The following is a 41581-nucleotide window of genomic DNA, read 5'->3' on the forward strand; positions in this document are numbered from 1 at the left end:
CTCCGGAGACCACCATGTCGACGACGACACCCGGCCTGGACCATGTCCAGGACCGCCTCCGCACGGCTGCGCGCGAGCGCCGCGCCTCCCTCCTCGTCCTCGGCGCCGTCGGCATCGAGATCCAGCGCATGCAGGCCGACGTCCGCGCCGGCCGGGCCCGCGAGGACGACCTCATCCACGACGCCGGCGTCATGCTCGGCGCCGCCCTTTCGGCCCCCTACCGCCACATGAAGGAAACTCGCGGTGTCGTCTCGCACTGACAAGATCAGCCTGCCGCACCGGCAGGAGCTCACCATCCTCCGGGAGATGGCGTGCGGCGCCTTCGAGCGCGTCGGCCAGATGCGGAGAAGCGGCGTTTGCTGCCAGGCTGTCTGCGAGGCGTCCTCGAAGCGCATCTCGCTGATCATCAACCTCAACAGCGTGGGGCAGATGAGCCTGCAGGATGCAGCTTGGGCCATCATGCGGGCGGAGTACGACGCGCTCGTCTCCGATGCCCTCGCGGAGTTCGATCCCTTGAGCGGCCAGCAGGACGGCCAGCAGGGCGGCCAGCAGGACGCCGACGACGATATCCCCTTCTAAGCCCAGCCGCCGCGCACTTCGAGGCCGCTTGAATAGGGCGGCCCCGTCCCAGCCAACATAACGCCCACTCTGAAGGTACCAACAATGACCGAGTTCGAGATGCGCACCCTTCCTGGCACTAGCCCCAACAAGTGGGTCGACACAACCGAGCTGACGCCTCGCCAGCGCATCGCCGCACTGGAGAAGGTGAGGCTCCTTCTCTGCGACTTGTGCGTCGAGGAGATGCACCCTAGTGCACTGACGCGGACGAACGCACCACGCCCGCTCTCGCCAACCGCTTGCAAACGCAACGGAAATCGCAACGAGCTGTGTACCTTTTGAAGGCGTCAGTGCACTAGGGACGTATCGGCTGTCCTGGCGGTCGTAGACCGGCATATTATCGCCCAGGAGTGCGTCGAGTGTGAAGAGCAGGAGGCCATGGAAGCCCCGTCGGTTGCTAAGGCAACCAAGACCGAGCTTTCACCGCCCCCGACGCGGAAGCGCAAGCTCCGCTCTCGCTACGTCAGCCCTGAAAAGTATGTAGATCTCCTGGGCAAAATTCCTGTAGCAGCCGACCGCCTGCATGCCGCCTGGGAGGCGGGTGTCGTCCCCGACTTCGTCGGGCGTCGCGGCAGGGAGAACATTCTGCGGCACCGAGATGCGTTGGCTAGGGGCGTCATGAAGAAGGACGAGGTCGCCCGCCTGGAGGAGTGGGTCGTGGCTATCGACAATGCGTACGCCCGCATCCCTAAGCAGCCGTCGTCGTGACGGCAAGGTTAGACCGCCATACCCGGCGGCGGTGCTGACCCGTCCGCCTGAGCGACCGGGCCGTCGCCCACGTCGAGGTCGTGGCCCTGTTCAACGTCATCCTCGTCGTCCGGCCAGTCGCCCTAGCCCGCTTCAAGGTCCGCCGGCTCCACGAGGTCTGTGCCCTCGCGCGGGAGGTTCCCACCGACACGCCCAGACCGCACGGCGCTCGCCGGCTTCACTTCGATCCTAGATGGCGACGGGCGCCTCCTCGCCGACGGCGTGCCCGTCAACAGTGTGCACGTCTCCTGGTTCGAGCCGGACCGCTCGGCCTGGGTAGCATCCCCGAACACGTCGCGCCGGGCCGCCCTGCTCGTTGTCCCAGGCCCCGAGTGCGGCGTACTCGCCGTCACCGCGCCATCCTCTCAGGATCGTCCGGAGGGCGGCCTGGCCCGCGGCCGCGGCGGGCGGTGGCAGGGGCGCATGGTCCTCCGTCAGGAAGATGACGCACCCGTGTCGGTACGGCCGGCGACGGTGCGGCGGGACGGGCTCGGCGCCGTCGTATCAGGTATCAAGGGCGCGCTGGCGCAGGGCCTTGAGCTCGTTGCGGCTGAGGTCGGCGTTGCTGACGTGGTCGATGACGAGGGGGCGGTTCATGCCGACACCTCCCGCTCGGCGGCGCCCCGGGCGGCGGCCTCACCGGCCTCCCGCTCGGCGACGATGGCGGCGATGACCTCCTCGCGCCGCCGGTCGATGTCGGCCTGCCAGGCGTCATAGAGTTCCTGGTCGAGCGGGACACCGAGGATGTCGTGCTCATCGTACTGCACGGCGCCGGCGTGGACTGGGTACGAAGTCTGCCGCTCAAAGTCCCAGCGGTACCACTGCCCGTTCGCGAGAACGTACTGCCCGAGGTGGAGCGGATCGCACCCCTCAGGAACGTCAAGGGCCGCCCTATCGCGAGACAGGGCAGCCCTTGCTTCTGCGGTGATGAGGTGCATCGCCGTGACACTAGCATCATAGGACGCGCGCTTGCCGGCGACAATGGGTGCCGCGGCCTTGTCGAGTCCCGAGATAGACCGTGACGAACCGTAAGGGTTTTTCTCGGGAGCAGTGGCCGCCTCGACAGGAACCTTCCGAGGCTGGCCGGGGACGCCCTTGCGCTGGGGCTTTCCGATGGCGACGGCGCGGGCCTCGCGCATGGCCTTCTCGACCCAAGACTTCGACCCGAACGTCACGAAGCGGGCCTTGGCCTGGAACGCGAGCTCGTCAACGCGGACGCCGGCCGAGTGCTGCTCAAGGGCCCACTGCCCAAACGCGAGGCGCCCAGCCTGCACGTCGGTCCTCGGCTTGGCGCCCTTCCGCTTCCGGTACGCCGCGGCGCGCTCGGCGGTGCGAGACGCCTTCAGGCTGCGTGGGACGAGAACGCGCAGGTCGAGCCGCTCGGCGTCCTCGACCGTCACGCCGAACTCGTCGACGAGGCGGCGGGGGTTCGTCCGGTACCGGTAATCGCAGCCCGACCGGCCCTTGTGGGTCCGAGTCTTGCCCGCCGCCGACCGGTCGGCGTTCCGCAGGACGGCTCCCATCAGCACCAGCGCCCGGCGCGGGGCGAGGCCGCATAGGGGCGCGAGGCGCCGGACTTCGTCGCGCAGGGCGGCCGGGTCGAGGAGCCACGCGGCCGCGCAGGTCAGGGTGTACAGCCACAGGTCGCGGGAGCCCTGCGGGACCGGCCGGCCCCCGAAGCGGTCGTGGAACAGCGCCTCCAGGTCCCGCTGGACCGCCCGCTGGAACGTTCCGCGGTTCAGCTTGAACGCCGGCACCGGCTTGGGCGGCTCCCCGGCGGCGATGGCGGCGGCCTGCTTGGCGACCTTGGCGGCCTTGCGGACGGCCTTCGCGGCCGCCTTGGCCTCGCGGTGCGCCTTCACCTGTTCGGCCGTGTACGGCAGGATCTGCGCCTTCAGGTCCGCGAACGAGTGGCGCCCGATCATGTCGGCGAACATGGGCCACACGACGCGGACGGTCTTGCCGTCGTTGCGGCTCCCGGCGACCCTGAGGTTCGTCGTCGGGCTCATGGCCGCGATGTCCCGGCCGAAGTCGACGAAGTGGTCGTTGAGCGCCTTCTGCGTCGCCTTCCAGATGGCGAGCGCCCCGTGCTTGCCGTACGGGGCCAAGGGCTCGTGGCGCCAGATGCCGTAGAGCCCCTTACCCGAGGAGACGAGCATACTCGGCTGCGGCAGGTCACGCTCGGCGACGCGGTCGAGCACCATGGCCGCCATGTCCTCGGCCGAGAGCCCCTTCAGCCGGGGCTTGTTGTAGTAGTCGAGCTCGATCCAGAGGGACCCGAGGGAGGCCAGGTTCCACTCGGCCTTGCAGGGCGCCTCGCGGTAGTCCAGCCCCTTCCGCCGGGCCCACGCCGGGACGGTCTCCCGGAAGCCGCAGAGGGTATGGAACCGCGGCCGGTGGGCACGGACGGCATCGACGACCTCGGAGCCCTTGGCCCCGGCGTTGCGGGTCCGGTACTCGCCCTTCGCGACCTCGGCCTGGTAGGCCATGACGCAGACCGCGCCGCTCTCGGGCGGGTGGAACAGGGCGACGTAGTCCGACCAGATGACCTCGCTGCCGTTCAGTCGGCGGAACTCGAAGATCGGCTCGGCGGTCGCGGTCGGAGATGGGCCTGGCATGGCCAGGGATGCCCCTTGGGGGGCGTTCTCGATGACGGCGGGGGTCACAGCGGGTCCCTGTCTGGGGCCGCCTGGCGAGGCACCTCTACCCGCCGGACGACGACTGCCGCGGCTTCGCGACTACCCGATGGTGCAGCTGCGACCCGCCTGCCACAAGGCCCCGCGGCCATCTCCCTGGGGACTAGGCTCCGTAGGAGCATGCTATTGCCCGTGACGGACCGTAAGGACGGCCCGGATCGACGTCGGCAAGGGGTGATGGAACCGGTTCCCGGGGTGGACCGGATGCCCTATCTTCGGAGGCTCCCGCGCCAACCCTTACGGTTCGTCACGGACAATAGCATGTCCCGTAGGGACCTATAGGGTAGAGGGGCGCAGGCCCTGGTGGCTTGCTGGCCGGGCCGGCATCCTTCCGCCATGACCGAAGCCCTGCCCCCGACTGACCGCGAAACCACCGCCGCCGCCCGCCGCCGCGTCGCCGCCGCTGACCGCGCCCGGCGGTGGCGCGAAGAGCAGCGCGAGGCCGAGCTCGCCATGCGCCAAGAGAACGCCACCCTGCGCGAGGAGGTCGCCGCGGTGCGGGCCGAGCGGCAGGCCGCCGCCGACCGCGAGGCCGAGGCCGCTCGGCTGCGCGCGGAGCTCTATGCCGCCCGGGACGAGCTCGGCCGGTTGAGGACGCACTTCAACCCGACCGTCGCCGTCGCCGACATCGTCGCCGCGGCCGCGCTCATCCGGTGCGGCGGCAAAGAAGCGGGGCAGTCCGCCTACGACGCGGCCCGGGCAAGGGTTCTCGACCGGCTCCGGACGTTCGTGCCGCCGCCCGACGAGGCGTAGGGAACGTCGCTGAGGCTGATGCCTCGGCGGTCACCCGTGCAATGCGGCATCGCGGCCGTAAGGCTTCCGAGGTCTCCAAAGTCGCATGCATCGCAACTCCAGCGTCAAGCACATGGCGAGCCGCTGGTCGAGGTTCGGCGCCTTCACCCGGCGGGCGCCTTACGCCTCGGCGGCGCTCATCGTGCTGGTCGGGCTCTATACGGGCTGGCTTGGCTGAAAGGGCATCCGCCACAGCCACCAAGCCCAGGCCGCCCTCTGGGCATTGATGCTCCCTGCCTGACCGACGGCGTTTTGCCGACCCTTGACCTTCCCATCGTGGGAAGCCCCATCTGTGCAGGGCGTCATCCACGGGAGAGCGTCATGCATCGCTTCAAGGTCGAGAAGATGGGTTGCGGCGGCTGCGCCAAGTCGGTGACCCGCGCGGTTCAAGGCATCGAGCCGAACGCAAGGATCGAGGTCGACCTGGGGGCCAAACTGGTCACCGTGTCCGATGCCGCCGGTCCGGCGGATCGGATCGCCCTCGCCATCGCCGCGACGGGCTTCCCGGCCGAGTCGCTGCGCACGGCGGCTTGAAACGCCGCGGGGGCAATCAAACCTCCGTCCCGGCATTCACGTCCTACGCGCGGACATGGTCCCGCCACCCGAAACGGTGTAAGCCCGAGCCATGAGCCCCAGCCGGCAAATCGTGCGCCTGATGGCGGCGATGATCCTCGCGATCATCGCCTACGTCGCGCCGTCCGCCGTCCAGGCCCATGAGGGCCACGCGCATCACGGCCAACACGCCGCGGCGGCACGGCCCAAGGTCGCCCCCCCGACGCCCAAGGCCGTCGCGCCTCCGGTCTCCGAAGCGACCTGGACCGCAGTCCGAACCGCCTCACCGGCCTGGCCCGGGACCGCGCGCACCTCGACCACGGGCGACGAAGTGCGCATCGAGCCGCCCCGGGACGATTGCTGCCCGGTCGGCTGCAAGACCCGCTGCTGCGGGACGATGGCCTGCTGCGCGACCGCCATCCTACCCGGTCGCTACACCCTATCGCCGACCCTGTTCCGGACCGTTACGCTGGTCCCGCGCGACGTCGACGGCCGCGCCGGCATCGGCCCCGAGGCCCCGCCCAAGCCCCCACGAACCCTCGCGTGAGATGAGGCGCGCCTGATGCGCGCGACGCCCGAGGTGCGCCTGTTGTGGCCGCGCCCGACATTCCCCTCGCGAGGATACCCTTTCCATGTTGACCCGTCTTGCCGCCGCGCTTGGCGCGGTGGCGCTGCTTGCCGCCATCCTGGCGGGGCCCACGCTCGCCCACGAGGGCCATGACCACGGCGCCGCCCAGCCGCCCGTCTCCAAGACCATCGCCCCGCGCGGCGAGGCCCTGTCCGATGCCTTCGAGCTCGTCGCCATCCCCCGCGACGGCAGCCTGACGCTGTTCCTCGACCGCTTCCGGACGAATGAGCCGGTGACCGGAGCCACCATAGAGGTCGAGACGCCCACGGGCCCGAAGACCGCGAGCGCCACGGCTGACGGCGCCTACGAGCTGCCGGCCCCTTGGCTATCGAAGCCGGGTCAGCACGATCTCGTCGCGACTGTCGCCGCCGGCGACGCCGTGGACGTGCTCACAATCACGGTTACCGTGCCCGACCCTAAGGCCGCGGCGGCCGCCATGCCGGCTCCGGCGCAGACGGCCCTGGCACGGGCGTCCGAGATCGCCCATGCCGTCAGGGAGCGCCTGAGCGCCAAGGACCCAACCCTTGTCGCCGCGGTGGCTGTCGCCTTCCTGCTCGGCGTGCTCGTGACCGCGCTCGCCCGCGCACGCCGGGTCGCTCCGGCGGTGGCCCTTCTCGCCATCGGCATCACCCCTCGTCCTCGGCAACGCCGCCTTCGCCCACGGCGACGAGGACCACGGCGCGCCCGTGCAAGGGGCGGCCATGGTCGAGCCCCGACACCCGGGCTCCTCGGACCTCGCGCAGCGCCTGCCCGACGGCTCCGTCTTCGTGTCCAAGCCCACCCAGCGCCTGCTGGTCCTTCGCACCACCATGACCGAGCGGGGCGGCTTCCACCGCTCGGTCGAGCTGCCCGGCCGCATCATCCCGGACCCGAACGCCAGCGGCGTGGTCCAGTCCTCGGTCGGCGGCCGCCTCTCCCCGCCACCCTCCGGCCTGTTTCCCCGCCTCGGCACCAAGGTGCACAAGGGCGCCGTGCTCGCCACGGTGACCCCGCCGGTGCAGGCGGTCGACGTCTCCGACATGCGCCAGCGCCAGGGCGAGCTCGACCAGCAGATCGCCATCATCGAGCGCCGGGTCGAGCGCTACAGGAAGCTTGCCACGACGGGTGCCGTCGCTACGACCCAGCTCGATGACGCGGTCGCGGAGCTCAACGGCCTACACGACCGCCGCGCCGCCCTCGACAGAATCCGGCAGCAGCCCGAGACCTTGGTCGCGCCCGTCGACGGCGTCGTGGCCCAGGCGGCCGCGGTTGCCGGCCAGATGGCGGCCCCTGGCGCCATGATCTTCCAGATCGTCGATCCGAACCGCCTATGGGTCGAGGCCCTCAGCTTCGACGCCCTGACGACGGCGGGGAACGCCACCGCGCGGCTCGCCGACGGACGCAACCTGAGGCTCGCCTACCAGGGCTCCGGGCTCGCCGACCGCAACCAGGCCATCCCAGTGCAGTTCGCAGTTGAGGGCGACACCTCGGGCCTGCGGGTCGGCCAGTTCGTGACCGTGCTCGCCGGGACCGGCACCGAGCAGTCCGGCCTAGCGCTGCCCCGTGCGGCCGTCGTGCGCACCGCCAACGGGCAGGACGTCGTCTACGAGCACACCACCGCCGAGCGCTTCGAGGCCCGGCCCGTCCGCGTCGAGCCGCTCGACGGCAACCGCGTGCTGGTGGCGGAGGGGGTCGGGCCCGGCAAGCGGGTCGTGACCCAGGGCGCCGAGCTCCTCGACCAGGTCCGCTGAGGAGGCCGGCCCGATGTTCACCTTCCTCGTCGGCCAGTCGGTCCGCAACCGCCTGCTCGTCCTCGCGATCGCCGCGGTGCTGGTGCTCTACGGCGCATTCACCGCCACCAAGCTGCCGGTCGACGTCTTCCCCGACCTCAACAAGCCGACCGTCACCATCATGACGGAGGCCGAGGGCTACGCGCCCCCGGAGGTCGAGCAGCTGGTGACGTATCCCATCGAGACCCGGATGAACGGGCTGCCGGGCGTGAGCCGCGTGCGCTCGGTCTCGGGTGTGGGGCTGTCCGTCACCTACGTCGAATTCGATTGGGGCACCGACATCTTCCGCAACCGCCAGCAGGTCGCCGAGCGCCTCGCCATGGTGCAGGACCAGCTGCCGCAGGGCGTCACCCCGGTGATAGGCCCCATCTCGTCCATCATGGGCCAGATCCTGCTGGTGGCGGTGACCGGCGAGGCCGTCAGCCCGATGCAGGTGCGCGAGGTCGCCGACTTCACCGTCCGGCCGCGGCTCCTGACCATCCCAGGCGTGGCGCAGGTCATCCCCATCGGCGGCGAGGTGCGCCAGTTCCGCGTCAGCCCGAACCCGGCCGCCATGCGCTCGCTCGGGGTGACGAACGCCGGGCTTGAGACCGCGCTCGCGCAGTTCGGCACCAATGCCGGCGGCGGCTTCACCGACCAGTATTCCCGCGAGTACCTGATCCGCAGCATCGGCCGGACCATGAGCCTCGACGATCTGCGCACCCTCGTGGTCGCGACGGTCAACGGCGCGCCCGTGTACCTGCGCCAAGTGGCCGAGGTAGCCTTCGGCGCGAAGGTGAAGCGCGGCGACGCCGGCTACATGGCCAAGCCCGCGGTCATCGTCTCGGTCGAGAAGCAGCCCGACGTCGACACCGTGCGGCTCACCCGCGGCATCGAGACCGCTCTAAGGGAGATGTCGCCGACCCTGCCGGCCGGCATCAAGGCCGACCGGGTCCTGTTCCGCCAGGCCGACTTCATCGAGACCTCGATCCGCAACGTCGAGCGCGTCCTCGTCGAGGCCGTGCTGGTGGTAGCGGTGGTGCTGTTCGCCTTCCTCCTGAACGTGCGCACCACGGCCATCTCGCTGCTCGCCATCCCGGTCTCGGTGCTGACGACCGCGGTGGTGTTCCACCTGTTCGGACTGTCCATCAATACGATGACGCTCGGCGGCCTGGCCATCGCCATCGGCGAGCTCGTCGACGACGCCGTGGTCGATGTCGAGAACATCTACCGGCGGCTCGGCGAGAACCGGCGGGAGGGCAATCCGAAGGGCGTGCTCCAGGTGGTGGTCGAGGCCTCGAACGAGGTCCGATCGGGCATCGTCTACGCGACGCTGATCATCATCCTGGTCTTCGTGCCGCTCTTCGCCCTCTCGGGCATCGAGGGCCGGCTCTTCGCCCCGCTAGGCCAGGCCTACATCATCTCGATCCTGGCGAGCCTGCTCACCTCCATCACCCTGACGCCGGTCCTGGCCTCGCTCCTGCTGCCGGGGCTCAAGAACCTGGAGGAGCACGACAGCCGCTTCCTCAAGCTGCTCAAGCGCGGCAACGCCGCGCTGCTGCGGATCGCCTTTCGCCACAAGAGCCTTCTCGTCGGCAGCGTCGCCGTGGCCGTCATCGGCGCGGGCGTGGCCGCCTGGAACCTGCCGCGGGCGTTCCTGCCACCGTTCAACGAGGGCTCCTTCACCGTGAACATGACCTTCAATCCGGGCATCTCGCTCTCCGAGAGCAACCGGGTCGGGTTGATCGCCGAGAAGCTCTTGCTGGACATTTCGGGCGTGAAGGCGGTCGGCCGCCGGACAGGGAGGGCCGAGCTCGACGAGCACGCCGAGGGCGTCCACTCGTCCGAGATCGAGGTAGCGCTGGACGAGGGGCAAAAGCGTCCGAAGGAAGAGCTCGTCACCGACATCCGCGGGCGCCTCGCGGCCCTGCCGGTGGCGGTCAACGTGGGCCAGCCGATCTCGCACCGGCTCGACCACATGCTCTCGGGCGTGCGGGCCGAGATCGCGCTGAAGGTGTTCGGCGAGGACCTCGACGCCCTGCGCCGGGTGGCCAATAGCCTTCGCGAGCGGATGGCCTCGATTCCGGGACTCGCCGACCTGCAGGTCGAGCGTCAGGTGCGCATCCCGCAGTTGGAGGTGCGCGTCGACTACACCCGGGCTGCCCTCTACGGCGTCCAGCCGGCGGCGATGGTCGAGCAGATCAGCCGCCTGTCGAACGGGCGGGTGGTCTCGACCGTGGTCGACGGCGTCCGCCGTTTCGACGTCGTGCTGCGCCTGTCTGAGGACCGTCGTACCACCGCGGGGCTGGGCGACCTCCTGCTGGAGACGCCCTCGGGATGGGTGCCGGCGCGGCAGGTGGCCGACATCCGCGAGACGGACGGTCCGAACCAGATCCTGCGCGAGAACGCCCGCCGCCGCATCGTCGTCCAGGCCAACACCAACGGCGAGAGCGACATGGCGCGCGTCGTGGCGGCCATCCGCGAGGCCGTGGCGAAGGAGCCCATGCCCCCCGGCTTCTTCACCAGCCTGGAGGGCACCTTCCAGGCGCAGGAGGAGGCGAGCCGGACCATCGCGGCGCTCTCGGCGCTATCCCTGGCCCTGGTCTTCGCCATCCTGTTCAGCCGCTACAGGTCCGCGGCGCTCGCCCTCATCATCATGGGCAACGTGCCCCTGGCCCTGATCGGGTCGGTCGCCGCGCTGTGGCTGGTCGGACAGCCGCTCTCGGTGGCCTCGATGATCGGCTTCATCACGCTGACCGGCATCGCGGCCCGCAACGGTATCCTGAAGATCAGCCACTACCTGAACCTGTCGCTGCACGAGGGGGTGCCGTTCGGGCCCGACCTCGTCGTCCGCGGCAGCCTTGAGCGGCTGACCCCGGTGCTGATGACGGCGCTCTCGGCCGGCGTAGCGCTGGTGCCGCTGCTCTACGACGCGGCGAGTCCGGGCAAGGAGATCCTGCACCCGGTCGCGGTGACGATCTTCGGTGGCCTGATCAGCGCGACGCTGCTCGACACCTTCCTGACCCCCGTCCTGTTCCTGCGCTTCGGCGCCAAGCCGCTGGAGCGGCTGCGTGCCCTCCACGCCGAGGCGCCGGCCCACCCCACCCCCGACGGGACGCGGCCGCGCCCCGCCGAGGCCTACTGACCCCCAAGAGGAGACGAGAGCATGATCCTACCCAGAGTGACCCTGGTCGCCGGCCTGCTCGCCGCGACCGCCGTGTGCGCCCACGAGACCGCCGGCCAGCACGGCGGCCGGGTGGCGGACGCCGGCAAGTTCCACGTCGAGCTCGTCGCCAAGGGCGAGACGGTCGACGTGTTCCTGTCCGACGAGGGCCAGAAGCCGATCCCGGCCGCCGGCTACAAGGGCACCGCCATCCTCGTCGTCGGCGGCAAGCCGGCCCGCGTGACGCTGGAGCCCGCCGACGGCAACCGCCTCACCGGCAAGGCCGCGGTCGCGCTCGGGGACAGCCCGAAGGGAGCCGTGCAGCTCACCGGCCCCGACGGCGCGACCGCCAGCGGCAAGTTCAACTGACCCCCACCGAGAGAGGAAGACCCATGGCCCGCCTCCGCACCCTCGCCGTCCTCGCCCTGCTGTCGGCCGGCTTCGCCGGCCCCGCCGCCGCCCAGGGCACGCACGACCACGGCTCCATGTCCGGCAAGGACATGGGCTCGATGAGTTCGATGAAGCCGGACCCGAAGGACAACGCCTCGACCAAGGACTTCAAGGCCGCCGACAGGGCGATGATGAAGGACATGGACGTCCCCTACACCGGCAACGCCGACGTCGACTTCCGCACGCACATGATCCCGCACCACAAGGGCGCGGTCGAGATGGCCAAGATCGCCCTGAGGCACGCCAAGGACCCGGCCACCAAGGCGATGGCCCAGAAGATCATCGGTGACCAGACCACGGAGATCTCCGACATGGAGGCGTGGCTGAAGAAGAACGCCAAGTAGGCCTCGAGCCGACGTCCCGGAACGCCGTGCCGCAATCGGACCACCCAAGGAGAACGAACATGAAGCGTCTCGTGACCGCCACCGCCGCCCTTATCGCCCTCTCGCTAAGCCCGGCCATGGCGGCCGGGTGCTGCGGCAAGTCCGGAAAGGGGATGTGCGCCAAGCCCATGGCGTAGATGTCCATGAAGGGCGGCAGGAAGGGCTGCTGCTGCGGGGGAATGGGCAAGTCGATGAGAATGTGACGCGACAGGACGTTCGAGGGCGGAGGCCGTCCCGCCCTCAACGCTTGGTGCGGGCTTTCCCGCGCGGCGCCGGGGGTTCGGGCGTCGCCGGGGCGGGGTTCGGGTGGCAGGCCGGGGCGTCGGTGCCGGTCACCAGGCTGGCGATGATCGGGCAGTCCGGTCGCCCGTCGCCGTCGCAGGCGTCGGCCAAGGAGCGCAGGGCGTCGGCCATCTCGTTGAGTTGCCGGGCGCGCTCCTCCAGCTCCCGGACGTGCGCCTCGGCGATGGCCTTCACGTCGGCGTTGCTCCGGCCGGGGTCGCCCCAGAGACCGAGCAGCACCCTGATGCGCTCCAGGGAGAAGCCGAGGTCCCGGGCGTGCCGGATGAAGCCGAGCCGGTGCAGGTCGGAGGCGCCGTAATCCCGGTAGCCGCTGTCCCGCCGTCCGGCGGGAGGCACGAGGCCGATACTCTCGTAGTGGCGGATCATCTTGGCCGAAACCCCGGAGGCCCGTGCAGCCTGGCCGATATTCATGGAGACTTACTTTCCCGTTGACCTTCCTATGATGGGAAGGTTCAGAACCGTCCGCAACCCTCGACGACCGGCGTCCGCCCGCCATCCCGAACCGGGACCGCGCAGGTCCGAGCCGGTCAGACCTCACATCCGGAGCTTCCGATGCAAGCCGCCGCCGGCCGCAAGGCCATCCTCTACCGCATGGTCATGCCCCAGCATGTCTGCCCCTACGGCCTGAAGGCCAAGGATCTACTGGAACGCCAGGGTTTCTCGGTCGAGGACCATTGGCTCACCACCCGCGAGCAGACTGACGCCTTCACCCACGCGGACGGCTCGACCAAGACCTATCGCCATATCAACCCCGGCGACATTGGCGTGGGCCAGGAGGTGCAGGCCGGCCAGCGCATCGGCGCCCTACAGGCCCACGATCCCCGCTCGACCGGTCCCCACCTCCACGTGGAGGCGACGGACGCGAGCGGGCACCGCTACAGCCCGCGCGGCGAGATCGAAGCCGCCCGCCGCGCCCGGCAGAACGCTGCGACGAGCCGCATGGGCGACAAGATGATGAAACGCTCTTGGCAGTGGCCGGGAGGCACGTCGGGATCTGGCTCGCCGGCGTCGGCCGCAGGCAAAGGCACGCTCGACATCAACCTCAACGGCTTCCCGGCCGGCACACGAGCGCGGGCGAGCATGGACGACATTTTCAAGGACGTTAAGGCGTCGCGCGGTCGGCAGATGGCGACGGCCGAATAAATCGCGGCGTTCGTCTATCATCAAGTGATATGCAATTCAAAGTCTCCGACGGATGTTAATGTTAAATTTCGAAACATAGACGCCATTGCCTGCTGCTGAAAATTAGGTCGGGCAATAGGTTCTACTTCTATGAGAAACGCGATCTCAAACGTACCTCGGAACTTTTGATCATCTACATATCCGACAGCATGAGTAAAGGCTGCCATGCTTATGGTGATGGGTAGGGACCCACCTGGATTTCCAAACATCGCCGGAACATGCGATCCCGCCCGGTAAAACATGTGAGACAAATTTGTGAAAATCGTTGGGATTTCCCTGTCTCTAGAAATATACTCTTCCTTTGATAGGAATGTTAGAGCCTCCGCAATCGAGTCCTTCATCATTGCATCGCCGGCCGCGAAGCCGCTTAGCATGGCGATCTTGGCTTCAATCTCTCCGCGCTCATTCCGATACACCTCTCCAGATGTAATGGGGGCACGCATTCCATCAAACTGCGCAAGATGCGCGTTGAACATATGATTGTTGGTCTTTGTTGTAGAATATGTAATATATCCACCTTTTATAAGAGACTTCGATCCCAAACCAAGTGCAAGATGCTTTCCCGAGTCGACTTCTAGCGCCGCAGCCCGCTTCTTGAATGCTTCTGGTCCAAGCGTGTTTTGCAGAGCAACAAGCATATTGTCGGTTTGCTCATTCTCCCACGTGAAAATCGGCGTACTCGGTCGGCCTACGCGATAGAGGCGCCATTCACGGCCGTTCGTGAGCAAGTAATAGAGGGCGGCTATTTCCGGATGTGTCGCATAGGTATGCGCTTGCTCAGAGTCGTCAAGCGATAGATCAACCGAGGGCGCCTTGACCTCTACCACCCATCGCCCATACGGGATGACCTCGCAGATATAGTCGGCTCGACCTTGCAGCGCAGGATCCTTGGAAGGGTTTTTCCGCCCAAGATAAGCTTTAGCATACCGAAGGGTCACCTCGGTTCTTATGTGGGCCTCAGTTCCATACTTGTAGCCGAGCCTTTCGATGAATGGACGCACGATGACCTCGCGGACATCGGTCTCGTTCATGCCCATGTACTCCACCACGCACCCTCCGCTCGTCACCGGCACAACACTACATCGCTAGTGCTTCTCAGTTGCAAGTGTTCGCTCCACATCACTCCAGACAGCATGCCGGCCGCCACCCGCGCCAGGGCATCCATGGACGGCCTGTTCAAGGATGCTGCAACCGCTCAGCGCAGGCAGGTGGATAGCTCGATCAAGGGGCCGAGGTAAGTGCCAAATAGGCGCTTTGACGAACAACTAGCAACTAAATTGCTGATGAAGCGAAAGAATTTACAGCACATCATGCAGACGCGACAAAGTAAAATATAATTATTATTAGATCACTAAATCCACTATGGAATTTCCGCATAAATCTATGAAATTGATAACATTATCAGCTTCTTGTTTCGTTATCGTATTAGGCGCATGCTGAATTGGATCCATATCTGCCTCATGTACTATTGCATTACGACGACCCGCAATCAATTTTAGCGTGGTTGTGGCGGTTTGTTGATCTATACCCATTCGTCCAGCAATTGCTTGCCATTTATGTTTTTCAATCCATATGAGAGATAGTCCTTCAGACACTTTATCGGGATCTTGATAGCTATTCGTCTTAAGTTTTTTTACAATCTCTTGTTCGAAAAGATATTCAGCGGGAGGAATCGAAGCCGTACTCAATGAAAAATGAGTCCCCATTGAAATACTTTCGGATAGATATTTTGGCGTATGGGGACGCGCATTCTTAAAACTATTGACCATTCCAACCCTTATCAAATCGTGTATAAGTTTGTCAAATGCACTCACCGCAAATACAATTTGAAACCGCAAAATATCATCATAATTATATGTTCCGGCCAAATTTTGGACCAAGTGATCATAGAGCAAGCCCTGTGCTCTTACAGAGGTCAAGGCAGCATTAAAGCGGGCCTTGGCATTAAGCATGCTTCATCATCTCTACAATCATTGCAGAAATTTCAGTAAACTGCTCTTTGAACATTTCGCGTTTTTCTTTAAGTCCATTCAAAATAGGGCCGCTCTCTCTGATTTCTGAATTTTTTAGCGCGAAAACGGGAACGCCAGCGTTGTAAGATTTCGGCAGCAGTCCTTGAAAATCAGGGATTTGCCCTAGACAAAATTTGTTATCAATCAGCTTTGCCGGGTACTGATTGTGCTCTAACATCATGTCGCTACGGCGGAGCGATCTAACTAAGTCAGTAGAAACCCTATCGTTTATTTCATCGATATTATCTTGATAAGGTCGAGCTGCTTTACCTTTTCTGATGTTGAATCGCTGGACTAGGCTTCCTAAAAATTTTGGAACGCTACCAGTCAGAGGGTATGCAGAGTCCTCAAATAATTCTTTTGAGTCGAGCTTCCAGTTTACCCACCGAGGAAGTATAACCTTCAACGTGTCGAGAGCCATCAGTGAAAATGGATCAGGGTTTGTGGGCACTATAAATGCGTCAGAAGATATAAATAAATTCTGATTGATTGCGCTTAGACCTGGGTTAAGATCGATAATTGTGTAATCAATATTGTATTTCTCTTCCGTCAATTCCATAAGTCGCGCAAAAGCTCCGGGCAAATTTTGCATTACGCTAAGTGCATTATTTGACGTTTGAGCAAACGTAAGAGATGCATCATACTCCGATAGATTGGCGTGCCCAGCTAATAGGTAGAGATTTGGAGCTCTTTTTGGGCTTACGCAATCTACCGCTTCAATTGGCGTTGGCTTTCCGCTAAACGCTGGCGCAACTCCATCTTTGATATTTTGCTTGCGAGTGGTTTTTTCGATATAGTATCTTTCGAAATCGTCACCTAAAATTAGACCACTAAGATTGCATTGTGGATCCGCATCAACCAAAAGAACTTTTGACGATTTTGACATCATCCAGCCAATATTATAAGCTGAAGTTGTTTTGCTAACTCCGCCCTTATGATTAAATACAACTAGTCGCTTAGCCATTTTTTCACCCAAAGCACACAGTCGTTAAGCTGCCACTTATTGCCAAGCCCTGGTTGAGGATAGGTTTTACGGCAGCCCTGGAGATGCCGAATCAATGCCCCTACCCTTTGCAGCACGAAACCCCCGCCGCCTTGCCGGGCGCGGGGTGTTCGTGTCATGGTTTTCACGGAGCCTGGAAACTCCCGCGATGGTCCCTTGCCGGGGATAGCATCGCAGACCGTGAGTGTGGCGTGCGCTGCGGCTTGCCGGCCGGAGTATCGCCGAGAAATCGACGCGCCCGCTAGCTGTGGGTCGCGACCGGCTTACTATGCCGGGAGTGCCGCGGCTATACAAGAGCCTTCGGGTGAAGGCTGCGGCGCACGTTCTCACGGGCGTGTTTCCAGACTCCTGGCGCCAGTCCCCTCCGGCTGGCACCGGCAGATTGCCCCTGAAAAGGCGAGATGCCCCGATCCCCGCAAAAGGATCGGTATCACCGTGAGAGCTAACCCCTATGGGTTCCGTACATATCGCCGCTTGAGGCAGTGGCATGATCCGGCCTATCCGCGCCGAAGAGCGTCCTGTCGACTCGGGATCGACCCCGGAACAGGCCCTCGAAAACCTTCGCATCGGCCTAGAATACTTCTTCGGCGAGACAAGTTCAGCCGATCTGGCCGCGCAGATGGATGTGGAGCGCGCCCGCATCCACGAGATCGGGACCGTATCGCGGCCCGCCTGGAGGCAGACTTCGCCCTCCTCGACGCGCTTTCTCCCGACTCTGACCTAGAAGACGGCGGCGACGCCGAACCGAGCCTGTGCGGGCTCAATGTGTCCTGGCCGAGCCCGGACGATCGCGAGGGCGGCGACGATAATGGCATCGGCGACGCGGCTGGAGCCTGGGAGCAGGGCGGCTCGCGCGAGGGCAACCCCTTCGCCTACGGCTTCTCTGGGTGAGACCGCCTGAGCTTCGGGGGCGCCGATGAGCGAGCATAACCCCGCCCTTGGGGCGGTCCTGGGGCTTGAAGGGCCGCTTCTCTCCGCGATTGCCCTCGCGGGGGCCGTCGCGGTTCTGGGCTCGCCGAACTCTCCCGCCTCCTCCGATGCGGTTCACGCGGTCGGCTTCGCCGTGTTGGACGAATGGGAGGACCTGCGGGAACGTTGGAAGGGCGCCGTGCGCGACATGGGAGGACAGGCATGATCGCCCCTCTCCCGCGCAGCATGCTCCTGCGCAGCCTGAGTGCGGCCCCTCTCGTCGACAACGATTGCCGCGGCTCCGAAGCCATGGTGGAGGACGCCGCGCTCGTGCAACTCGGCGACCTACTCCTCTCGGCCTGGGCCGAAGAGGTCCGGGTAAGTCGCCTCGACGAGGCTTCCGAGGAGGAGGTCTTCGCGGCCTGCGCCGCGCCGATGCGCATCGCCGACCGCATCGAGGCCTTGCGGGCGTCGTCGGTCGCTGGGCTCACCGTCAAGGCCCTGGCCTGCGCGTGGTGCCATGGCGATTACGGAGACGTGTACGACCCGCAGCGCCCGAAAGCCCCGCAGGAATGCCGGCTCGCGGACGGCATCGTGGGCGACCTGCTAGCGATGAGGGTGCTCGCATGAGGCTCCGCGACGCCATCCGCGCCCGCATCCTCCTGCGGCTCGCTCTACGCGACATGGCCCGTCTCCGGCAGCTCCAGGCTGCCGAGGACAGGCTTGAGGCTCGTGCCCGCGCGTGCCTTGATACGGCCACCCGCCTGATGACGGGTACCGCCCGCGCCTGACACCCGGCTCGGCCGCCGCTCAGCATGGTGTGCGTATCCCTCGACATCACCGACCGCAAGCGGCTGGAGGAGCGTCGGGCCTTCCTTGCCCGCGAGCTCGACCGCCGCGTCAAGGACACCCTCGCCACGGTCCAGTCGATCACCCACCAGACGATGCGCACATCCGCGTCGATGGACGAGGCGCAGGAACGGATCGGCGCTCGGCTCAAGTCCCTGGCGTCCGCCCATGACGTGCTGACGCGCGAGAAATGGGACGGCGCGACGATTGCCGAGATCGTCGCCTCCGCGCTCGCGCCTTTCACCCAGTCCGGAGCGCACCGCATCCGTACGGGCGGCCCGGAGGTGCGGCTGCCGCCGCGGTCCGCGCTCGCCCTCTCGATGGCGCTGCACGAACTCGCGACCAACGCCGTCAAGTACGGCGCCCTCTCCAACGACACCGGCCATGTCCGTTTCGACTGGGACATCGTCGGCGGCGCGCACGGTCGGCTTTGGCTGCGCTGGGAGGAGTTCAACGGGCCGGCGATTGCGTCTTCCGAACGTCAGGGTTTCGGCAGCCGCCTCATCCAGCGCACGCTTGCCACCGAGCTGGCGGGCAAGGTCGAGATGGACTTCCGGCCGACCGGGCTGGTGTTCACGGCCGAAGCCCCGTTGCCCGACCCGCTGACGTCAAGCGACGAGCCGTTGCGGACGGACTGACGAACCGCGAACCGTCCCTCGGTGGTCGTCGGCGCTGCCTCGGCCTGCCCTGCGGCGTGGGTCGAGCCCTGGACCTGCACAGTCGAGGCAATCGGGCTCGTGCGAACCGCGGCGTGCTGGAAACGCCGCGATCTGCCGCGAGGGTTTCCCGGCTCGCCGCGGCCCCCGCGGAAACTGTGAGCGGTCCCGACGGCCGTAAGGGGCGAAACAGGGGATGCATCACATCGGCGATCAGGCGCGTTTCCCGTCCTGACGCCATCGGTCGATGGCTGCTGCCTCCCTGCCCTAAGCCGGAGACGATCCATGAGTGACGGCTACCCTTCGATGACGGCGCTGCTCGGCCTGCTGGCCCTCGCGGGCTACCAGAACCGGGACAAGATCGCCGAGATGCTCGGCGGGGCCGGTCAGGCCGCCCCTGCGCCCGCCTCCCCAGGCGCAACGACTGGCGGTTCTGGCGGCGGCCTGGGCAAACTTCTTGGCGGCCTGCTTGGGGACCGGCGCGGCGAGGCGCCTGGCGGGTTCCTGAATAGCGGCCTCGGCGAGATGCTCCAGCGTTTTCAGCAAGCCGGTCACGGGACCGCGGCGCAGTCCTGGGTCGCCCAGGGGCCGAACCAGGAGATCGCGCCGCAGCACCTTGAGCAGGCCATCGGGCCGGACGTCCTCGCGACCCTGACCCAGCGCACAGGCCTGTCCCGCGAGGAACTCCTCTCCCGCCTGTCCCGGGAACTCCCCCAGGCCGTCGACCGCTACACGCCGGACGGCCGGCTTCCGGCATAGCCACTAGCCCTCGGCACCTTCGTTCCTGCGCTTCCGAGCCGAAGCGTAGGTTGGTCGGTAACCGGGAAGTTCCGTTCCGACCGTCGCGCGGCGTGCTACAGTTTAGGCATCGTCCGGGTCCTCCGCCCTATTGGGCGGCGAGGAGCACGCCCGTCGACCGTACCGGTTCCGCATCGAAAGCCTTCCGGCAGTAAGCGACCAAGCGGTCGGCCCGGCCGGCGTCGCCGCGGAAGGCGATGTGTCCGTCCGGCCGGACGAGGACCAAGGCCGGCCGGCCCTCCAGCCCGTAGGCCCCGTGCGCCTTGCCGTCGAGGTCGGAGAGCACGAGGACGCTCACGCCGTCGAGCAGGGGGCCCGCCAGCACGAGGCGCGGCCGCACCCAGGTCCAGGGCGTCGCGGCCCCGATGGCGTCGAGTAGCGCGGCACCGGCCTCGGGCGACCGCCCGTCGAAACACAGCAGCGCCCAGCCCGTCGTGTGGCCGTCCGGGTTCGCGAGGAACCGGAATAGGTTCGTGGTCTCGCCGTCGTGGGTCACCTCCGCGTCCGGGGCGCGCTCCCCGGGCTTCGGCCCGGGCCGCAGCACGGTCGCGAGGCCAGACAGGCGGTCCTCGTTCAGGAGACTTTTGGGGTATTCGACGCCCATCTGCTGCATGTCGTCGGTCCCCTGCAGCAGCGAGCCCAGGTTCGGCAGCGCCTTGGCGGCCAACCCCAGCACCGTGTCGGTGACCCGGCCGCGGTAGACGGTCCAGCGGAACCCGCGCGCCTGCTGGGCGCTCAGCCGAGCGTGCTCGCCGCCGCGCTCGCCGTCGTAGGAATCGAGGATGACCGGAGCCGCCTCGCCCCGCAGGGTCATGGCCAGCCGCCACGCGATCTCGACGGCGTCGTGCAGGCCCGCGTTCATGCCCTGGCCGCCGATGGGCAGCGACAGGTGCCCGGCATCGCCGGCCAGGAAGACCCGGCCCCGCGCGTAGCCCGGGGAGACGCCGTACTGGAACCGGCTGTGCGTGAGCCACTGCGGGTCCGACAGGGTCAGGGTCTCGTCGCCGGTGACCTCGCGGGCGACCGCCTGCATCTCTTCGAGGGTGGGGTCGCGATCCGGCACGCCGGTGTCGTCGGCCAGGAAGAACAGGCGGTGGTAGCCGCCCCAGACAGGCAGGATGCCGGCGAACCCCCGCTCGTAGTAGAAGAACCAGAGCTGATCCGGCTTCTGCGAGCGGCGCCAGGACAGCTTGGCGTCGACCTGTCGGTTCATGCAGTTCGGCAGCCGCTCGGGCTCGAAGTCAAGGCCCAGCATCGGCCGGATCGTGCTCTTGGCGCCGTCGGCCGCCACGAGGTAGCGGCAGCGGCGCCGCTCCTCCGGTCCGTCCTTGCCCCGCCTGAGAACCACCGTGACGCCGTCGTCGTCCTGCTCGACGCCGGTGACCGTGCAGCCTCGGTCGAGCAAGCCGCCGCGCGCCTCGAACTCGTCGGTGAGGGTCCGCTCGATCACGTCCTGCCCGCTGTAGAGCACCTCCGGGTAGGGGCTGGCGACGTCGGCGATGGGGATGGGCGTCGTCGGGGTGCCGTTGACGAAGAAGTTGATCGTGTGGATCGCGTAGCTGTTCTCGGCCAGGAGGTCGCGCAGGCCGATGCCGGCGAGGAGCTCCTGCGGGCGGGCCCAGAGGTTGTTGGCGCGCGAGTACGACTTCACGTTGGTGCGCTCTTCGAGGAGCAGGCACGAGACGCCGTGGTGGCGCAGGGCGTTGCCGGTCGTCAGGCCGATGGGCCCGGCACCGACGACGATCACGTCGGCGTCAAAGCCCTGCTTGGCATCGGCGCGGTTCATTCCTGGGACTCCTTCAGTGTGGCGGCGATGGTTGCGATGTGTCCGTGCGAGGCGCCGATCCGTTGCTGGAGCGTACGCAGGAGCGTGCCGGCGGCTTCGATGGCCTCGGGCGACAGGCCTTCGGTGAGCACGTCGGCCCAGAGGTCCTTGCGGGCCATGGCCTGTTCGTAGGCGGTCGCGCCGCGCGAGGTCATTGCGACGAGCGGCGCACGGCGGTGGTGGGGGTTGGGTTCGAGTTGGACAAACCCGTCGGCGCGCATGTCGTCGACGACGCGCTGCACCGACTGGCGGGCCAGGCCCATGTTGCGGGCGATGTGGGCGACGGGCAGCGGGACCGGGGACAGGGCGACGGCGCCCAGGACCTGCCAGCGGGCGCTGGTCAGCCCGAGGTCGCGCACCAGCGCGTCCCCCCCTTCGACCAAGTCGCCGTTGAGGCGAAACACCTCGATGGCGAGACCCGACCAGGCCCGGCGGAGGCGGTCGATGTCCTTCGAGGCCTTCCTCGGCGCAGAACGCATGATAATCCCTGATTTGTCATCTACCTGCGACAATGACAGCCTGCTGTCGTTGCGGCTTCAACACAGCGCGGGGTGATCGGTTCCAACCCTGACCATGTTTGCCACCAGCCAGTTTGGTTCAGTGGCTCAAGCCGGCCAGGGATGGCCGCGCCACAAACCGCCGGAACAAAAGCTGCCCCTCAAAATTGGTAGCAAGCTGTCATAAGGACAGTTGAGTGACAGCTTGAAGGCGGATCGTTCCGCCCGCCGGACGGTGCTGGTCGCAGTCCGAGGCCACAGGCTTGATGCCGGCCTGGAAAGGCCCTGTGGCCCATGCGGCGAGCCATGGCCGGGGCATTGGCGCCGATGGCGCCTTGCAACGGGTCGCCCGTCGTCCGGCAACACATCGTCGAGGCATGAAGGGGAGGAATGCGAATATGAGGCAAGGCTTGGTCGAGGGTGCGCCGAAGTTCTCGGTACAGGAGCGTGACCTAAGGTGGCTGAAAGTCAGGAAGCTGATGGCCGAGGCCCGCCTTGACGCAATTTTCGTCCCGCCCAACACTGGGTTATGGGACCATTTCCAGGCCAATGTACGCTACCTCACCGGAATAGGCGGCAATTGCTCCCAGGCGGCCTGCGTATTCCCTTTGACCGGCGAGGTGACCGCGATCACCAGCCCGGACGTCCATAAGGACTTTTGGCTGCAACGGCAGGACTGGGTGACGGACATACGTCCCATCGATACCGGTTGGGGCTACACGCAGATGAGCATCGACCGCTTGAGGGAGCTCGGTCTCGACCGTGCCCGGATCGGCGTGACGGGCCTCGCCGGCAACACCCGCTTTCCCGAAGGGATCACGCCTGCCGGCATCCTCGACGGGTTGGTCCGCGCGCTGCCCGCCGCCGAGATCGTCGATGCGAACCTGCTGATGGAGCGGGCGCGTTTCGTGAAGAGCACGGAGGAGCTCGCCTTCCTGCGAAAGGCCGAGGAACTCGTCGAGGCGTCGGTCGATGTCCTGCTCCGCGAGGCGCGTCCGGGCGTGCCGGAAAACGTCGTCTACGCGCGGATGCTGGCGGACATGGTGGAGCGGGGCGGCGAGGTGCCGACCATGATCCTGTGGTCGGCGGGTTGGCCGCAGCCGCCTTCGGCGCAGTACATGCCTTCGCTCCGTCCGCTTCGATCCGGAGACCTCATCTCCGTCGAGGCCGAGGCGCGTTGGGCGGGCTACGTGGCCCAGAACACGCAGCCGGTCTTCCTTGGTCGTGCGCCGGACATCTACAGGGAGCTGTTCCACCGTCAGCAAGAAGCAATTGAACGCTGCTACGAGGCCCTGCGGCCGGGTGCGACGGTCGGCGGGATATCCGACATCGTCGCGGCCCTGAGCGACGAGCGCTTCTGGTGCAGCCTCATCATGCACGGCCGAGGCCTCGGCGACGACGCGCCTATCAACATCCACAAACCGCGTGATGCGACCATGCGCGACTGGCGGATCGAGGCCAACGCGACGTTCATCGTCAAGCCGATGATCCAGACGCATGATGGGGCTCAGCGTTTGTACTGTGGCGATACAGTCGTTGTGGGGGAGAACGGCGCCGAACGGCTTGGAAAACGGGCGGCGGAACTCATCGAGATATCGTAGCTATGCCCAGGCTTGATGTGCGGAGCGCCGCCGTCGCCCGAAGCGGCGCGGTTCGGCATGGGACTGCCGCCCTATGCCCTGAGCGACAAGCTCGGCGAGCACCTCGTGGGCCTACCCTGTCCATCGGCGCATCGGACCTGGGACATTTATACCAGTACGATGTGCAACCGGTTCCGCCTGAAGTAGGATGTCGGAGGCGGAAGGTGCCGTTGGATCAACGACCGCGCCCAGACGGGTAGCCTCGATGCGCGGGTCGATGACACAGGAAATTCAGGCCGGCGTCTGGCTCCCCGTGGGCGGCGGCGACGTGGGCGACCTCGTCCGCGGCCATGACTGGGCGGCCACCCCGCTCGGCCCCATCGCCGAGTGGCCGCCCACGGTTCGCGCCATCGTCCAGACAGTGCTGCTCTCGCCCATTCCCATGGTGGCGATCTGGGGTGAGGACGGCATCCTCGTCTACAACCGGGGCTATGCCGAGGTCTGCGGTCCGCGCCATCCGCAAGCGCTCGGGGGCCGGGTGCTGGACGTCTGGCCGGAGGCGCGCGCCTTTAACGCCCGCGTCGTCGAGAGCGGCCTCGCCGGGCAAGCCCTCAGCTTCAAGGCCCAGGAACTCGAACTCTGGCGGCATGGCCGACCCGAGAAGGTCTGGATGGACCTCGACTACACGCCCATCCTCGATGAGGCCGGCAGGCCCATTGGTACGCTCGCGACGGTGCTCGACATCACCGAGCGCGTGCTGGCCGAACGCCGCCTCGCCGAGAGCGAGGACCGATTCCGCTTCCTCGACGGCTTGGCTCGGGCGACCGCGGACGCCCGCGACGCCGCCGCGGTGCTGGAGGCCACGACGCGCCTCCTTGGCGGTCACCTGGGCCTGTCGAACTGCGCCTACGCCGACATGGACGCCGACGGCGACGGCTTCACCATCCGCGGCAACTGGCACGCGCCGGACGCACCCTCGATCCTCGGACACTACAGCCTCGCCGACTTCGGCGAACTCGCGGTCCGGGAGCTCAATGCCGGCAGGCCCCTCGTCGTCAACGACAACGCCGCCGAGCTCGTCCCGCACGAGGCGCGGACCTTCCAGGCCATCGGCATCGCCGCGACGATCTGCATGCCGCTGGTCAAGGAGGGCCGCCTCACGGCCCTCATGGCCATCCATCATGCCGTGCCGCATCGCTGGTCCGACGCCGAGCTGGCGCTGCTGCGCGAGGTGACGGAACGCTGCTGGGCCTACATCGAGCGCGTCGGCGCCGAGGCCAACCTGCGCGTGAGCGAGGGACGGCTGCGGACCCTGGTCAACGCGACCTCCGACGCGGTGTACCGGATGGGCGCAGACTGGCGCGGGATGATCCGGCTCGATGGTCGCGGCATCCTGGCCGACGCCACGGAGCCGAGCGAGCGCTGGCTCGACCGCAACATCAAGCCGGAGGACCGGGCCGAGGTCCTCGCCGCCATCGCCGACGCCATCCGGCGCAAGGGGCTGTTCGAGCTGGAGCACCGGGTGCGGCGGGCCGACGGTACAGTCGGCTGGACGTTCTCCCGTGCCGTCCCGTTGCTCGACCAGGCGGGAGAGATCGTCGAGTGGTTCGGCACCGCGAGCGACGTGACCTTCCGGCATGAGGCGGAGGCGCGCCTGCGGGAGAGCGAGGCCCGCTTCCGCACCATGGCGGATGATGCCCCGGTGATGACCTGGATCACCGACGAGAACGGCGACTGCATCTACCTGAACCGGCGCTGGTACGAGTTCACCGGCCAGACCGAGGCGGAGGGGCTCGGCCTCGGCTGGCTCGACGCCATCCATCCCGACGACCGCCATCTCTCGGAGCAGACCTTCCTGGCCGCCAACGCCGAGCGGAAGTCCTTCCGCCTGGAGTACCGGCTGCGCGGCCGGGACGGCGCCTACCGCTGGGCCATCGACGCCGCCACGCCGCGGATCGCGGCGAACGAGGCCTTCCTCGGCTACTTCGGCTCGGTCATCGACATCGACGAGCGCCGGCAGGCCGAGGCGCGGCTACGCACCCTGACCGACGTCGTTCCCGCCTTCGTCTGGTTCGCCTCGCCGGACGGGCACCTGCATTTCCTCAATGACCGCTGGTGCGAGTTCACCGGCCAGACCCTTGAGGCGGCGCTGCCCGACGGTTGGATCGAGGCCGTCCACCCGGACGACCGGGCCCGGACCGCCGCGGCCTGGGCGGACGCGCGGGCGCGCGAGGTCTCCTACGAGATCGAGATGCGCTACCGGCGGCACGACGGCGCCTGCCGCTGGTACCTGGCCCGGGCCGAGCCCCTGCGGGACGCCGGCGGGACGGTGACTGCCTGGTTCGGCACCTCGACCGACATCCACGACCGCAGGCTCGCGGAGGACCGCCTGCGGGAGTTGAACGAGACGCTGGAGAGCCGCGTCGCCGAGCGCACCGACGAACTGCTGAAGGCCGAAGAGGCGCTGCGGCAGTCGCAGAAGCTGGAGGCCATCGGGCAATTGACGGGCGGCGTGGCGCATGACTTCAACAACCTGCTGACCATCATCCGCTCGTCGGTCGACTTCCTACGCCGCCCGGACCTGCCCGAGGCGCGCAAGGCCCGCTACCTCGACGCGGTCTCCGAGACCGTGGAGCGTGCAGCTAAGCTCACCGGGCAGCTCCTCGCCTTCGCCCGCCGGCAGACCCTCGACCCGCAGGTGTTCGCCCTCGACGAGCGGCTGCGTGCCATGGCGGACCTCCTCGATACGGTCACAGGGGCCCGCATCCGGGTGGTGCTGGATATCGCGGGGGCGCCCTGCCACGTGCGCGCCGACCTCAGCCAGTTCGAGACCGCGCTGGTGAACATGGTGGTGAACGCCCGCGACGCCATGGACGGCGAGGGGACGCTGACCCTGCGGCTGGCCTGCGGCGGCACGCTGCCGCCGATCCGCCGACACGCCGGGAGCTCGCATCCGTTCGCCGCCGTCTCGCTCTCGGACACCGGCGCGGGCATCGCGCCGGAGGTGCTGCCGCGCATCTTCGAGCCGTTCTTCACGACGAAGGAGGTTGGCAAGGGCACCGGCCTCGGGCTCAGCCAGGTGTTCGGCTTCGCCAAGCAGTCGGGCGGCGACGTCGATGTCGAGAGCGTCCCGGGAGGCGGCTCGACCTTCACGCTCTACCTGCCTGAGGTGCCTGCGGAGCCCAAGCCCCTGGCCGCCAAGGATGCCGCCGCTTCCGTGCTGCCCATCGGGTCCGGCCAGCGCGTGCTCGTCGTGGAGGACAACGTCGAGGTCGGGACCTTCGCCACGCAGATCCTTGAGGATCTCGGCTACCGCACGACCTGGGCGACGAACGCCGAGGAGGCGCTCGATAGGATCGGTCACGACGGATCGGACTTCGACGTGGTGTTCTCGGACGTCGTGATGCCGGGCATGGGCGGCATCGCGTTCGCCCGGCTCCTAAGGCGGCGTCTGCCGAACCTGCCGGTGGTGCTCGCCTCGGGCTACAGCCACGTCCTGGCGCAGGAAGGCGCCCACGGCTTCGAGCTCCTGCGGAAGCCGTATTCGGCCGAGCAGGTCTCCCAGGTCCTGCGCAGGGCGGTCGGACGGGATTGGCGGACCGGGAACGGTGAGGGTGACGGAATGCCGGGGCGCTGAACGGGGCGGCCTTATGGACGCGGCGCCCTACCATCCGTCACGTGATGCGGTGCCGGCCTAGCCGAGCCCCGGCCGCTCAGGCACGTCCGATCCAGCCGCGCCACGTGAAGGCGGCGAAGAAGAGTTCGACACCCCGGAAGCCGCCCGCCCGTAGCACGGCGGCATCCGTCTCGGGCGCGAGGGTGTGCAGGTGGGCCTGCACGGCGGCCCTGGCCTTCGCCGCCTGGTCGCAATCGACGCCGGAAGCGACCGCATAGGCCTCGTACCGGCCGATCCAGCGCGAGCGGCTGTCGTCCTGCGGGAAGCTTCCGTGCGCCGCCACGAACGGCGCGCCCGGCTTGAGCCGCCGGTGGATTGCCCTGACGGTGTCCTCGCGCGCGGCCGGGTCGAGGAAGTGGAGGGTGAGCAGGCAGGTCGCCGCGTCGAAGGGGCCGAAGGGCGCGTCGTCGATGTAGCCCTCGACGAGTGTGACACGGTTCATCAGCGGCCCGAGCGTGCGCTCGGCCTGGCGGAGCATCTCCCCCGCCGGGTCGACGCCGACGAAGGTCCAGCCGGGATGCATCTCGGCCAATGCCCTGAGTTCCAGGCCCCCTCCAGCCCCGAGGACCAGAACCCGCGCGTCGGCCGGCGCGTGCTCGGCGAGCAGGATGCCGGTCATCCTGTGCAACGCCTCGAAGCCGGGTACGAAACGAGGCGGTCCGTCGGCATACCGTGCGGCGGCCGCCGGGTCCGAAAAGGCAGCCACGAAGTTGGTTGGTTCAGGCTGCGCGCTATGCGTCATTGGATCGGGCCTCCCGCCCGCACGATCCGCGCTTGGCCAAGCGCGCATGAAAATCCGCGTTGAGACGGGCCAGCGTGACGTCACCCAAACGCGAGAGCAGCAAGGCCTCGGCATCCTGAAAGGCGTCCGCGAGGGCCGCGTTGACCGCCTGCTCGACGAGGCAGGTCGGCTCTTGGCTCCGGTGTCCCATCGCGAACACCTCCGGCGAACCGAGCGCGACGTAGACGTCGTGCAGGGTCACCCGGTCGAGGTCGCAGGCGATGGTCCAGCCGCCGCCATGCCCTTTCCCGGAGGCGACGAGCCCGAGGTCGCGCAGTCCGGCCATCGTCCGGCGCACCACGACCGGGTTGGTCCCCATCATCATGGCCAGCCGCTCGGACGTCACCGGCCCGTCGGCCTCGTCCATGTGGAGGAGGACGTGCAACACGCCAGACAGTCTGCCATCCCGTCTCATGAAACTTCAATAGTTGCATGATAGGGATGGTGTCAACCGAGACCAGGCCTCAGGCGGCAGTTGGCCAAGATGGAGATCCGCTGAAGCCGCACGCCCGTTGGGCCTTCGCATTTGGACGGTGTTGCTCGCTCTTGAGCCCCTGCCTCAGGCCTCAGCGACTGCCCTGAAAGGCTCAAAGGCAACGCGGTCTGCGGTTTCCGCCTCCTCGGGCGAGGCTTGGAGTTCGGGCGGGATTGAGGCGAGCGATAGGCGGCGACCCAGTCGAAATGGTCGAAACCTTTGGTTTGCCACGGAACCCAACCCTCCAAGTTGGGAGAATCCGCAGCGCCCTCGAAACGTTCTTGACTGACTGATCACTCTTTCATATCGTCCTGCCATGGCGAGACCCAAGAGCGACGCGAAGCGCAACGAGATCATGGAGGCGGCGATCAGGATCGTCGCCGAGCAGGGACTACGTGCGTCGACGGCGTCAATAGCGAAGGCCGCAGGCGTCTCGAACGGCGCCCTGTTCATCTATTTCGAGACCAAGGCCGACCTGCTGAACGAGCTCTACGTCGAGCTGAAGTTGCGGATGGCCGCCGCGACCGTGGATGGCCTCCCGGAGGAAGTCGAGCCTCGCGACCAGTTGCGGCACGTCTGGTACGGGATGCTGCGCTGGGCGCGGGAGAAACCGCTTGAGCGCCTGGCGCTGGCGCAGCTCGGCGTCTCGAACGACTTGACGCCCGCCACGCGCGACATCGCGAGCCGCCCCTACGCTCGGGTCGTCGAGCTCCTCGACCGCTGCCGCGCCGACGGTGCGATGCGCGACGCCTCCCCGATGTTCGTCGCCTCGCTGGTGATGGCCATGACGGAAGCCACCATCGACGGGATCGCGGCCGACCCGGCCGCCGCCGAACGCCATGCGGCGATTGGGTTCGACGCCCTGTGGCGTTCGATCAGCTGACCGAGAACGAGGATCGGAGACACCATGACCAATGCGGAAACCCAACCCGGCTCGCGTCGAGACCTGGCTGTCGTCACCGGAGCGTCGAGCGGCATCGGCGCCGCGACGGCGCGCGAGCTCGCCGGCCGGGGCTATCACGTCCTGGCGGGCGTCCGCCGGAACGTGGACGCCGACGCGCTGCGCACCGCGAACATCGAGCCGGTCATTCTCGACATCACGCAAGAGGCCGGGATCGCCGCCCTCTCGCAGCGCGTCGGGAACGATCCCGAGCGTCGACGGCTAGCCGTGCTGGTCAACAATGCAGGCGTGGGGATCAACGTGCCTGTGGAGACCTACGCGCTGCCGGACTGGCGCCGCCTGTTCGAGGTGAACCTGTTCGGCCATGTCGCGGTCATCCAGGCCCTGCTTCCCGCCTTGATCGAGAGCGGCGGGACCATCGTCAACGTATCGTCGGTGGGCGGCCGGGTGGCGATGGGGGCCTACGGTCCCTACGCATGCACCAAGTTCGCACTGGAAGCGCTCAGCGACTCGCTGCGCCGCGAGGTCGGTCAGCTCGGGGTGAGGGTCGTCGTGATCGAGCCGGGGGCTGTCAGGACGGAGATGCTCGGACAGGTCGGCGTCCGGGCCGAGAGGGTCATCGACGCCATGACCGTCGCGCAGCGCGGGCGCTACGCGGCGCTGTTGCGGGCGGTGGTGGCCCAGGCTGAGGCCTCGGAAGAGGGCGGGGCCTCGCCCGAGGATGCGGCCCGCACCATCGCGGGCGCGGTCGCCAGGGCGCGTCCGAGGACCCGGTACACCGTCGGCCGCTGGAGCGGGGCCTTCGTCGGCTTGACCCGCCTTCTGTCGGACCGGGCACTCGACCGGCTCCTCGCCGCAGGCCTGAAGCCGCATCTTCCCAGGTCGGCGCACGCCCCTGCGGCGGCCGGGCGGCTCGGGCGTCCGGCATGACCACGGTCCTCATCGCCGGTGCCACCGGTCTCGTCGGCGGCCTTGCCCTGGGACTGGCGCTCGCCGACAGCCGGATCGACCGCGTGGTCGCCCTGACCCGTCGCCCGGTCGAGACCCATGCCAAATTGCGAAACGTCGTCGTCGACTTTTCGGACCTCCCCGCCGATGCCGACTGGTGGAACGTGGACGGCGTCATCAGCGCCCTGGGCACGACGCGCGCCCGCACCCCGTCGCCCGACGAGTACCTGGCAATCGACCGGGACTATCCGCTCGCCATCGCACGCCTCACGCGCAGCCATGGCGCCACCCGGTTCGCGCTGGTCTCCTCGCTTGGCGCCGATCCTCGCTCGCGCTTCGCCTATACTCGTAGAAAGGGCGAACTGGAGAGCGAGCTCAAAGCGCTGGCCTTCCCGTCGTTGACAATCGTGCGTCCGAGCGCCCTCGACGGGCAACGCGAAAGCGCGCGGCTCGACGAGCGATTGGCCGTCGCTGTCTTGAAGTCCCTCACGCCCGTCTTGCCGTCTCCCTGGAGGTCGAGCTCGGCGACCGGGATGGCCAAGCTCCTCGTCGAGGGCGCCGTCGCAGCCCGGCCAGGCATCGCCGTCAAGACGAACGCCGACGTGGGATCGTGTTCGACCTGACGATCCCGCGAACGCATTCGGTGCTGGCTGCCGAGCCCGGACCCGCTCGGAGGGAGCGTCCGGTGGCTCGCTGGCGGGACCTGATTATTGTCGGCTCACCGGAGGGATGAAGCAGGCTGCCGACCGTCAGCGCAAACCGCCAGGATGAAGCAGTCGTTCATTCTCCGTCGGGTGAAGCCATGGGCGCGTGGTGCAGGGCTAGCCCGCCGGGATGCCGTGGGTGCTCGCGGCTTCGGTTTGGCGGCCCTTCGTTCCCATCGCCTGACGCGACGGGGAGGCTCGCGCGATGAGGACGAAGAGGAGCGGGGTGACGAACACCGCCAGCACCGTCGCGGTGACCATACCGCCGAGCACGCCGGTGCCGATGGCCCGCTGGCTGTTCATGCTGGCCCCCGTGGCGACGGCGAGCGGCACCACGCCGAGGATGAAGGCGAACGAGGTCATCACGATGGGCCGGAAACGCAGTTCGCATGCCTCCAGCGCCGCCTCGTGCAGGGACCGGCCCTGCGCGACGAGGTCCTTGGCGACCTCGATGATGAGGATGGCGTTCTTCGCCGTCAGGCCGATCACCGTGATCAGGCCGACCTTGAAGTAGACGTCGTTCGGCATGTCCCGCAGCAGCATGGCGAAGACCGCGCCGACCACGCCGGTGGGCACGACGAGCAGCACGGCGAGCGGGATCGACCAACTCTCGTAGAGCGCGGCAAGGCAGAGGAAGACGCAGAACAGCGCCAGCGCTAGCAGGTAGATCGCTTGAGAGCCCGACAGCTTCTCCTGCAGCGACTGCCCGGTCCAGGCGAAGTCGAAGCCCGGCGGCAGCTGCCCCGCCAGACGCTCCATCTCGGACATGGCGTCGCCGCTGGCGTAGCCGGGGGCCGCGCTGCCGGAGATCTTGATGCTCGGGTAGCCGTTGAAGCCCACGACCTGCGACGGGCCCATCGTCCATTCGACCCGCGCGAAGGACTGGAGCGGCACCATCTGCCCCTTGGCGTTGCGGACGTTGAGGTCGAGCAGGTCCTCGGCCTTCATCCGCCGGGAGGCCTCGGCCTGGACGATGACCCGCTGCATCCGCGCCTGGTTCGGGAAGTCGTTGACGTAGGCCGAGCCCAGGCTCGTCGAGAGCGCGTCGTTGATGTCGGCGAAGGTGACGCCGAGCGCGTTCGCCTTCTGCCGGTCGAGGACGAGCTCGATCTGCGGCGCGGTCGGCAGCCCCTCGACGTAGACGCCCTGCAGGATCGGGCTCTGGCCCGCCGCCTTGAGGAGCTGGTCGCGCGCGGCCGCCAGGGCCGCATGGCCCTGCTGGCCCTTGTCCTGCAGGCGGAAGGCGAAGCCGCTGGAATTTCCGAGCGAGTCGATGGCCGGCGGCGACAGCGACATGGCGATGGCGTCCGGCATCTCCCCGAGCGCCGCGTTGGCGCGGGCGGCGATGGCGTCGGCCCCGTCGCTCAGGCCGCGCTCGCCCCAGGGCTTCAGCCCGACGAAGTTGAGCGCCGCGTTCTGGCCCTGGCCGGAGAAGCCGAAGCCGAGCAGCAGGGTCTGGCTGTCGATGCCGGGTTCGCGGGCGAAATGCGCCTCGATGCGCTTGGCCACGTCGAGCGTGCGCCCGGTGGCCGATTCCGGCGGCGTCTGCGCGTCGACGATGACGTAGCCCTGGTCCTCAATGGGCAGGAAGCTCGACGGCATGCGCAAGTAGCCCCAGCCGAGGGCGGCGACGAGCAGGCCGTAGACGAGGAGCGCCCGCACCGGCCGGCGCAGCAGGCCCGCGACGCCGGAGCGGTAGGCCAGCGTGCCGGACCGGAAGCGGCGGTTGAACCAGCCGAAGAAACCGCCTTTGTCGTGGCCGTGCCCGGCCTCGATGGGCTTCAGAAGCGTGGCGCAGAGTGCCGGGGTGAGCGAGAGCGCCAGGAAGGCCGAGAAGGCGATGGAGGTCGCCATGCTGACGGCGAACTGGCGGTAGATCACGCCGACTGAGCCGGGGAAGAAGGCAAGCGGCACGAACACCGCGACTAACACCGATGTGATGCCGACGATGGCCCCGGTGATCTGGCCCATGGCCTTGGCGGTGGCCTCCCGCGGGGGCAGGCCCTCCTCGGACATGATCCGCTCGACGTTCTCGACCACGACGATGGCGTCGTCGACGAGGATGCCGATGGCCAGCACCATGCCGAACATCGTCAGCACGTTGATCGAGAAGCCGGCGAGCAGCAGCGCGCCGCAGGTGCCGAGCAGGGCCACCGGCACGACGATGGTCGGGATAAGGGTGTAGCGGACGTTCTGGAGGAACAGGAACATCACCGCGAAGACGAGCGCCATAGCCTCGGCGAGCGTCATCAGCACCTTCTTGATCGAGACCTCGACGAAAGGCGTGGTGTCGTAGGGGACGCTCACGCGGACGTTGGCCGGCAGCGTGCGTTGGAGCTGGGCGAGCTTCGCCTTCACCCCGCTGGCGGCGGCGAGGGCGTTCGCACCCGGGGCGAGCTGGATGCCGATGCCGGCGGCGGGGCGCCCGTCGAGGCGGGTCTGCATCGTGTAGGACTGCCCACCGAGCTCGACCTCGGCGACGTCGCGCAGGCGGACTAACGAGCCATCCGTGTTGGCGCGCAGCACGATTTCCCCGAACTCGGCGGGCGTGGTCAGTTGCCCCTTCACCAGCACGTTGGCGGCGATGCGCTGGCCCTCCCGCGCCGGCTGGGCGCCGACGACGCCCGAGGCGACCTGCGCGTTCTGCGCGCTGACCGCGGCCGTCACGTCGCCCGGCGTCATGCCGAGGCCGACGAGCTTGACCGGGTCGATCCAGATGCGCAGCGCCTTCTCGGACGAGAACAGGGTGGCGCGGCCGACGCCCGGCACGCGCCGCAACTCGCCTAGCAGTCGGCGGGCGGCAAGGTCGCCGAGGTCGGTCTCGCTCGCGGTGCCGTCCTTCGAGGAGACGGTCACGAACTGGAGGAAGCTGGTGCTGGCCTCCTCGACGATGACGCCCTGCTGGGTCACCGCGCGGGGCAGGCGCGCCTCAATGCGCTTGATCCGGTTCTGCACCGCCACCGTCGCCTTCGACGGGTCGGAGCCCGGCGCGAACGAGGCCGTGATCTGCGCCATGCCGGACGTGTCGCTGGTGCTCTCGAAGTACATCAGCCCCGGGATGCCGTTGAGCTCCTCCTCGATGATGCGGGTGACGCCGTCGTAGAGCCGCTCCGGCGGGGAGCCGGGGTAGGTCGCCGTCACCTGGATCGTGACCGGGGCGACGTCCGGGTACTGCGAGACCGGCAGGTAGGCGATGGAGATCGCCCCCACCAGCATGATGAAGATGGAGACCGCCCAGGCGAAGATCGGGCGCGCGATGAAGAAGCGGGTCATGGCGGCGTGATCCTGTCGGTCAGGGCTTAGAGGAGGCGGAGGCGGTCCGGGGCGCTTGCCAGGGCGACGGGTTGACCGCCATGCCCGGCTGGAGCCTCTGGAAGCCCTCGACCACGACAGTCTCGCCGGCCTTCAACCCGTCCTCGACGATCCAGCCGGCATCCGTCAGCGCCCCCGCCCGGACGGGGCGCAGGGCCACGGTCCGGTCCTCGCCGACGACGTAGACCTGTGCCACGCCGGCGCTGCTGCGCTGAATGGCTTGGGCCGGGACGAGGACGGCCCCCGGCAGCGTGCCCTGCGCGACGCGGACGCGGACGTAGGTGCCCGGCAGCAGGGCGACCTTCGGGTTCGGGAACGTGGCGCGGAGGCTGACCTGCCCCGTGCCGGGGTCGACGCTGACGTCCCTGAACAGGAGCCGCCCGGCATCCGCGTGGAGCGAGCCGTCCGGTAGGACCAGCCGTACCCCCGTCTCCTCCTTCCCCGAGGCGCGCTCGGCGAGGCGGCTCGGGTCGGCGGCCGAGGCGTTGAAGTCGGCGAAGATCGGGTCGACCTGCTGGATCAGGGCCAGCTTGGTCGCATCGCCCTGGCCGACGAGCGCCCCCTCGGTGACGAGGGCCCGTCCGATGCGACCGGCGATGGGCGCGCGCACGGTGGCGTAGTCGAGGTCGATCCGGGCGCGGGCGAGTTGCGCCTTGGCGCTCGCGACGTCGGCCTCGGCCTGGCGCAGGGCGGCGACCGCGATGTCCTGCTGGGCGGCGCTCGCGGCCTGGCGCTCCAACAGGGTCTCGGTGCGCTCCGACTGGCGCTGCGCCTGCACTTTGGTCGCCTCGGCCCGGGCGAGCGCGGCGGCCTTGGCATCCACCTCCGCCCGGTAGACGGCCGGGTCGATCCGGAACAGGACGTCGCCCTTGGCCACTAGGCTGCCTTCCTCGAAGGTGCGCTCTTGGACGATGCCGGAGACCTGGGCCCGCACCTCGGCGACCCGCGTCGAGGTCAGGCGGCCCGGCAGGTCGAGGATGCGGGGCACCGCGACCGCCGCGACAGTGACCGTCGAGACGTCGGGGGTGGCGCCCGCCGCACCGGGCCCGCCCGCGGGCTGGCCGTCTGCCGCCGGCTTGCAGCCTTGCAGGGCGAGGAGGGCGAGGCAGGCGGCGGTGGTGAGGACCGGCGTCCGGTGGAGGTAGGTGGGAATCGACATGGGGAAGGTCCGTTGGTGCCGGGCCGTCAGGCGGCCTTGCGCACGAGGCGCGCGTAGGCGCCGTCGCGGGCCAGGAGGGTTTCGTGCGTTCCGCTCTCGACCACTCTTCCGCGGTCCAGCACGACGATCTGGTCGGCTCGGCGCACGGTCGACAGGCGATGGGCGATGGTGATGGTCGTGCGGGGCTTGCCCGGCCGCGTCAGGGCCTCGACCACGGCCCGCTCCGTGGCGGTGTCGAGCGCGCTCGTCGCCTCGTCGAGCAGCAGGACCCGGGGATCGCGCAGGATGGTGCGCGCGAGCGAGAGACGCTGCCTTTCGCCGCCGGAGAAGCGGTGCCCGCGCTCTCCCACCACCGTGTCGTACCCGTCAGGCAGGGCCGCGATCAGGTCGTGCAACTGGGCGATGCGCGCCGCCTCGACCATCTGCGCCACCGTGGCCTCTGGCCGGGCGAACAGAAGGTTCTCGGCGATGCTGGCGTGGAGGAGGAACGGGTCCTGCGTCACCACCCCGAGGATGTCCGAGAGCGAATGCATGCACAGGTCCCGCACGTCGACGCCGTCGTAGAGGACGGCGCCCGCGTCGACGTCGTGGAGGCGTGCCAGGATGTGGCCGAGGGTCGACTTGCCCGAGCCGGTCGCGCCGACGATGGCGGTATGGGAGCCGGCGGGGATGTCCACCGTGACGCCGCGCAGGGTGGCGGGTCCCGACCGGTCGTAGGAGAACGTCACGCCGTCGAGGCGCACGTGGCCGGCGACCTTCGAAGGATCGAGGGTGACGGCGTCCGGTCGCTCGGTGATGCCGACCGGCTTGTCGAGGTACTCGAAGATGCGGGCGAACAGCGCCCGCGCCTTGCGGGCCTCGACGCCCGTGCGCAGCACCTCCTCCAGCGGGAACAGCATCTGCTCCTGCAGCGCGATCATGGCGACGAGCGTGCCGATGGTCATCGCCGTCCCGGCGTTCATCATCCAGCCGCCGAGGAACAGCGTGAGGGCCGGCAGGGCCTGAAGCACCAGGTCGATGACCGACCACTGCCACTGCCCGGCCGTGTGGGACCGGACCTCCAGGTCCGCCACCTCACGCGAGGCCCGCGCGAAGCGCTCGACCAGGTGCCGCGTACGGCCCGTCGTGCGGGCGAGGACGATGCCCGAGACCGACAAAGACTCCTGCACCGCCGAGGTCATCTCGGCGATCCGCTCCTGCTGCGCGTAGGTGGTCTCCTCGCGCATCCGGCCGACGCGGTTGCTGATCCAGGTCGCCAGCGGCAGCACCAGGAACGAGAACAGGGCCAGCCGCCATTCCAGCATCAGCATCGCGGCCGCCGTCATCGCGACCGCGCTGGCGTTGCGCGTCGCCTCGCCCGCGGTGTGGGTGACGAGCGCCTGGAGGGCGCCGATGTCGCTCGCGATGCGCGATTGGATGTCCCCGCCCCGGGTCGCCGTGAAGAAGCCGAGAGGCAGCGACTGGAGGTGCGCGTACACGCGCACCCTGAGGTCGTGCATCAGCGCCTGCCCGACCTTCGCGGTGACGAGGGCCTGGAGCACGCCGATGCCGGCGCCGAGCGCGGCGAGGCCGACGAGGCTTCCCGCGAGCAGCCCGAGCAGCCGCACGTCGCCCCGCGGCAGAGCGACGTCGATGATCTCCCTGAGCAGGAACGGGGCGGCGAGCCCCGCCGCCGTCGCGAGCGCGATGAGCAGGAGGACGAGCGCGATCCGGCCCGCGTAGGGACGGAACAGGTCGAGGATGCGCGCCGCGGACACGTGCCTGGATGCCACTTCGTCGTAGGCGTCGTCGCTCCCGTCCGGGGCATAAGCCGCGGCGAGTTCAGGCGTCGAGGAACGTGCCATAGCTCAGGTCCGGCCGCCGTCCGCAGGCCCGGGCCGTCCGGCATGGGTCATGGCTATGAGCCGCTTCCGGAGCGCGCCTAGCTCCGGCACCGGATCGGTCGGCTTCTCGCGCACGAGGTAGGCGATCCACGCGCCGTCGGCGGCCAGCCGGACGAACTCCAGGTCAGCGTCCCCGTCGGTGTCCCGATGGCGGTGCAGGCGCTCGGCGAACCAGTCCGACACCATCCGGCGCAGGGCCGGCTCGGCGAGGATGGAGATGTGCAGGGCCGCCCACTGGCTGCCCTCGATCATCATCGGGTCGTGCAGGGTGATGTCGACATAGGCCCGGGTGTAGCGCCCGTATGGAAGTGGGTCCTTCGCCATGGCCGCATCGATATCCGCGTCGAGCTGCGCGATGAGGTCGGCGACGACGCCCTCGACCAGCGCCTGCTTGCTGGCGAAATGGTGGAACAGCGCGCCCTTGGTCACGCCGGCGGCAAGGCTCACCGCCTGCACGGTGACCGCGGCGAGACCCTGCTCCAGGGCGAGCTTGGCGGCGCAATCGAGGAGGGTGCGCCGGACGAGCTCCGGCTGCTTCTTGCGGTGGTAGGCGGTGGCCATGGTCGTTGTCCGATGGCGCTCGGGCGCCCTTCGCCCAAATGATACCTACCTGACGGTATCTTTCAAGGGCGATTCGAGTTCGTTGAGGGCGCGCCAAGCTACGGGCGGGCTGACGCCAAGGCGTCCTTCCATCGGCGGTCGCTAATGTGCCCCTACCTGTTGACGTCATGGCCGCCGCTTTGGGGCCGCTTTAAACCCTCGAGCGGACATTCGCATCGGCGGGGAGGAAGGTCTGCAACGGGTCAATTTTGAACCCTGAAAGCAAACCTCCTTCCTGAAACGCCGCGGCCAAGTCGACCGCGGCGTCCAACTCATATCTCGGTCTGTTCAGACAGGATCAGCGCGCCATCGACTTCGATGCCGAGGTACCGCACCGTGCTCTCCAGCTTGGTATGGCCAAGCAGCAGTTGGCAGGCACGGATGTTGCCAGTACGTTTATAGACCAGTGCGACCTTCGTTCGCCGTAGGCTGTGCGTGCCGTAGGCTGCGGGGTCCAGGCCGATCAAGGCGACCCACTGGTCAACAAGCCGACCGTAGTGTCGCGTCGTGAGGTGCTGACCACGCCGAGAGCGGCTCGGGAACAGCCAGTCGCCTGCTCGTAGGCTGCGCGAAGCCAGCCAATCCGCAAGTGCCTCGCGTGTGGGCTCGGTGATCTCGAAGGGCACCGGCCTTCCGGTCTTCTGCTGGCACACCGTCGCGCGGAGGCGGACTGCATCGCCGAGGTGAACGTCGCTTACGCGTAGGCGAACAAGATCGCACCCACGCAGCTTGCTATCGACGGCAAGGTTGAAGAGGGCGAGGTCTCGCGTGCGGTTGGCGAGCTGCAAGCGGGTTCGCAAGGCCCAGATGTGCTTGGGCTTCAGAGGTGGTTTCGGTCCGACAATACGGCCACGGTTCCAAGGAACACGCGTGGTAGACGGAATGGTTGAGGTTTCCTGCATGACGAGCTCCTGGATTGAGGAGCAAGTCAGGAGACATCTGCCGATGCCGCTGAGCCTAATGCTGATGGCGGTTTGGTTCTGCAAATGCCGAGAAGAGAGTCGCGGAAGCTGATCGAGCAGCTCAGACCCGATAGTGCATCGATGAAGGCGAATGCACTCTTGCAGCCTATGACCGACTGCCCAGGTCCCCTCCCCTTCCGCTCCGCGGGTACGCCCGCAACCATGTGCAGGTACGTGACCATGCCTCAATGGACCCGAACCATGCCTCCAACGGACATGCAGACGGTCGCACACTGAAATCTTGACAGTGCTCGCAGCCAGCATGCCACCTGTTCGGTAGGCGCCAGGAGTTCGCCCCCGGCTTGTTCTGGGAAGTCAGGTCCGCGACGAACCTTACAAGCCCCGTCGCGCCGGTGGCGCGTTGGACGTCCGACCTTGTCACAAGGAAAGATCGAGCTGCTGTGCCTCGTCATCACCGGACGGTGCCTGCAGCGAAGAGAGCCCTGCACCGATCAGCCGCACGCTCCGGCGCAAGGGAAATGCCTCGCGCAGCAGGCCGAGGCTGACCCCTTCCAGCGTCGCGCGGTCCTCCAGCGCAACCGGCAGCGAACGCGCCCGGGTGATCTGGGCAAAGTCCGAGAACTTCAGCTTAAGCGTGACGGTGCGCGCCACAACTGCCTTCGCGGTGGCCACCGCCCACACCTTGTCGAGGCATGGCTGTAGGCGCTCGGCGAGCACCGCGTACTCGCTCGTATCCTGCGAGAACGTCGTTTCTGCGCCGATCGATTTGCGCTCGCGGTGCGCCCGCACCGGTCGCTCGTCGATGCCACGCGCCACTTGGTGATAGTAGTCGCCCGCGCTGCCGAAGGCCGCCCGCAACTCGTCGAGTGAGCGTGCCTTGAGATCGGCGCCGGTCTGAATACCCAGGCGCCACATCTTCGCCTCGGTCGCCGGTCCGACGCCGCGAAACTGGCCGATGGGGAGACCCTCGACGAAGCTCGGCCCCATCGCCGGTGTGATGACGAACAGCGCGTCGGGCTTCCTGTGGTCAGAGGCAACCTTGGCCAAAAACTTGTTGTAGGACACGCCCGCCGAAGCGACGAGCCCAGTTCGAGCGAGGATCGTGGCGCGGATGTCCCTCGCGACCTCGGTCGCGGTCGGCAGGCCCTTCAGGTTCTCAGTGACGTCGAGGTACGCCTCGTCGAGCGCCACCGGCTCGATAACAGGCGTGTGCTCCTCGAACACAGCACGGATCTCGGACGAGACGGCCTTGTAGGCATCGAAGCGGGGCCGCACGAACACGAGGTCGGGACAGAGCCGGCGCGCGGTGGCCGACGGCATGGCCGAGCGGACACCGAAGCGCCGTGCCTCGTAGCTCGCTGCCATCACAACGCCGCGCTCGCGCGAGCCGCCCACCGCCAGCGGCCGATCCCGCAAGCTTGGGTCGTCGCGCTGCTCGACGGAGGCATAGAACGCGTCCATGTCGATGTGGATGATCTTGCGCATGGGCGTGGAGCTGAAACCGCATCCCCTGTTGGCGACACGCGCGCGGTGCCAACTGCCTCGAAGTTCAGCGTTTGTTCCTGCTCAAGCATGTGCGGTCAAGGGGCCGTAGGCCGATACCAACCCGGATCGGCGCTTCAGTCCTCAACAGCCAGTGTCCAAAAAACCTGACAGGCAATCGAATGCCTGGAAAACGCTCGGAACCGAGCTTTCGCCTCGCGCGCCGCGAGGGACAGCTTAGTGTCACTGTCTGCAAGACCCTCTCATCGTCATCGGTCCCCTCCCCTGCCCTGGCATATTTCCAGCCGCCACACGCAAGGCAGTGACGATGTTGCGGCGGAGCAGGGGCATGGATGCTGCGCAGTTCTTTGGCGGCGACCGAACCGCCCGCATGATGTCGGAGGCCACACCTCGGTCCGTTCGGCTCCGCGCCACTTCCGGACCTTCGAACAGGGCCGTTAGAATGGCCGCTTAGCCTCCGAAAGCTGCTATTGGCATGGAATGGCAGGTCCCGGCGGCCACAACGTCCTCCGTTGCAGGCGAGCCGGCCGAAGCGGACACGCTGAAACTGCTATTCAGAAACTATACCTGTCGCATCCCGCCATCGACGCATAGTTCGGCACCAGCGACGAAACTCGCCTCGTCGCTTAGGAGGAACAGCGTGGCCGCCGCCACCTCCTCGGGACGCGCCATGCGGCCCAGTGGGATCGGCGCGATTAGTGCGGCCCGCCCCTCCTCAGGTACGCTCGCCATCATGGTGGTGTCGGTTGGGCCGGGGGCCACCACGTTCACACGGATACCCTGCGGGGCCAGTTCCGCTGTCCATGTGCGCGCGTAGGAGCGTAGGGCCGCCTTCGTCGCGGCGTAGGTTCCGTAAGGCGAAACGCCCATGACATCAGCGATAGACCCCATCAACACGACCGACCCACCCCGCCCCATCGCGCTCAGCGCCGCCTGCAACCCGAAGACAGCACCACGGACGTTGACCGCAAAGTGCCGGTCGAAATGCTCGGGCGTTCCGTCGCGCAGGGTTGCCGGTTCCGAGATGCCCGCGTTGAGGACCAACGCATCGATCCGTCCATACGCCTCCCGCACCGTCTCCACGACGCGGTGCAAGTCCTCTTGTAGGGCCGCGTCCGCAACTAGACCCCGTGCACCACGCCCGATCCTCGCGGCGGCGGCCTCGATATCGTCGGCGCGCCGCCCGGTGAGCACGACCGACGCGCCCTCGACCGCCAGCCGCTCGGCAACCGCGAGGCCGATCCCCTTCGCTCCGCCGACCACGAGAGCAACCTTGTCCACCATGCGAGCCATTTCGGAATCCCTTCATCTGCGATGGCGCAGGG

37 protein-coding genes and 2 pseudogenes are annotated in these 41581 nt (G+C 67.6%); 23 read left to right on the forward strand and 16 right to left on the reverse strand.

All coding sequences use genetic code 11. The annotated features are described in order from the left end of the window. The 3 genes from ABZT49_RS16015 to ABZT49_RS16025 all read left to right on the forward strand — a co-directional run. On the forward strand, nt 1-260 hold a 260-nt coding region (locus ABZT49_RS16015; RefSeq protein ID WP_355287013.1), incomplete at its 5' end, for a hypothetical protein. Next, the gene (locus ABZT49_RS16020) at nt 244-579 is read left to right on the forward strand and encodes a hypothetical protein (RefSeq protein WP_355287015.1); all 336 of its coding nucleotides are present in this window, start codon (nt 244-246) and stop codon (nt 577-579) included. The genes ABZT49_RS16015 and ABZT49_RS16020, both read left to right, overlap by 17 nt. Before the next feature lie 417 nt (nt 580-996). Then, complete coding sequence (locus ABZT49_RS16025) at nt 997-1326, forward strand: hypothetical protein (protein WP_355287017.1); 330 nt, start codon at nt 997-999, stop codon at nt 1324-1326. Nucleotides 1327-1958: 632 nt separating this feature from the next. On the opposite strand, the gene ABZT49_RS16030 is transcribed toward ABZT49_RS16025, so the two are convergent. Beyond that, the gene (locus tag ABZT49_RS16030) at nt 1959-3983 is read right to left on the reverse strand and encodes a hypothetical protein (RefSeq protein WP_355287019.1); all 2025 of its coding nucleotides are present in this window, start codon (nt 3981-3983) and stop codon (nt 1959-1961) included. Between the two features lie 414 nt (nt 3984-4397). Here ABZT49_RS16030 and ABZT49_RS16035 point away from each other — a divergent pair, with 414 nt between their 5' ends. The 8 genes and pseudogenes from ABZT49_RS16035 to ABZT49_RS16070 all read left to right on the forward strand — a co-directional run bounded on the left by ABZT49_RS16035 (nt 4398) and on the right by ABZT49_RS16070 (nt 11738). Beyond that, entirely contained in the window at nt 4398-4814 is a 417-nt protein-coding gene (locus ABZT49_RS16035; protein ID WP_355287021.1) for a hypothetical protein, read from the forward strand. A gap of 100 nt (nt 4815-4914) precedes the next feature. Continuing rightward, nucleotides 4915-5094 (forward strand): annotated as a pseudogene (locus tag ABZT49_RS16040) (nickel/cobalt efflux protein RcnA); the annotation flags it as partial. An 80-nt stretch (nt 5095-5174) separates the two neighbouring features. Further along, on the forward strand, nt 5175-5387 hold the full coding sequence (locus tag ABZT49_RS16045; protein ID WP_355287023.1) for a heavy-metal-associated domain-containing protein: 213 nt from the start codon (nt 5175-5177) through the stop codon (nt 5385-5387). 91 nt (nt 5388-5478) lie between these two features. Then, on the forward strand, nt 5479-5952 hold the full coding sequence (locus tag ABZT49_RS16050) for a hypothetical protein (protein WP_355287024.1): 474 nt from the start codon (nt 5479-5481) through the stop codon (nt 5950-5952). Nucleotides 5953-6037: 85 nt separating this feature from the next. Further along, nucleotides 6038-7763 (forward strand): annotated as a pseudogene (locus ABZT49_RS16055) (efflux RND transporter periplasmic adaptor subunit). 13 nt (nt 7764-7776) lie between these two features. Further along, on the forward strand, nt 7777-10926 hold the full coding sequence (locus ABZT49_RS16060; RefSeq protein ID WP_355287026.1) for an efflux RND transporter permease subunit: 3150 nt from the start codon (nt 7777-7779) through the stop codon (nt 10924-10926). A 21-nt stretch (nt 10927-10947) separates the two neighbouring features. Continuing rightward, entirely contained in the window at nt 10948-11313 is a 366-nt protein-coding gene (locus ABZT49_RS16065) for a hypothetical protein (protein ID WP_355287028.1), read from the forward strand. A gap of 23 nt (nt 11314-11336) precedes the next feature. Further along, nucleotides 11337-11738 carry a DUF305 domain-containing protein gene (locus ABZT49_RS16070; protein WP_355287030.1) on the forward strand — a complete coding sequence of 134 codons (402 nt, stop codon included), beginning with the start codon at nt 11337-11339 and terminating at the stop codon, nt 11736-11738. A gap of 279 nt (nt 11739-12017) precedes the next feature. Here ABZT49_RS16070 and cueR read toward each other — a convergent pair whose 3' ends face one another. Continuing rightward, nucleotides 12018-12491 (reverse strand): Cu(I)-responsive transcriptional regulator, encoded by a 474-nt coding sequence (gene cueR / locus ABZT49_RS16075; RefSeq protein WP_355287032.1) that lies wholly within the window; start codon nt 12489-12491, stop codon nt 12018-12020. A 141-nt stretch (nt 12492-12632) separates the two neighbouring features. On the opposite strand from cueR, the gene ABZT49_RS16080 reads away from it, so the two are divergent. Further along, on the forward strand, nt 12633-13223 hold the full coding sequence (locus tag ABZT49_RS16080) for a peptidoglycan DD-metalloendopeptidase family protein (RefSeq protein ID WP_355287034.1): 591 nt from the start codon (nt 12633-12635) through the stop codon (nt 13221-13223). 20 nt (nt 13224-13243) lie between these two features. On the opposite strand, the gene ABZT49_RS16085 is transcribed toward ABZT49_RS16080, so the two are convergent. The 3 genes from ABZT49_RS16085 to ABZT49_RS16095 all read right to left on the reverse strand — a co-directional run bounded on the left by ABZT49_RS16085 (nt 13244) and on the right by ABZT49_RS16095 (nt 16238). Continuing rightward, nucleotides 13244-14293 (reverse strand): type I restriction endonuclease subunit R, encoded by a 1050-nt coding sequence (locus ABZT49_RS16085; RefSeq protein ID WP_355287036.1) that lies wholly within the window; start codon nt 14291-14293, stop codon nt 13244-13246. A gap of 312 nt (nt 14294-14605) precedes the next feature. After that, nucleotides 14606-15214: a HEPN domain-containing protein gene (locus ABZT49_RS16090; RefSeq protein WP_355287038.1), complete on the reverse strand. Its 609-nt coding sequence runs from the start codon at nt 15212-15214 to the stop codon at nt 14606-14608. Further along, entirely contained in the window at nt 15207-16238 is a 1032-nt protein-coding gene (locus ABZT49_RS16095) for an AAA family ATPase (protein ID WP_355287040.1), read from the reverse strand. Before ABZT49_RS16095 ends, ABZT49_RS16090 begins: the two co-directional genes overlap by 8 nt. Nucleotides 16239-16764: 526 nt before the next feature. Here ABZT49_RS16095 and ABZT49_RS16100 point away from each other — a divergent pair. The 6 genes from ABZT49_RS16100 (at nt 16765) to ABZT49_RS16125 (ending at nt 19450) form a co-directional block, all read left to right on the forward strand. After that, nucleotides 16765-17001, forward strand: a complete 237-nt coding sequence (locus tag ABZT49_RS16100; protein WP_355287042.1) for a hypothetical protein — start codon at nt 16765-16767, stop codon at nt 16999-17001. Nucleotides 17002-17193: 192 nt separating this feature from the next. Beyond that, nucleotides 17194-17412, forward strand: coding sequence for a hypothetical protein (locus ABZT49_RS16105; protein ID WP_355287044.1), 219 nt, complete (start codon nt 17194-17196; stop codon nt 17410-17412). Then, nucleotides 17409-17816 carry a hypothetical protein gene (locus ABZT49_RS16110; protein WP_355287046.1) on the forward strand — a complete coding sequence of 136 codons (408 nt, stop codon included), beginning with the start codon at nt 17409-17411 and terminating at the stop codon, nt 17814-17816. Before ABZT49_RS16105 ends, ABZT49_RS16110 begins: the two co-directional genes overlap by 4 nt. Continuing rightward, a complete protein-coding gene (locus ABZT49_RS16115) occupies nt 17813-17977 on the forward strand; it encodes a hypothetical protein (protein WP_355287048.1) in 165 nt (54 codons plus the stop codon). The genes ABZT49_RS16110 and ABZT49_RS16115 overlap by 4 nt, the downstream gene beginning before the upstream one ends. Before the next feature lie 24 nt (nt 17978-18001). Continuing rightward, nucleotides 18002-18673 carry a sensor histidine kinase gene (locus ABZT49_RS16120; protein ID WP_355287050.1) on the forward strand — a complete coding sequence of 224 codons (672 nt, stop codon included), beginning with the start codon at nt 18002-18004 and terminating at the stop codon, nt 18671-18673. Between the two features lie 303 nt (nt 18674-18976). After that, nucleotides 18977-19450 carry a YidB family protein gene (locus tag ABZT49_RS16125; protein WP_355287052.1) on the forward strand — a complete coding sequence of 158 codons (474 nt, stop codon included), beginning with the start codon at nt 18977-18979 and terminating at the stop codon, nt 19448-19450. 127 nt (nt 19451-19577) lie between these two features. Here ABZT49_RS16125 and ABZT49_RS16130 read toward each other — a convergent pair whose 3' ends face one another. Further along, on the reverse strand, nt 19578-21275 hold the full coding sequence (locus tag ABZT49_RS16130) for an FAD-dependent monooxygenase (protein ID WP_355287054.1): 1698 nt from the start codon (nt 21273-21275) through the stop codon (nt 19578-19580). Further along, complete coding sequence (locus ABZT49_RS16135) at nt 21272-21793, reverse strand: helix-turn-helix domain-containing protein (RefSeq protein ID WP_355287056.1); 522 nt, start codon at nt 21791-21793, stop codon at nt 21272-21274. The genes ABZT49_RS16130 and ABZT49_RS16135 overlap by 4 nt, the downstream gene beginning before the upstream one ends. Nucleotides 21794-22221: 428 nt before the next feature. Between ABZT49_RS16135 and ABZT49_RS16140 the strand changes: the two genes are divergently transcribed. Beyond that, on the forward strand, nt 22222-23412 hold the full coding sequence (locus tag ABZT49_RS16140; protein ID WP_355287058.1) for a M24 family metallopeptidase: 1191 nt from the start codon (nt 22222-22224) through the stop codon (nt 23410-23412). A gap of 256 nt (nt 23413-23668) precedes the next feature. Next, nucleotides 23669-27028, forward strand: coding sequence for a PAS domain S-box protein (locus ABZT49_RS16145; RefSeq protein ID WP_355287060.1), 3360 nt, complete (start codon nt 23669-23671; stop codon nt 27026-27028). A gap of 76 nt (nt 27029-27104) precedes the next feature. On the opposite strand, the gene ABZT49_RS16150 is transcribed toward ABZT49_RS16145, so the two are convergent. Together ABZT49_RS16150 and ABZT49_RS16155 are read right to left on the reverse strand one after the other, a co-directional pair. Then, the gene (locus ABZT49_RS16150) at nt 27105-27809 is read right to left on the reverse strand and encodes a class I SAM-dependent methyltransferase (RefSeq protein WP_066918232.1); all 705 of its coding nucleotides are present in this window, start codon (nt 27807-27809) and stop codon (nt 27105-27107) included. Further along, nucleotides 27799-28263, reverse strand: a complete 465-nt coding sequence (locus ABZT49_RS16155) for an Rrf2 family transcriptional regulator (RefSeq protein ID WP_355287062.1) — start codon at nt 28261-28263, stop codon at nt 27799-27801. Before ABZT49_RS16155 ends, ABZT49_RS16150 begins: the two co-directional genes overlap by 11 nt. A gap of 376 nt (nt 28264-28639) precedes the next feature. On the opposite strand from ABZT49_RS16155, the gene ABZT49_RS16160 reads away from it, so the two are divergent. Genes ABZT49_RS16160 through ABZT49_RS16170 form a run of 3 tightly spaced genes read left to right on the forward strand, consistent with a single transcriptional unit; the run spans nt 28640 to nt 30795 of the window. Next, nucleotides 28640-29206, forward strand: a complete 567-nt coding sequence (locus tag ABZT49_RS16160) for a TetR/AcrR family transcriptional regulator (RefSeq protein WP_066918228.1) — start codon at nt 28640-28642, stop codon at nt 29204-29206. A gap of 24 nt (nt 29207-29230) precedes the next feature. Continuing rightward, the gene (locus ABZT49_RS16165) at nt 29231-30154 is read left to right on the forward strand and encodes an SDR family NAD(P)-dependent oxidoreductase (protein WP_066918226.1); all 924 of its coding nucleotides are present in this window, start codon (nt 29231-29233) and stop codon (nt 30152-30154) included. Beyond that, entirely contained in the window at nt 30151-30795 is a 645-nt protein-coding gene (locus ABZT49_RS16170; RefSeq protein ID WP_066918224.1) for an NAD(P)H-binding protein, read from the forward strand. The genes ABZT49_RS16165 and ABZT49_RS16170 overlap by 4 nt, the downstream gene beginning before the upstream one ends. Before the next feature lie 198 nt (nt 30796-30993). Here the strand turns inward: ABZT49_RS16170 and ABZT49_RS16175 are convergent, their stop codons facing one another. The 7 genes from ABZT49_RS16175 to ABZT49_RS16205 form a co-directional block, all read right to left on the reverse strand. Continuing rightward, the gene (locus tag ABZT49_RS16175; protein WP_355287064.1) at nt 30994-34149 is read right to left on the reverse strand and encodes a multidrug efflux RND transporter permease subunit; all 3156 of its coding nucleotides are present in this window, start codon (nt 34147-34149) and stop codon (nt 30994-30996) included. Nucleotides 34150-34168: 19 nt separating this feature from the next. Next, nucleotides 34169-35347, reverse strand: a complete 1179-nt coding sequence (locus tag ABZT49_RS16180; protein ID WP_355287066.1) for an efflux RND transporter periplasmic adaptor subunit — start codon at nt 35345-35347, stop codon at nt 34169-34171. 26 nt (nt 35348-35373) lie between these two features. Continuing rightward, on the reverse strand, nt 35374-37191 hold the full coding sequence (locus tag ABZT49_RS16185; protein WP_355287068.1) for an ABC transporter ATP-binding protein: 1818 nt from the start codon (nt 37189-37191) through the stop codon (nt 35374-35376). Nucleotides 37192-37194: 3 nt separating this feature from the next. After that, complete coding sequence (locus ABZT49_RS16190; RefSeq protein ID WP_355287070.1) at nt 37195-37791, reverse strand: TetR/AcrR family transcriptional regulator; 597 nt, start codon at nt 37789-37791, stop codon at nt 37195-37197. A 311-nt stretch (nt 37792-38102) separates the two neighbouring features. Beyond that, on the reverse strand, nt 38103-38732 hold the full coding sequence (locus tag ABZT49_RS16195; protein WP_355287072.1) for a tyrosine-type recombinase/integrase: 630 nt from the start codon (nt 38730-38732) through the stop codon (nt 38103-38105). Between the two features lie 438 nt (nt 38733-39170). Further along, the gene (gene dinB, locus ABZT49_RS16200) at nt 39171-40238 is read right to left on the reverse strand and encodes a DNA polymerase IV (RefSeq protein WP_093568187.1); all 1068 of its coding nucleotides are present in this window, start codon (nt 40236-40238) and stop codon (nt 39171-39173) included. 579 nt (nt 40239-40817) lie between these two features. Beyond that, the gene (locus ABZT49_RS16205; protein WP_355287073.1) at nt 40818-41549 is read right to left on the reverse strand and encodes an SDR family oxidoreductase; all 732 of its coding nucleotides are present in this window, start codon (nt 41547-41549) and stop codon (nt 40818-40820) included. Nucleotides 41550-41581: the final 32 nt, after the last annotated feature.

Origin of the sequence: Methylobacterium sp. EM32 (assembly GCF_040593685.1) — a bacterium.
Lineage (GTDB): Bacteria > Pseudomonadota > Alphaproteobacteria > Rhizobiales > Beijerinckiaceae > Methylobacterium.

Coding starts and splice junctions, on each gene's coding strand:
- ABZT49_RS16025 (WP_355287017.1), top strand. CDS start 997: ATGGAAGCCCCGTCGGTTGCTAAGGCAACCAAGACCGAGCTTTCACCG.
- ABZT49_RS16030 (WP_355287019.1), bottom strand. CDS start 3,983: ATGCCAGGCCCATCTCCGACCGCGACCGCCGAGCCGATCTTCGAGTTC.
- ABZT49_RS16035 (WP_355287021.1), top strand. CDS start 4,398: ATGACCGAAGCCCTGCCCCCGACTGACCGCGAAACCACCGCCGCCGCC.
- ABZT49_RS16045 (WP_355287023.1), top strand. CDS start 5,175: ATGCATCGCTTCAAGGTCGAGAAGATGGGTTGCGGCGGCTGCGCCAAG.
- ABZT49_RS16050 (WP_355287024.1), top strand. CDS start 5,479: ATGAGCCCCAGCCGGCAAATCGTGCGCCTGATGGCGGCGATGATCCTC.
- ABZT49_RS16060 (WP_355287026.1), top strand. CDS start 7,777: ATGTTCACCTTCCTCGTCGGCCAGTCGGTCCGCAACCGCCTGCTCGTC.
- ABZT49_RS16065 (WP_355287028.1), top strand. CDS start 10,948: ATGATCCTACCCAGAGTGACCCTGGTCGCCGGCCTGCTCGCCGCGACC.
- ABZT49_RS16070 (WP_355287030.1), top strand. CDS start 11,337: ATGGCCCGCCTCCGCACCCTCGCCGTCCTCGCCCTGCTGTCGGCCGGC.
- cueR (WP_355287032.1), bottom strand. CDS start 12,491: ATGAATATCGGCCAGGCTGCACGGGCCTCCGGGGTTTCGGCCAAGATG.
- ABZT49_RS16080 (WP_355287034.1), top strand. CDS start 12,633: ATGCAAGCCGCCGCCGGCCGCAAGGCCATCCTCTACCGCATGGTCATG.
- ABZT49_RS16085 (WP_355287036.1), bottom strand. CDS start 14,293: ATGAACGAGACCGATGTCCGCGAGGTCATCGTGCGTCCATTCATCGAA.
- ABZT49_RS16090 (WP_355287038.1), bottom strand. CDS start 15,214: ATGCTTAATGCCAAGGCCCGCTTTAATGCTGCCTTGACCTCTGTAAGA.
- ABZT49_RS16095 (WP_355287040.1), bottom strand. CDS start 16,238: ATGGCTAAGCGACTAGTTGTATTTAATCATAAGGGCGGAGTTAGCAAA.
- ABZT49_RS16100 (WP_355287042.1), top strand. CDS start 16,765: ATGATCCGGCCTATCCGCGCCGAAGAGCGTCCTGTCGACTCGGGATCG.
- ABZT49_RS16105 (WP_355287044.1), top strand. CDS start 17,194: ATGAGCGAGCATAACCCCGCCCTTGGGGCGGTCCTGGGGCTTGAAGGG.
- ABZT49_RS16110 (WP_355287046.1), top strand. CDS start 17,409: ATGATCGCCCCTCTCCCGCGCAGCATGCTCCTGCGCAGCCTGAGTGCG.
- ABZT49_RS16115 (WP_355287048.1), top strand. CDS start 17,813: ATGAGGCTCCGCGACGCCATCCGCGCCCGCATCCTCCTGCGGCTCGCT.
- ABZT49_RS16120 (WP_355287050.1), top strand. CDS start 18,002: ATGGTGTGCGTATCCCTCGACATCACCGACCGCAAGCGGCTGGAGGAG.
- ABZT49_RS16125 (WP_355287052.1), top strand. CDS start 18,977: ATGAGTGACGGCTACCCTTCGATGACGGCGCTGCTCGGCCTGCTGGCC.
- ABZT49_RS16130 (WP_355287054.1), bottom strand. CDS start 21,275: ATGAACCGCGCCGATGCCAAGCAGGGCTTTGACGCCGACGTGATCGTC.
- ABZT49_RS16135 (WP_355287056.1), bottom strand. CDS start 21,793: ATGCGTTCTGCGCCGAGGAAGGCCTCGAAGGACATCGACCGCCTCCGC.
- ABZT49_RS16145 (WP_355287060.1), top strand. CDS start 23,669: ATGACACAGGAAATTCAGGCCGGCGTCTGGCTCCCCGTGGGCGGCGGC.
- ABZT49_RS16150 (WP_066918232.1), bottom strand. CDS start 27,809: ATGACGCATAGCGCGCAGCCTGAACCAACCAACTTCGTGGCTGCCTTT.
- ABZT49_RS16155 (WP_355287062.1), bottom strand. CDS start 28,263: ATGAGACGGGATGGCAGACTGTCTGGCGTGTTGCACGTCCTCCTCCAC.
- ABZT49_RS16160 (WP_066918228.1), top strand. CDS start 28,640: ATGGCGAGACCCAAGAGCGACGCGAAGCGCAACGAGATCATGGAGGCG.
- ABZT49_RS16165 (WP_066918226.1), top strand. CDS start 29,231: ATGACCAATGCGGAAACCCAACCCGGCTCGCGTCGAGACCTGGCTGTC.
- ABZT49_RS16170 (WP_066918224.1), top strand. CDS start 30,151: ATGACCACGGTCCTCATCGCCGGTGCCACCGGTCTCGTCGGCGGCCTT.
- ABZT49_RS16175 (WP_355287064.1), bottom strand. CDS start 34,149: ATGACCCGCTTCTTCATCGCGCGCCCGATCTTCGCCTGGGCGGTCTCC.
- ABZT49_RS16180 (WP_355287066.1), bottom strand. CDS start 35,347: ATGTCGATTCCCACCTACCTCCACCGGACGCCGGTCCTCACCACCGCC.
- ABZT49_RS16185 (WP_355287068.1), bottom strand. CDS start 37,191: ATGGCACGTTCCTCGACGCCTGAACTCGCCGCGGCTTATGCCCCGGAC.
- ABZT49_RS16190 (WP_355287070.1), bottom strand. CDS start 37,791: ATGGCCACCGCCTACCACCGCAAGAAGCAGCCGGAGCTCGTCCGGCGC.
- ABZT49_RS16195 (WP_355287072.1), bottom strand. CDS start 38,732: ATGCAGGAAACCTCAACCATTCCGTCTACCACGCGTGTTCCTTGGAAC.
- dinB (WP_093568187.1), bottom strand. CDS start 40,238: ATGCGCAAGATCATCCACATCGACATGGACGCGTTCTATGCCTCCGTC.
- ABZT49_RS16205 (WP_355287073.1), bottom strand. CDS start 41,549: ATGGCTCGCATGGTGGACAAGGTTGCTCTCGTGGTCGGCGGAGCGAAG.